56 protein-coding genes and 1 tRNA gene (2 of these 57 running past the window's edge) are annotated in these 57043 nt (G+C 65.4%); 13 read left to right on the forward strand and 44 right to left on the reverse strand.

What is annotated here, in order from left to right; translation table 11 throughout:
• The 3 genes from NNX37_RS09735 to NNX37_RS09745 form a co-directional block, all read right to left on the reverse strand.
• Positions 1-764 carry the 5' portion of a sugar ABC transporter ATP-binding protein gene (locus tag NNX37_RS09735; RefSeq protein ID WP_255792299.1) on the reverse strand. 760 nt of this gene lie to the left of the window's left edge, so only the first 764 of its 1524 coding nucleotides appear in the window; its start codon is at positions 762-764; its stop codon lies beyond the left edge, outside the window.
• A 2-nt stretch (positions 765-766) separates the two neighbouring features.
• Positions 767-1705 carry an ABC transporter substrate-binding protein gene (locus tag NNX37_RS09740; protein ID WP_255792301.1) on the reverse strand — a complete coding sequence of 313 codons (939 nt, stop codon included), beginning with the start codon at positions 1703-1705 and terminating at the stop codon, positions 767-769.
• Between the two features lie 260 nt (positions 1706-1965).
• A complete protein-coding gene (locus NNX37_RS09745; RefSeq protein ID WP_255792303.1) occupies positions 1966-4116 on the reverse strand; it encodes an ABC transporter permease in 2151 nt (716 codons plus the stop codon).
• A gap of 157 nt (positions 4117-4273) precedes the next feature.
• Here NNX37_RS09745 and NNX37_RS09750 point away from each other — a divergent pair, with 157 nt between their 5' ends.
• A complete protein-coding gene (locus NNX37_RS09750; RefSeq protein WP_255792305.1) occupies positions 4274-4939 on the forward strand; it encodes a TetR/AcrR family transcriptional regulator in 666 nt (221 codons plus the stop codon).
• 17 nt (positions 4940-4956) lie between these two features.
• Here NNX37_RS09750 and NNX37_RS09755 read toward each other — a convergent pair whose 3' ends face one another.
• The 3 genes from NNX37_RS09755 to NNX37_RS09765 are packed head-to-tail and all read right to left on the reverse strand — an operon-like array spanning position 4957 to position 6807.
• Positions 4957-5079 (reverse strand): hypothetical protein, encoded by a 123-nt coding sequence (locus tag NNX37_RS09755; RefSeq protein ID WP_255792307.1) that lies wholly within the window; start codon positions 5077-5079, stop codon positions 4957-4959.
• Positions 5070-5387, reverse strand: a complete 318-nt coding sequence (locus NNX37_RS16530; RefSeq protein WP_308206311.1) for an FAD-binding protein — start codon at positions 5385-5387, stop codon at positions 5070-5072. Before NNX37_RS16530 ends, NNX37_RS09755 begins: the two co-directional genes overlap by 10 nt.
• Positions 5388-5412: 25 nt before the next feature.
• Complete coding sequence (locus tag NNX37_RS09765; protein WP_255792310.1) at positions 5413-6807, reverse strand: YhgE/Pip domain-containing protein; 1395 nt, start codon at positions 6805-6807, stop codon at positions 5413-5415.
• A 169-nt stretch (positions 6808-6976) separates the two neighbouring features.
• On the opposite strand from NNX37_RS09765, the gene NNX37_RS09770 reads away from it, so the two are divergent.
• Entirely contained in the window at positions 6977-7348 is a 372-nt protein-coding gene (locus tag NNX37_RS09770) for a nuclear transport factor 2 family protein (RefSeq protein WP_255792313.1), read from the forward strand.
• Positions 7349-7400: 52 nt separating this feature from the next.
• Here the strand turns inward: NNX37_RS09770 and NNX37_RS09775 are convergent, their stop codons facing one another.
• Together NNX37_RS09775 and NNX37_RS09780 are read right to left on the reverse strand one after the other, a co-directional pair.
• The gene (locus NNX37_RS09775) at positions 7401-7865 is read right to left on the reverse strand and encodes an NUDIX domain-containing protein (protein WP_255792314.1); all 465 of its coding nucleotides are present in this window, start codon (positions 7863-7865) and stop codon (positions 7401-7403) included.
• On the reverse strand, positions 7862-8326 hold the full coding sequence (locus NNX37_RS09780; RefSeq protein ID WP_255792317.1) for an NUDIX hydrolase: 465 nt from the start codon (positions 8324-8326) through the stop codon (positions 7862-7864). Before NNX37_RS09780 ends, NNX37_RS09775 begins: the two co-directional genes overlap by 4 nt.
• A 123-nt stretch (positions 8327-8449) precedes the next feature.
• On the opposite strand from NNX37_RS09780, the gene NNX37_RS09785 reads away from it, so the two are divergent.
• The gene (locus NNX37_RS09785) at positions 8450-9388 is read left to right on the forward strand and encodes a 5'-3' exonuclease (RefSeq protein ID WP_255792319.1); all 939 of its coding nucleotides are present in this window, start codon (positions 8450-8452) and stop codon (positions 9386-9388) included.
• Positions 9389-9450: 62 nt separating this feature from the next.
• Here the strand turns inward: NNX37_RS09785 and NNX37_RS09790 are convergent.
• Positions 9451-9532: transfer RNA gene (locus NNX37_RS09790), tRNA-Leu, on the reverse strand.
• 228 nt (positions 9533-9760) lie between these two features.
• Here NNX37_RS09790 and NNX37_RS09795 point away from each other — a divergent pair.
• A complete protein-coding gene (locus NNX37_RS09795) occupies positions 9761-10294 on the forward strand; it encodes an ANTAR domain-containing response regulator (protein WP_255792834.1) in 534 nt (177 codons plus the stop codon).
• Between the two features lie 80 nt (positions 10295-10374).
• Here the strand turns inward: NNX37_RS09795 and pyk are convergent, their stop codons facing one another.
• From pyk to hisI, 17 genes are all read right to left on the reverse strand, one after another.
• Positions 10375-11886, reverse strand: coding sequence for a pyruvate kinase (pyk, locus tag NNX37_RS09800; protein WP_255792321.1), 1512 nt, complete (start codon positions 11884-11886; stop codon positions 10375-10377).
• A gap of 228 nt (positions 11887-12114) precedes the next feature.
• Positions 12115-13329, reverse strand: a complete 1215-nt coding sequence (locus tag NNX37_RS09805; protein WP_255792323.1) for an NADH:flavin oxidoreductase — start codon at positions 13327-13329, stop codon at positions 12115-12117.
• A gap of 69 nt (positions 13330-13398) precedes the next feature.
• On the reverse strand, positions 13399-14157 hold the full coding sequence (locus NNX37_RS09810; RefSeq protein WP_255792326.1) for an ABC transporter permease: 759 nt from the start codon (positions 14155-14157) through the stop codon (positions 13399-13401).
• A complete protein-coding gene (locus NNX37_RS09815) occupies positions 14144-14980 on the reverse strand; it encodes an ABC transporter ATP-binding protein (protein ID WP_255792328.1) in 837 nt (278 codons plus the stop codon). The genes NNX37_RS09810 and NNX37_RS09815 overlap by 14 nt, the downstream gene beginning before the upstream one ends.
• A 24-nt stretch (positions 14981-15004) precedes the next feature.
• Positions 15005-15367 (reverse strand): DUF1048 domain-containing protein, encoded by a 363-nt coding sequence (locus NNX37_RS09820; protein ID WP_255792330.1) that lies wholly within the window; start codon positions 15365-15367, stop codon positions 15005-15007.
• Positions 15367-15720 (reverse strand): PadR family transcriptional regulator, encoded by a 354-nt coding sequence (locus NNX37_RS09825; protein WP_255792332.1) that lies wholly within the window; start codon positions 15718-15720, stop codon positions 15367-15369. Before NNX37_RS09825 ends, NNX37_RS09820 begins: the two co-directional genes overlap by 1 nt.
• 149 nt (positions 15721-15869) lie before the next feature.
• Positions 15870-16106 (reverse strand): hypothetical protein, encoded by a 237-nt coding sequence (locus NNX37_RS09830; RefSeq protein ID WP_255792333.1) that lies wholly within the window; start codon positions 16104-16106, stop codon positions 15870-15872.
• Between the two features lie 195 nt (positions 16107-16301).
• Positions 16302-17759 carry a glutamate synthase subunit beta gene (locus NNX37_RS09835; RefSeq protein ID WP_255792335.1) on the reverse strand — a complete coding sequence of 486 codons (1458 nt, stop codon included), beginning with the start codon at positions 17757-17759 and terminating at the stop codon, positions 16302-16304.
• Positions 17752-22341 (reverse strand): glutamate synthase large subunit, encoded by a 4590-nt coding sequence (gene gltB / locus NNX37_RS09840; RefSeq protein WP_255792336.1) that lies wholly within the window; start codon positions 22339-22341, stop codon positions 17752-17754. Before gltB ends, NNX37_RS09835 begins: the two co-directional genes overlap by 8 nt.
• Before the next feature lie 260 nt (positions 22342-22601).
• A complete protein-coding gene (lgt, locus tag NNX37_RS09845) occupies positions 22602-23636 on the reverse strand; it encodes a prolipoprotein diacylglyceryl transferase (protein ID WP_255792337.1) in 1035 nt (344 codons plus the stop codon).
• The gene (trpA, locus tag NNX37_RS09850; RefSeq protein WP_255792338.1) at positions 23633-24442 is read right to left on the reverse strand and encodes a tryptophan synthase subunit alpha; all 810 of its coding nucleotides are present in this window, start codon (positions 24440-24442) and stop codon (positions 23633-23635) included. The genes lgt and trpA overlap by 4 nt, the downstream gene beginning before the upstream one ends.
• Positions 24439-25800: a tryptophan synthase subunit beta gene (gene trpB / locus NNX37_RS09855; RefSeq protein ID WP_255792340.1), complete on the reverse strand. Its 1362-nt coding sequence runs from the start codon at positions 25798-25800 to the stop codon at positions 24439-24441. Before trpB ends, trpA begins: the two co-directional genes overlap by 4 nt.
• Positions 25801-25867: 67 nt before the next feature.
• On the reverse strand, positions 25868-26704 hold the full coding sequence (gene trpC, locus NNX37_RS09860) for an indole-3-glycerol phosphate synthase TrpC (RefSeq protein WP_255792342.1): 837 nt from the start codon (positions 26702-26704) through the stop codon (positions 25868-25870).
• Positions 26705-26998 (reverse strand): HGxxPAAW family protein, encoded by a 294-nt coding sequence (locus NNX37_RS09865; RefSeq protein WP_255792344.1) that lies wholly within the window; start codon positions 26996-26998, stop codon positions 26705-26707. It abuts the gene before it with no gap.
• A gap of 127 nt (positions 26999-27125) precedes the next feature.
• Positions 27126-27821 (reverse strand): Trp biosynthesis-associated membrane protein, encoded by a 696-nt coding sequence (locus tag NNX37_RS09870; protein WP_255792345.1) that lies wholly within the window; start codon positions 27819-27821, stop codon positions 27126-27128.
• The gene (locus NNX37_RS09875; RefSeq protein ID WP_255792346.1) at positions 27818-29392 is read right to left on the reverse strand and encodes an anthranilate synthase component I; all 1575 of its coding nucleotides are present in this window, start codon (positions 29390-29392) and stop codon (positions 27818-27820) included. Before NNX37_RS09875 ends, NNX37_RS09870 begins: the two co-directional genes overlap by 4 nt.
• A 43-nt stretch (positions 29393-29435) precedes the next feature.
• Entirely contained in the window at positions 29436-29822 is a 387-nt protein-coding gene (hisI, locus tag NNX37_RS09880) for a phosphoribosyl-AMP cyclohydrolase (RefSeq protein ID WP_255792348.1), read from the reverse strand.
• Positions 29823-29922: 100 nt separating this feature from the next.
• On the opposite strand from hisI, the gene NNX37_RS09885 reads away from it, so the two are divergent.
• Positions 29923-30567: a TIGR03085 family metal-binding protein gene (locus tag NNX37_RS09885; RefSeq protein WP_255792835.1), complete on the forward strand. Its 645-nt coding sequence runs from the start codon at positions 29923-29925 to the stop codon at positions 30565-30567.
• A 420-nt stretch (positions 30568-30987) separates the two neighbouring features.
• Here NNX37_RS09885 and NNX37_RS09890 read toward each other — a convergent pair whose 3' ends face one another.
• The 11 genes from NNX37_RS09890 to NNX37_RS09940 form a co-directional block, all read right to left on the reverse strand.
• On the reverse strand, positions 30988-31176 hold the full coding sequence (locus NNX37_RS09890) for a hypothetical protein (RefSeq protein WP_255792351.1): 189 nt from the start codon (positions 31174-31176) through the stop codon (positions 30988-30990).
• Between the two features lie 682 nt (positions 31177-31858).
• Positions 31859-32212 carry an Imm26 family immunity protein gene (locus tag NNX37_RS09895; protein WP_255792354.1) on the reverse strand — a complete coding sequence of 118 codons (354 nt, stop codon included), beginning with the start codon at positions 32210-32212 and terminating at the stop codon, positions 31859-31861.
• A gap of 108 nt (positions 32213-32320) precedes the next feature.
• Positions 32321-32842: an Imm26 family immunity protein gene (locus tag NNX37_RS09900; protein WP_255792356.1), complete on the reverse strand. Its 522-nt coding sequence runs from the start codon at positions 32840-32842 to the stop codon at positions 32321-32323.
• Positions 32843-33055: 213 nt separating this feature from the next.
• Entirely contained in the window at positions 33056-33550 is a 495-nt protein-coding gene (locus tag NNX37_RS09905) for an Imm26 family immunity protein (protein WP_255792359.1), read from the reverse strand.
• A 196-nt stretch (positions 33551-33746) separates the two neighbouring features.
• On the reverse strand, positions 33747-34304 hold the full coding sequence (locus tag NNX37_RS09910; protein ID WP_255792360.1) for an Imm26 family immunity protein: 558 nt from the start codon (positions 34302-34304) through the stop codon (positions 33747-33749).
• Between the two features lie 172 nt (positions 34305-34476).
• Positions 34477-35013: an Imm26 family immunity protein gene (locus NNX37_RS09915; RefSeq protein ID WP_255792362.1), complete on the reverse strand. Its 537-nt coding sequence runs from the start codon at positions 35011-35013 to the stop codon at positions 34477-34479.
• A gap of 17 nt (positions 35014-35030) precedes the next feature.
• Positions 35031-40451, reverse strand: coding sequence for a DUF6531 domain-containing protein (locus NNX37_RS09920; RefSeq protein ID WP_255792364.1), 5421 nt, complete (start codon positions 40449-40451; stop codon positions 35031-35033).
• Positions 40452-40680: 229 nt separating this feature from the next.
• Complete coding sequence (locus tag NNX37_RS09925; RefSeq protein WP_255792366.1) at positions 40681-40962, reverse strand: pyrophosphorylase; 282 nt, start codon at positions 40960-40962, stop codon at positions 40681-40683.
• A gap of 347 nt (positions 40963-41309) precedes the next feature.
• Positions 41310-42329, reverse strand: coding sequence for a DUF808 domain-containing protein (locus NNX37_RS09930; protein ID WP_255792367.1), 1020 nt, complete (start codon positions 42327-42329; stop codon positions 41310-41312).
• Between the two features lie 271 nt (positions 42330-42600).
• Positions 42601-43641 carry an NAD(P)-dependent alcohol dehydrogenase gene (locus NNX37_RS09935; protein ID WP_255792368.1) on the reverse strand — a complete coding sequence of 347 codons (1041 nt, stop codon included), beginning with the start codon at positions 43639-43641 and terminating at the stop codon, positions 42601-42603.
• Positions 43642-43707: 66 nt separating this feature from the next.
• Positions 43708-44922 carry an MFS transporter gene (locus NNX37_RS09940; RefSeq protein WP_255792369.1) on the reverse strand — a complete coding sequence of 405 codons (1215 nt, stop codon included), beginning with the start codon at positions 44920-44922 and terminating at the stop codon, positions 43708-43710.
• A gap of 134 nt (positions 44923-45056) precedes the next feature.
• On the opposite strand from NNX37_RS09940, the gene NNX37_RS09945 reads away from it, so the two are divergent.
• Positions 45057-45551, forward strand: a complete 495-nt coding sequence (locus NNX37_RS09945) for a hypothetical protein (RefSeq protein WP_255792371.1) — start codon at positions 45057-45059, stop codon at positions 45549-45551.
• A 63-nt stretch (positions 45552-45614) separates the two neighbouring features.
• Here the strand turns inward: NNX37_RS09945 and NNX37_RS09950 are convergent, their stop codons facing one another.
• The gene (locus NNX37_RS09950; protein ID WP_255792373.1) at positions 45615-46463 is read right to left on the reverse strand and encodes a fumarylacetoacetate hydrolase family protein; all 849 of its coding nucleotides are present in this window, start codon (positions 46461-46463) and stop codon (positions 45615-45617) included.
• 141 nt (positions 46464-46604) lie between these two features.
• Here NNX37_RS09950 and NNX37_RS09955 point away from each other — a divergent pair, with 141 nt between their 5' ends.
• The 3 genes from NNX37_RS09955 (at position 46605) to NNX37_RS09965 (ending at position 50506) form a co-directional block, all read left to right on the forward strand.
• On the forward strand, positions 46605-47300 hold the full coding sequence (locus NNX37_RS09955) for a GntR family transcriptional regulator (protein ID WP_255792375.1): 696 nt from the start codon (positions 46605-46607) through the stop codon (positions 47298-47300).
• A gap of 113 nt (positions 47301-47413) precedes the next feature.
• Positions 47414-48664: an MFS transporter gene (locus tag NNX37_RS09960; RefSeq protein ID WP_255792377.1), complete on the forward strand. Its 1251-nt coding sequence runs from the start codon at positions 47414-47416 to the stop codon at positions 48662-48664.
• Positions 48665-48736: 72 nt separating this feature from the next.
• Entirely contained in the window at positions 48737-50506 is a 1770-nt protein-coding gene (locus NNX37_RS09965) for an FAD-dependent monooxygenase (protein ID WP_255792380.1), read from the forward strand.
• A gap of 35 nt (positions 50507-50541) precedes the next feature.
• Here NNX37_RS09965 and NNX37_RS09970 read toward each other — a convergent pair whose 3' ends face one another.
• The 4 genes from NNX37_RS09970 to NNX37_RS09985 all read right to left on the reverse strand — a co-directional run bounded on the left by NNX37_RS09970 (position 50542) and on the right by NNX37_RS09985 (position 53079).
• Positions 50542-51000 carry a GNAT family N-acetyltransferase gene (locus tag NNX37_RS09970; protein WP_255792383.1) on the reverse strand — a complete coding sequence of 153 codons (459 nt, stop codon included), beginning with the start codon at positions 50998-51000 and terminating at the stop codon, positions 50542-50544.
• A gap of 111 nt (positions 51001-51111) precedes the next feature.
• Positions 51112-51882 (reverse strand): imidazole glycerol phosphate synthase subunit HisF, encoded by a 771-nt coding sequence (gene hisF / locus NNX37_RS09975; RefSeq protein WP_255792384.1) that lies wholly within the window; start codon positions 51880-51882, stop codon positions 51112-51114.
• A gap of 15 nt (positions 51883-51897) precedes the next feature.
• Positions 51898-52740 carry an ATP phosphoribosyltransferase gene (gene hisG / locus NNX37_RS09980; protein WP_227922084.1) on the reverse strand — a complete coding sequence of 281 codons (843 nt, stop codon included), beginning with the start codon at positions 52738-52740 and terminating at the stop codon, positions 51898-51900.
• A 75-nt stretch (positions 52741-52815) separates the two neighbouring features.
• Positions 52816-53079 carry a phosphoribosyl-ATP diphosphatase gene (locus tag NNX37_RS09985; RefSeq protein ID WP_152218540.1) on the reverse strand — a complete coding sequence of 88 codons (264 nt, stop codon included), beginning with the start codon at positions 53077-53079 and terminating at the stop codon, positions 52816-52818.
• A gap of 152 nt (positions 53080-53231) precedes the next feature.
• On the opposite strand from NNX37_RS09985, the gene NNX37_RS09990 reads away from it, so the two are divergent.
• Positions 53232-53645, forward strand: coding sequence for a hypothetical protein (locus NNX37_RS09990; protein ID WP_255792386.1), 414 nt, complete (start codon positions 53232-53234; stop codon positions 53643-53645).
• Positions 53646-53665: 20 nt separating this feature from the next.
• Entirely contained in the window at positions 53666-54460 is a 795-nt protein-coding gene (locus tag NNX37_RS09995) for an alpha/beta fold hydrolase (RefSeq protein WP_255792387.1), read from the forward strand.
• Positions 54461-54480: 20 nt separating this feature from the next.
• Here NNX37_RS09995 and NNX37_RS10000 read toward each other — a convergent pair whose 3' ends face one another.
• On the reverse strand, positions 54481-55020 hold the full coding sequence (locus NNX37_RS10000) for a DUF2231 domain-containing protein (protein ID WP_255792388.1): 540 nt from the start codon (positions 55018-55020) through the stop codon (positions 54481-54483).
• A gap of 172 nt (positions 55021-55192) precedes the next feature.
• Between NNX37_RS10000 and NNX37_RS10005 the strand changes: the two genes are divergently transcribed.
• Both NNX37_RS10005 and NNX37_RS10010 read left to right on the forward strand, forming a co-directional pair.
• Positions 55193-55600 (forward strand): YciI family protein, encoded by a 408-nt coding sequence (locus NNX37_RS10005; protein WP_229952091.1) that lies wholly within the window; start codon positions 55193-55195, stop codon positions 55598-55600.
• 6 nt (positions 55601-55606) lie between these two features.
• Positions 55607-56761 (forward strand): RNA polymerase sigma factor, encoded by a 1155-nt coding sequence (locus NNX37_RS10010; protein WP_255792389.1) that lies wholly within the window; start codon positions 55607-55609, stop codon positions 56759-56761.
• A gap of 42 nt (positions 56762-56803) precedes the next feature.
• On the opposite strand, the gene NNX37_RS10015 is transcribed toward NNX37_RS10010, so the two are convergent.
• On the reverse strand, positions 56804-57043 hold the 3' portion of the coding sequence (locus NNX37_RS10015; protein ID WP_255792390.1) for a hemerythrin domain-containing protein. 486 nt of this gene lie beyond the right edge of the window; the window shows 240 of its 726 coding nt (coding positions 487-726); its start codon lies beyond the right edge, outside the window — the gene reads right to left on this strand; the stop codon is at positions 56804-56806.

Below are 57043 nucleotides of genomic sequence, written 5' to 3' on the forward strand. Positions count from 1 at the left end.
TCCCCGCGGTCCAGCTCCTCCAGGACTTCCAGGTCCTTGCCGATCATCTTCTTGATCAGTTCCATGCGGGGCAGTTCGGCCGTCCGGTACTCCCCCAGCAGTTTGCCGTTCCGGAGTACGGTCATGCGGTCGGAAAGGTCGTAGACCTGCTCCAGGAAGTGCGAAACGAACAGGACGGCGACGCCGCGGTCCCGGAGGGCGCGGACCACGTCAAAGAGCTGCTGCACCTCGTCCGCGTCCAGGCTCGAGGTGGGTTCGTCGAGGACCAGGACCTTCGCGTCGATCTGGACGGCACGGGCGATGGCCACCAGCTGCTGAATGGCTATGGAGTGGGTGGACAGCACGGAGCCGGGGTCGATGTGGCCGAGTTGGAGTTGCGCCAGGACGGCACGGGCTGCCCTTCGGACCTCTTTCCAGCGGATGTGTCCGAACCTCCGGGGTTCCCGGCCCAGGAGGATGTTCTCTTCGACCGTCAGGTTCGGGCACAGGTTCACCTCCTGGTAGACGGTGCTGATCCCCGCCTCCTGTGCTGCCGACGGCGTGGCAAACTCCCGGGGCCGGTCCGCAACGGTGATGGAACCGCCGTCGGTCCGGTAAACCCCCGTGAGGGCTTTGATCAGGGTCGATTTACCGGCCCCGTTTTCGCCCATGAGGGCGTGGACTTCCCCGGGAAAGAGGCGAAAGTCCACGCCGTCCAGAGCCTTCACGCCCGGAAATGCGACGGTGATGCCGCGCATTTCCACCACGGGAGAGATTGCTTCCATGGTTAGTACTTGCGGTTGGGCAGGGCTTCCTTCGCCTGCTCAGGGGTGAATGCAGTTTCTTCAACAACCACGCGGGCGGGGACGTCTTCGCCGTTGACCACCTTCTCGGCGAGGTCCATCAGCTGCTCGCCCAGCAGCGGATTGCATTCGACGATGAAGTTGATTTTGCCGTCTGCGAGGGCGGTCATGCCGTCTTTGACCGCATCCACGGTGATGATTTTGATGTCTTCCCCGGGCACCATGCCCGCAGCCTCAATCGCTTCGATGGCGCCCAGTCCCATGTCGTCGTTGTGGGCGTAGACCACGTCAATGTCCGGGGTGTTCTTCAGGAATGCCTCCATCACCTGCTTGCCGCCGCTGCGCGTGAAATCGCCGGTCTGGGACTCGACGATCTTCAGGTCCGGATCCGCGGCGATGGCCGCTTCGAAGCCTTCCTTCCGGTCGAGGGCCGGGGCGGCACCGGTGGTTCCCTGCAGTTCCACAATGTTCACGGGCCCGTCGGTGGCTGCGCTTTCTTCGACGAGCCACTCCCCGGCCGTTTTGCCTTCTTTGACAAAGTCCGACCCCAGGAAGGTTGTGTAGAGGGTCGTGTCCGATGAATCGATGGCACGGTCGGTGAGGATCACGGGGATGTCGGCGTCCTTGGCCTCCTTCAGGACGGTGTCCCAGCCGGATTCGACCACCGGCGAGAAGGCAATCACGTCCACCTGCTGCTGGATGTAGGAGCGGATCGCCTTGATCTGGTTCTCCTGCTTTTGCTGGGCGTCGGTGAACTTCAGGTCCACGTCCGCGGCCTTCGCGGCGTCCTGCACGTCCTTGGTGTTGGCCGTCCGCCAGCCGCTCTCGGCGCCTACCTGGGCAAAGCCCATGGTGATGCCGTCCTCCGCATCGTTCCCGCTATCGGAGCCGCCGCCGCAGGCAGCGAGACCGAGGGCTGACACGGCCAGAACCACTGTAAGGGATTTCCGAAACACTGCTGCCTCCTGAAGTCAGTCCGCAGCCAGGGAAAACGCACCTTCATTGCTGCGTGGGCGCCATGCCCTGGCGGTAGTGTTACCGTTCACATTGCTGAGGTCAAGGGTAGTTCCGATATCGGGCGCTTCCTGCCATCCCCCGAAAGTCCGGGCCGCCCTCAGCATTAAACAGCCATGGGCCGCTGCAACTGCAGCGGCCCATGGACGGATGGCTCCTTGCGTGCCGGCTAAACGCCGGCCGGCACCTTGGCGTGCTTCGGCCCGTGCGCAGCAGGGGTCGTGTCCACCGGGTGGCTCTCGGTGCGCGGCGGCTTGAAGTGGTCGATAACCGTAACCACGGCCAGCGACACCGCACCCCAGATGCCCAGGGTTCCCAGATGGGACCAGACGGTGTCCGAGCCGAAGTAGAGGATCGAGCGGATCGATTCCACCGCGGCCGGCATCGGCAGCACCTCATGCAGGAAGCGGAAGATCTCCGGTTCCATGTAGATGGACATGGCCGCACCGGAGGCCGGCACACCGAGGAACATCAGGATGCCGATCACCGGAAGGATCGCGAGCATGCCCATGAACCGTTCGAAGACCGCGGTGAACATGGCCATGGAGAAGATCGCGACGGCGCCGGCTCCCCAAAGCGGCAGGAAGTGCCCGTCGATCGCCCCGACGAAAACGTCGGCGATGACCCAGAGGAAGGCCGACATGCCGACGGCCCAGGCCGCGACAATGGGGATCAGTTTACGCAGCGGACGGCTGGCCGGAGCCGCCGTCGAGCCGACCACGATGATCATGAAGCCGGCCATGATCCAGCCCATGGCGAGGTACATGGTGGCCATGCCCATGGAGTCGGAATCCTTCAGCGGGGCCACGTTGTCCTGCGTCAGTTCCATCTGCTGGCCTGCGGCCACCTGACCAAACACGGACGTAAGCACCTGCTGCTGGCTCATGCCCGCTGCCTGGTTGGTGATGAGCGTGGCGGCGGGGTTTTCGGCCGAGGGCAGGACGTAGGCGCCCACCACCGTCCGGTCCTGCACCTGGCCGCGTGCCTCGTCGGCGGAATCCATGGCACGGAGGTCAAACAGGCCGGACATGTTTTCGTCCAGGCCGGCGACGGCCTGTTCTGCCTGTTCGGCGGTGGAGCCGACGACGGCGACAGGCATGTCGCGCGGCGTGGGTTCGTACATTGCGCCCAGCATGAACGAGAGCATCATCGTGACCATGGCCAGCGGGAAGAAGGCCAGGGTGCCGTAGCGCCAGCGGCGGGTCTTCGGGCGCGGTCCGCCGTGCAGCGAGGCGACGTTGATTGCCGGCGGAGCGGCGTTCGGCTTGCGGCGGCGCTTGACCGCATCGAGGATGAGGGTGAGCAGCAGCGCTGCCACGGCACCGATCACGAGCACCAGCAGATGGGGCCCGGCGCCGTTGCCGTCGAAGTACAGGAAGGACCGCAGCGACTCACCGGTGGCGGCCGCGGGCAGGAAGCTGTGCAGATACGGGTAGAGACCCGGCATGGTGTGCACGGACATGCTCATGTTGGATGCCGGAACGCCCAGCACCATGAGGAACAGCATGCCGGCAAGCACGGCCATGGGGCCCAGGATCCGGGTCAGGAACAGCTGGACGCTGCCGACGGCGAAGACCGTCAGCCAGGACACGCCCAGCACGGCGGCGGAGTGTCCTTCCACAACGCCGAGCATCGGACCCGTGACGGCCCAGACCAGGCCGGCAATCAGCGCGGCCCATCCGGCCAGCAGCGGAACAAAACGGCGGAACCGAAGCAACTCGGGTGAGTTGGACAGGACCAGGCTCAGCGGCATGTAGCCGGCAAGCAGCAGGGCGGTCGTGAGGAACATTGCGCCCAGGCCGGCCATGTCGTGGTCGGGCAGCGGAGCGAGGTCCTCGGACTGCAGGGTCAGGCCCTGTTCAAGAACCTGCGGGGCCAGCAGTGCCGTCACGGTGCTGGACTGCGAGGCGCCGGCGGCACTTGCCGTGTACACCGACGCGGTGCCTTCGGTAAGCGACACTGCACCGGAGATTTTCCGGTCCAGGATCAGCTGGCGTGCCTCGGCGTCGGAACCGACCACGCGGACGTCGACGGCGTCGGGATCGGCAGCTTCCAGGGAGTCCGCAAAGGGTTCTGCCTGCTCGCCGGTGACGGCAATGGGCATGTCGTTCGGTGTCGGTGCATGCATCGCAGCGAGGTAACCGCCCACCAGCATGGAGACCATCAGCAGCGGCATCAGGAACATCGCCACGTAGCGGCCGATCTTCTCTGCCTTTGCGCGCTTTGCCGCGGCAAGGTCCGCGGCATCCGGAGCCTGGGTTTCGCCGGTCGGATCCGTATCCGGCGGAGAGCCCGGGGATGTCGGGGAAGTACTGGTCAAGGACGTGCTCCTGTAGCTGAATTCAAGGGTGATGGTGCGAAGTGCGCGTCGACGCGATCGTCAAGGCGGGGTCTGTGGGACCGACTCGTCAAAATTACGCCATGTGGCGTAAATTAGGTAATCGAAGCCGCAGTAACGCCGACGCAAGGGATCACATATGGGACAGCACGGCGAGAAGGCACGCGAAACCCTGCTCGATGCCGCCGAGGAGCTCTTTGCCCGCTACGGCATCGACGCCGTGTCCAACCGTCGCATTGCCGAGCATGCCGGCACTGCCAACCATTCCGCCGTCGCCTACCATTTCGGCGGCCGGGACGAACTGCTGGAAGCCCTGATCACCCGCCATCTGGAAGACACCCACCGGCGCCGCGCAGCGCTCACCGAACAGCTCGACGACGACGGCGCCGCCCTCCACGATCTTCTCGCCTGCCTGATCCTGCCCTGGGTGGACCATCTGGCATCCCTTCCGGTGCCGAGCTGGCGGGCGCGTTTCCTGCATCAGATGCGCGCGGTGCCCTCCATGAAGGCCCTCTTGAACCGGACGGCCGTCGCCAGCCCCGTCACGGAGGACCTCATCCGCCGTACTGCTGCCGCCGTGGGCGACATCCCCGCCTCCGTGCTCCACGGCCGGTCGTGGATCCTGGGCAGCATGATCATCGGGGTCTGCGCCGAGTACGAGTCGCGCATCCATGACGGAGCGGAGACCCCGAACTGGATCGGGGTGGGTTACTTCCTCATCGATTCCTGCGCGGGGATGCTGTCCGCCCCGGTGACCCATCCCGGCGACTTCATGACGCAGCCCTCCCCGGTCTTCCTGCTCTAGTGCGGCCTGCTCCGGGACTACCCGGCGAGCCGGCGTGACGTGGATTCGGTGACGGCACGTTCGGTCTCTTCAGCGATCAGGTCCGCGTTGACCGCCGCACCTGCCGCCAGCCCTGCCGCTGCCGCTCCGGTCACCTGCATCGACGGGACCACCATATTTCCGGCGGCATAAACCCCGGGAACAGCAGTGGCCCCGGTCGGGTCCGCCGCCGGCACCGCTGTTCCGGTGGACCGCTGCCGGTGATCTCACCGCGTCCGACGCCGGCGAGCTCCGACGGCGAGGCACCCTCACGTCCCAGATGGTTGTGCACGTGGGCTGCCGGGGCATTGCGCGGATCTGCCGAGTCGACCACCGCAACGGACCGGCGGGCACGCGCCAGGATCAAGGCTCCGCTCAGGCCTGCCGCCGCGCCGCCGACCACCACGACGTCGTACTCGCCGGTTGCCATGTCCGCTCCTTGGGGGCTTCGAGAATCACGCCGGGACCAGCTCGGCCTTCCGGCGGCCGAACATCCGGTCATAAAGCACCGCGAAGACCAGAGCCAGCGCAACTGCTATCAGGATGAGAATAAGCATGCCGATAATCCCGCTCTGCAGTCCGGCGTCGGCCTGGGCGTCAAAGTACAGGACCGCCCGGTTCGCCGTGGTCATGTGGTACAGCGGCTCGGCGCGGGCGATGAAGGTGAAGAACCCCGGCAGCGCCTCCAGCGGCACCACTCCGCTGGCGGCCGGCAGGCCCATAAACACCACGTAGATCAGCGAGAGCACCATGCCGATACTGCCGAACAGGGTGATCAGCGCCGTGGTCACCGCCGAGACCGTGACAATGGACAGCCAGGTGGTGAGGAAGAACCAGCCCCCGTGCGGGATGGGCATTCCGACGGCGGAGGCCACCCACATCATCAGCCCCGCCGTGGGCAGCGCTCCCAGGACCACGATGCCCCACTTGATCAGATAGGTTTTCCAGCGGGCCGGCTGCAGCCGCGGGCCCAGCGCGAAGCGCGGCCCCATTTCCACCGGCGCCACCCCGAGCCGCGAGTCGACCAGGAAGTGGATGGCCACGGAGCCGCTGACTCCCACCACCATCAGCAGCACCGAATAGAAGAACGCCCCCATGCCCAGGGCCGTCCCTTCCGGCGGGGTTTCATAGGCGGTGGTGGTGACGGAGATCGGTGCCCGGAGCAGGTCAGCCGATGTGCCGTCAACAGTTGGCGCCACCTGCTGCTGCACCTGTGCCGGCAGGCCCAGCTCCCCGAGTTCGCGCTGTTGCTCGGCCCGGGCTTCGCCCTGTGCCGCCTGGGCAGCCGAAGTCAGTTGCTCGCCAAGGCCCGTGTTCGCACGTTCCAGGGCCGGGTCGACGGCGGACGTGGCCAGGCTGCTGGCCAGGGGCCCCGCCTGTGGATTTGTGTAGACGGTGATGGACGGCTGCGTAGCTTCCGTGTCGCTCAATGCACCGCTCACCAGCCCCAGCGCATCGGCTGAGAAGGATTCCGGAATGAGGACGGCGGCATGGATCTGTCCCTTGCGCAGCTGCTCTTCGGCCTCGTCCGGGGACAGGACCCGGAGGTCGATTTCGTCCGACTCGGAGAAGCCCTGCTGCATCTGGTCGGTGATGTTACGCCCGAGGTTCTGCGGGCTTCCGCCGTCGGCCGGCGTCGCACCACGGTCCTCGTTGACCACGGCCACCGGAAAGTGCTTCAGATGATCCCCCGGGCTGCCGAGTCCGCCGATGTACAGGGCGGTCCCGGCGCCGCCCAGGAGGAGGAGCACCAGCAGCGGCAGCAGCCAGAACCGGGGTGACGCGTAGGTGCCCGAACGCGCTGCGGGTCGGGACTCCCGTTGCCGGGGAGTTTCTGAATGTGCGGGCATGGACTGACCTCTCAGCTGAGCCTGAGCGCGGATGCGTCCTACCGTTCGAGGGTAACCGCGGCGCGGGGGCTGCGGATATAGCGCTGCGCCCGGCTGCGTCAGGATGGCCGATACCCGTGCCCTCACCTCGCCCGTTGCCGGGCGGGGCGCGTGAAGCTAGCCTCGGGATGTGGATGACCTCACCCTTGCCAGCCTGCTCCGGCTCGAACACGAAGGCTGGCAGTCGCTGTGCCACGGACAGGGCGGCGATTTCTACGGGGAGCTTATGACTCCGGACGCCATGATGGTCCTGGTCAACGGCATGGTGCTGGACCGCCCGGCTATCGCCGTTTCCCTCAATGCGGCGCCGCCGTGGTCTTCCTACCGCATCACGGATGAACGGTTGGTGGCGGCGGGCGCCGGGGCAGCAGCGCTGGTCTACCGTGCGACGGCGCACCGCGACGGGCAGGAGCCGTTCGAGGCGCTGATGTCCAGCGTTTACTGCCTCCTCGACGGGCAGCTCCGGCTGGCCCTGTACCAGCAGACCACGGTCACGCACTAGCTCCTTGAGCTTGCCGCGGCGTCCCGGCAACTACCCGCCCCGAATAACTCCGCTACGCCTCCCCCAGCACCCGAAGCAGTGCATCCAGCACCTGTGCCTGCCCCTTGACGAGCTTCGTCCGGGCAGCGGGCTCGGGAAACCAGCCGGCCCGGTCGATCTCCGGATACTCGCGCACCTTGCCCGAGCCCCTGGGCCATTCCAGCTCGAACGTGTTGCTGGCAATCCGCTCCGGGGCAAAGTCCGCCTCCGCGGCGAACACCGTGACGGTTTTTTGCGCCGACTGCCGGAAGCTGCCCAGCAGCACATACTCGGCCTCCGGCGCCTCAGTCCCCATCTCCTCGGCGAACTCCCGCAGCGCAGCGGCCAGCGGTTCCTCGGCCGGCAGGTACTCCCCCTTGGGAAGAGACCAGGCGTGCTCGTCCTTCCGCGCCCAGAACGGTCCGCCCATGTGGCCGATCCACACCTCGACCCCCGCCGCAGTCCGCCGGTACAGCAGGATCCCCGCACTCGTGATCATGGCCGAGGGCCGTCGCCGGTGCCGGCGTCCGCAAACCCGAAAGTGACAATCGGCGGCAGGCCTGTCCGCAGCCGCTCGAAGACATACCTTTCATGCGGCACGACGGCGTCCGGCAGGTCGTCGAGGGAGAACCATTCCAGCCCGGCCGCCTTGCCGGGTTCCATGATCCGCGGCTCCCCCTGCCACGCGCTGCACAGGAAAAAGAAGTCCACCCGCTCATCCACGGCCTGCCCGCCGCCGTTGCTCCGATGCATGGAGGTCAGGGGTACAACGTCGCCGGGGGCTACCTCGATGCCCAGTTCCTCCCACGCCTCGCGCACGGCCGCCTGCACCGCTGACTCCCCGGCTTCCACGTGGCCGGCGGCCGCCGTCGCCCAGTAGCCGTCGAGATAGCCGGTGCCCTGCCGCAGCTGCAGCAGCACTTCGTCCCTGCGCTGGAACAGGAGGTAACTGGCGGGCACAACTTGGAACCGGACGGTCAACGGACTTCTACTCCTCGGTGGAAGGCAGGGGGCTTCAGCCTAACCGAGCCGGACCCGGCCGCCGCTGCCCATCACGGCCGGATCCGTGCAAGGATCGGCCCTATGACCCAGCGCCTTATGCTCCTCGACACCGCATCGCTGTACTTCCGTGCCTTCTACGGGGTGCCGGACAGCATCCGCCGGTCCGACGGTACCCCGGTCAACGCCGTGCGCGGCCTGTTGGACATGATCGCCCGGCTCACCACCGACTACGAAGCCACCCATCTGATCGCCTGCTGGGATGACGACTGGCGCCCCCGGTGGCGGGTAAAGCTGATCCCCACCTACAAGGCGCATCGGGTGGCCGAAGAAGTGAACGGCAACCCCGACGTCGAAACCGTCCCCGATCCCCTCGAGGCCCAGCTCCCGATGATCCGCCGGACGCTGGAGCTGGCGGGCATCGCCGTCGTCGGGGCCGCCGAACACGAGGCCGACGACGTGATCGGCACCTACGCGTCCACCGCATCCATGCCCGTGGACGTGGTCACCGGTGACCGTGACCTGTTCCAGATAATCGACGACGACAGGGACGTCCGCGTCATCTACACCGCCCGCGGCATGAAGAACCTGGACGTGATGACCGACGCGTCGGTGGTGGCGAAGTATCGGGTGCTGCCCGGGCAGTATGCCGATTACGCGACCCTGCGCGGCGATGCCTCGGACGGCCTCCCCGGCGTCTCCGGGATCGGCGAGAAGACCGCGGCGTCGCTGCTGGCCGAGTACGGCACCCTCGACTCCCTGCTGGAGGCTGCGGAGGACCCGGACAGCGGCCTTTCATCCCCCGTGCGCTCCAAGCTCGCCAAGGCCGCCGACTATCTGGCGGTCGCCCCGAAGGTCGTGAAGGTGGTCCGGGACCTCGAGCTGCCCACCCCGGCAAAGGCCGGCGCCGAGCTGCACCCGACCACCGGCGACGAGCGCGCCGAACTGGAGAAGCTGGGTACGGAATGGAACCTGGGCGGGTCCGTGACGCGGCTGCTCGAGGCGTTTGACCGGTACAAGTAGGACCCAAAACAAAACACCCCCGGTCCGCAGACCGGGGGTGTTTCGAGAAGCAGCAAAAACGGTGCCCGAAGTGGGACTCGAACCCACACACCTTTCGATACTGCATTTTGAGTGCAGCGCGTCTGCCAATTCCGCCATTCGGGCGTGCGCCGCGTCACGAAGTACGAGTACTTACCGTGTTGGGCGCAAAACAACTCTACATGCGGATAGGCTGAATCTGTGAACTGCCGGCCTGCCGGCAGGAGAGACCGTATCTGAGGAGCATCTGTGTCTGAGTCCCCCGAGTCCGCGCCCGCCGCGTCGTCCAACGCCGCACCGTCCAACGCCTCCAACGGCCCGGCCCGCCGTGTACTCGTCGCCGAAGACGAGACCCTGATCCGCCTGGACATTGTCGAGATCCTCACCGGTGAGGGTTACGACGTCGTCGGCGAGGCAGACAACGGCGAGAAGGCTGTCCAGCTCGCCAAGGAACTGAAGCCGGACCTGGTGCTGATGGACGTGAAGATGCCGCTCATGGACGGCATCACCGCCGCCGAGCAGATCGTCAAGGCCCGCATCGCCCCCGTGGTGCTGCTGACCGCCTTCAGCCAGAAGGAACTGGTGGAGCGTGCCCGCGAAGCCGGCGCCATGGCCTACGTGGTCAAGCCCTTCACCCCGGCGGACCTGATCCCGGCCATCGAGATCGCCCTGTCCCGCCACGAGGAGATCAAGGCGCTGGAAGCCGAGGTTTCCGACCTGCAGGAACAGTTCGCCACCCGCAAGCTGGTGGAGCGCGCCAAGTCGCTGCTCACCACCAAGATGGGCCTGACCGAGCCCGAGGCTTTCCGCTGGATCCAGAAGACCTCCATGGACCGCCGGCTGAGCATGCGCGAAGTCGCCGAAACCATTATCAACCAGGTCAACTAAGCCAACAGATACAGAACCAACAGGAAAGGTCCCGTCCAAATGGACGGGACCTTTCCTGTTGGTAAAGGGAAAACCGGAACCTAGATGGCCTTGGCCTGGCCCTTCTTGCTTTCCTTGACCGGCCACGGGCCGACCTTTTCCTTGACCCGCTCCTGGCCGTCAGCACGCTGGCCTGCGTCGGCGATGTCGCCTACGCGGTGCACCTTGATGCTGTTGGTGGAGCCGGCCTGTCCGGGAGGCGAACCGGCAGCGATGACCACCAGGTCATCGTCTTCCACGAGGCCCTCTTCGAGCAGGGTGCGGTCCACCTGGGCGGTCATCTGATCGGTGTGCTCAGCGAACTCCACCAGCATGGGTGCCACGCCCCAGAACAGGGTCATGTAGCGGTAGGTCTCCTCCACGGGGGTGAAGGCGAACACCGGCTTGGACGGGCGCAGGCGGGACAGGCGGCGGGCGGAATCGCCGGACTGGGTGAAGGTACAGATGTACTTCGCATCCAGCTGGTCGGAGATCTCCACTGCGGCGCGGGTGATGGCGCCGCCGCGGGTCCGCGGCTTGGAGCCCAGCGGCGGAACGCGGTTCAGGCCGTGCTGCTCGGTGGACTCGATGATCCGTGCCATGGTTTCGACGGTTTCGATGGCGTAGGAACCCACCGAGGTTTCACCGGAGAGCATCACTGCGTCCGCGCCGTCGAGCACGGCGTTGGCGCAGTCGGAGGCCTCGGCACGGGTCGGGCGGGGGTTCTCGATCATGGACTCCAGCACCTGGGTGGCCACGATGACAGGCTTGGCCCAGCGGCGGGCCAGTTCAATGGCCTTCTTCTGCACGATCGGAACCTCTTCGAGCGGCAGTTCGACGCCGAGGTCACCGCGGGCAACCATGATGGAGTCGAACGCGTCGATGATCTCTTCGAGGTTCTCCACGGCCTGCGGCTTCTCGATCTTGGCGATGACCGGCACACGGCGGCCTTCCTCGTCCATGATCTCGTGCACGCGGGAAATGTCACCGGCGTTGCGGACGAAGGACAGGGCAACCATGTCGACGCCGCGGCGCATGGCCCAGCGGAGGTCGTCCTCATCCTTTTCGCTCAGCGCGGGCACGTTGACGGCCACGCCGGGCAGGTTGATGCCCTTGTTGTTCGACACCTTGCCCGGTACGACTACCTCGGTGACAACGGTGTTGGCGGTTACGTCCACGGCGCGGAGCTTGACCTTGCCGTCGTCGATCAGGAGGAAGTCGCCGATGTTCACGTCGCCGGGGAGGCCCTTGTACGTGGTGGAGCAGATGTCCTTGGTACCGGGAATGTCATCAGTGGTGATCGTGAAGGTATCCCCCACGTTCAGGAAGTGGGGTTCCTCGGTGAACCGGCCGAGCCGGATCTTGGGGCCCTGGAGGTCGGCGAAGATGCCCACGGGCATTCCCAGCTCAGCAGAGGCCTTGCGCACGTTTTCATACGTGGCGTTGTGTACGGAGTGGTCGCCGTGGCTCATGTTCATACGGGCGACATTCACGCCCGCGCGAAGAACCGCTACGGTATTTTCGTAGCTGGCGATCGCTGGTCCAAATGTGGCAACAATCTTTGCGCGTCTCATACTTCTAGCCTAGTCTCCCTTGGCAGTTTGCGCATGGGAACAGGCCGTTGGTCACGCCGGAAACCCGGGCGGGAGCCCCGCCAAGCACCTATTCGCCCCGGCCGGTAGTGGGGGAGCCTGCACAGATTCCCAGAAAGCGGGAAAAGCTCGGTTTCAGGGGGCAGACGGGCGGCCCGCCTGCCGACCGTCGTGGGAATCTGTGCACGCGGGTCCGGCGCCGGCCTGACCCTAAGCCGGCTGAACCGCCTCCGCCAGCACGCAGTGGGTCTTCCCGTAGACGGTGAACATGCACTTGTTGCAGTGAATGCAGAGACCGGGCTTGGTGGGGTCCTCCGCCAGGCGGTTGATCAGGTCCGGCTCGCGCAGCAGCGCCCGGCCCATCGCTGCGAACTCGAATCCCTCGGCCATGGCGGCCTCCAGGTGGACCATATTGTTCACCCCGCCGAGCAGGATGAGTTTCGCATTCTTCACTACCGGGCGGAACTGCCGGGCGGCCTCCAGCATGTAGAGATCGTAGTAGGGGTATTCCCCCAGGATCTTCTTTCCCAGCATTTTCACGCCGGTCTTGAACGGCTCCTTCATAACGGCCGCCATTCCGTCCACCGGCACGTCGCCGCGGAAGAGGAACATCTGCCGCTTCACCGAGGAACCCATGGTCAGCTCGATGGCGTCCAGCACCTTGTCCGAGTCCAGCAGCTGGGCGGACTGCAGGGATTCATCCAGCCAGATGCTTCCCTTGATCCCGTCGTCCATGCTCATTTTGGCAATCACGGCAATGCGGTCGCCAACGGCTTCCTTCACTGCCTGGGCAATTTCCCGGGCGAAACGGGTGCGGTTCTCGATGCTGGCCCCGTATTCGTCCCTGCGCTTGTTGATCCAGGGGCTCATGAAGGAGCTGGGGAGGTACAGGTGGCCGAAATGCAGCTCGACGGCGTCGAACCCCGACTCCACCGCAACGAGCGCCGCGTCCCGGAACTGCCCGACGACGCCGCGCATCTGCTCCCGGGTGATCTCTTTGGAAAGCTGGAATGACGTGGGGTTCAGGAAGGTGCTGGGAGACAGGGCGTTAGTCCCGGTAACGGCACGGCTGGCGACGACGCCGGCGTGGCCCAGCTGCGCGGAGATGGCGGCACCTTCGGCGTGGACGGCGGCGGTGAGGCGCAGCAGTCCCGGTACGGCTTCGGCGGACATGATGATCTGGCCCGGGGCACTGCGGCCCTCCTGCGCCACCGAGCAGTAAGCCACCGTCGTCATGCCCACGCCGCCGCGGGCGAACCCGACGTGGAAGTCGATGAGGTCCTGGGTGACGAGCCCGTCCGGTGACCTGCCCTCCGACGTTGCGGCTTTGATAATCCGGTTGCGCAGGCGGACCGGCCCCAGCGTCTCCGGGGACAGCGGCGATGGTACGGGCGGACGGGTGCCCAGGGTGACATCAACAGACATGGCGGAGACTCCTTGGTGGCGGGAAAAACGCTCAGTACCAGGAACTGTAGACCAGTGTCTGAGGCGGAATCAGTTCATCCGACGCCGGTAAATGGCCGTGGCGCCGGCGTAGGCGAGGCCGAGGATGCCGGCCAGCCACAGAAGTGCCACCCAGAAGCCGCTGCCCACGGGTTGCTGGGCAAGCAGCGCCCGGAGGGTGTCCACAATGGAGGTCACGGGCTGGTGTTCGGCAAACCATGCCACCGGGCCGGGCATCGTATCGGTCGGCACGAACGCGGAGCTGATGAACGGCAGGAAGATCAGCGGGTAACTGAACGCGCTGGCGCCGTCGACGGTCCTGGCGGTCAGCCCGGCTATCACGGCCAGCCAGGTCAGGGCCAGTGTGAACAGGACCAGGATGCCGACGACGGCGAGCCATGCCGCTGCGGAGGCGCCGGAGCGGAATCCTGCCATCAGGGCGACGGCGACAACCAGCGCGAGCGAGACCAGATTTGCGGTTACCGAGGTGAGGACGTGGGCCCAGAGCACCCCGGAGCGGGCAATCGGCATCGACCGGAAGCGTTCGAAGATGCCTCCCTGCCTATCGAGGAACAGCCGGTAGGCCGTGTAGGCGACGCCGGATGCCACGGTAATCAGCAGGATGCCCGGCAGCGTGTAGTTAATGTAGGACTCCCCGGATCCGGTGCTGATCGCACCGCCGAAGACGTAGACGAACATCAGCATCAACGCGACAGGGGTGACCGCCGTCGTAATGATGGTGTCTGGACTGCGCAGCACGTGGCGCAGGGAGCGGCCCGTCAGGGCAGTGGTGTCGCTAATGGCGGTCATCGGCTTTCCTTACGTCCGCGGCCACGGAGGAACCGCCGCCGGGTTCGGTCCGTCGGCCGGTGTCGCCGACAAGGGTGAGGAAAACGTCCTCCAGGGACGCTTGCCTGATCACGGATTCCTCTGTCGGCGGCGGCAGGAGCTGCTGCAGCTCGGCCAGGGTGCCGTCTTGGATGATGACGCCCTGGTGCAGGATGCCGATGCGGTCGGCCAGCTGCTCGGCTTCTTCGAGATACTGCGTGGTGAGCAGCACGGTGGTTCCGCCCGTAGCCAGTTCCCGAATGGTGTGCCAAACCTCGTTGCGCGCCTGCGGATCAAGACCGGCAGTTGGCTCATCCAGGAAGATGATCTCCGGTTCCCCGATCAGGCTCATCGCGATATCGAGGCGCCGGCGCATTCCGCCCGAATATGTCCCCGCCCTGCGGTTTCCCGAGTCCGTAAGCCCGAACCGATCCAGCATGTCCTCAGCAATCCCGCCCGGATCCTTCCGGTGGCGGAGTTTCGCGATGAGCGCGAGGTTTTCCCGGCCCGTCAGCACTTCATCGATGGCGGCGAACTGGCCGGTCAGGCTGATGGAGCGGCGGACCTCGGCGGGGCTGGCGGCAATGTCGAACCCGGAGACCGCTGCGGTCCCGGCGTCGGCCTTCAGCAGTGTTGCGAGGATCCGCACCAGCGTTGTTTTTCCCGCTCCGTTGGAGCCGAGCAAGGCATAGATACTGCCGGCACTCACGTCAAAGCCGACGCCGCGCAGCACCTGCAGCTCCCGGAACGATTTTTCGATGCCCTGTACCCGGATGGCGGGGTCGAGGGTGTGGTCGGTAGGCATATCCGGTTCTCCATTCCCGGTGAGCTATCCCTCTTTGGCGGACCTGTCGATGGTCTCGATCAGGCGCCTGCGCTCCTTGTTGATCCACTGGCCGTCCGCGTAGTTCGCAATAAAGGCCTCGGCGAATTCCACCGGGTCCTCCCCCACGACGCTGCGGACGGAAGTGCCGTCGACGGCGGCACGCTCGACCAGGTCGGCGAGGTCTTCCAGCATCTGGAGGTAGACGTCTCCCCTGGCAATCGGTCCCGCGTACATGAAGTAGCGTTCGAGGCCGTCCATGGCGGTGCGGTACCCCGCGGGCAGCTGTTTCTTGCGCTGCTTGAGCCGGCGCCACCGCCTTTTGTCCTCCCACGGTCCCGTGACCAGCTCGATCCATTGTGCGGCCATCATTCCCCTCCTTCGTTCTGCGGGTTCTCGGCGTGGCGTTGAAGCTGGTCGATCCGTGCCGCCAGGAAGCTCCAGGTGCCCCAGAACTCCCGGAGGTACTCGGCACCCTGGGCGTTCAGGGCGTAGACCTTGCGCGGGGGTCCCTTTTCCGACGGCATTTTTTCGACGTCGACCAGTCCCCGCTTCTCGATCCGGAGCAGCAGTGCATACACGGTTCCCTCGGCAATATCGGTGAAACCCTGCTCGCGCAGCCGCGCCGTGATGTCGTAGCCGTAGGCAGGCTCGACGGCGAGGATCGCCAGGACAATGCCCTCGAGGGTGCCCTTGAGCATCTCGGTCATCTGTTTACCCATGGAGCCGTACCCGTCTACTCAGTGTTGCTGACTACCACTAGAAAGTAACACTAAGTACCGACTGGGCAAAGGGGTTTAGGGCAAAGAAAAAAGCCCGGAGACCAGGCCGGTGGGGCTGGTCTCCGGGCTGTTGCTCTTAAGGGCACTTCTTACTGGCTGGCGTCCGCGGCATTGTCCTCGCAGCGGAGCACGAACATATCCCCTGACTTCCCGATCAGCACCGGATGCAGGGCACCCATGATGAACACGCAGGCGATGCTGAACACCCAGGTGGGCAGTTCCGAATCCGCGGACAGCAGCAGTGCTGCCCACAGCAGCACGCCGATGGCGCCGATGAACAGGACCACCCCACGGAATCCCCGGGGGCGAAACTGGACCTGCGACATTCGGTTCGGATGCTTTTTGTCCACTTTGCGCAGCTTTTTCAGGAAGAGACCGAGCGCAATTATGCCCACTGTGAATGCTCCGCAGACGAATGTTGCGACGACTCCTACCACCATGTGCTCTCCCCCAACGTGCTCATCGGAAAACGCAGGCGCGTGATCCACCCGGTACTCTACCCAGTCCCGGCCGAAGCGGAGCTACAGTGCGGTGATCGCCCGGTCGGTCGGCGCCACCGGCGCCGGCAGGCGGGTCGATCCCATCAGCCACTGGTCCACGGCGGCGGCCGCGGCCCGTCCCTCGGCAATGGCCCAAACAATCAGGGACTGCCCGCGCCCGGCGTCGCCGGCGGCGAATACACCCGGGGTGCCGGTCATGTAGTACCCGTCGCGGACCACGTTGCCCCGCTCGTCGAACTCCGCGGAGACCTGATCGGCCAGGCCGGCCGGCTCCGGACCGGTGAAGCCCAGGGACAGGAACACCAGGTCCGCCGGAAGAATCCGTTCCGTGCCGGCCTTCGGCAGCCGCTTGCCGTCCACGAACTCGGTCTCGGCCACCTTCACGCCGGTGAGCCTGCCGTTCTCCCCCACGAACTCCACGGTGGAGGCCAGGAAGGTGCGTTCGCCGCCTTCCTCGTGGGCGCTGGCCATCTCGAACAGCGTCGGGTACATCGGCCAGGGCTGGTGGGCGGCACGCTCGGCGGGCGGCTGCTGGCCGATCGCCAGCGTGGTGACCGAGGCGGCCTGCTGGCGGTGCGCGGTGCCGAGGCAGTCCGCGCCGGTGTCGCCGCCGCCGAGGATGACGACGTGCTTGCCCTCGGCACTGATCTGGTTCTTCACGGTGTCACCCGCGACGGCACGGTTGGACTGCACCAGGTAGTCCATGGCGAAGTGCACGCCGGACAGTTCCCGGCCCGGAATGGGCAGGTCGCGGGGCACGGTGGCGCCGGTGGCGATCACCACGGCGTCGTAGCGGCGGCGCAGCTGCTCCCAGCTGATGTCCCTGCCCACTTCGACGCCGGTCCGGAACCGGGTGCCCTCGGCGCGCATCTGGTCCAGCCGGCGGTCAACCTGGATCTTTTCCATCTTGAAATCCGGGATGCCGTAGCGCAGCAGCCCGCCGATGCGGTCATCGCGCTCGTACACGGCCACGGTGTGTCCGGCGCGGGTGAGCTGCTGGGCGGCGGCCAGGCCGGCGGGGCCGGAGCCGACGACGGCGATGGTCCGGTCCGTCAGCCGCTCCGGCGGGTGCGGGGTGACCCAGCCTTCGCCCCAGGCTTCGTCAATGATGGAGACCTCCACCTGCTTGATGGTGACCGGCGGCTGGTTGATGCCCAGCACGCAGGACGCCTCGCAGGGGGCCGGGCAAAGCCGGCCGGTGAACTCCGGGAAGTTGTTGGTGGCGTGCAGCCGCTCAATGGCCTCGGCGCCCTTGTCCCGCCGCATCAGGTCATTCCACTCCGGAATGAGGTTGCCCAGCGGGCAGCCCTGGTGGCAGAACGGGATGCCGCAGTCCATGCAGCGGCCGGCCTGGGCCTGCAGCACGCCCTTTTCCTGCGCTTCGTAGACTTCCTTGTAGTCCATGATGCGCACCGGCACGGGGCGCCGCGGCTGGGTCTGGCGTTCGCGTACCTTCAAGAATCCGCGTGGATCAGCCACCGGTAACCTCCAAAATCTTGTTCCAGGCCTCGGCGCCGTCGGGATCGAGTCCCGCTTCGGCAGCGGAGGCGCGGGCGCCGAGCACTGCGGCGTAATCCCGCGGCAGCACCTTGGTTATACGGGACACGGTGTCCTCGAAGCTTTCCAGCATCTTCTGGGCCAGGTCGGAGCCGGTCTCCTCGAGGTGCCGGATCAGCAGCCCGCGGACAATGTCGATGTCCTCGGCGTCCGGAGCCTCAAGCCGAAGCTCGCCGCGTTCCAGGGACTCCTTGTTCACGCGGGCCGGGTCCAGGTCCACCACAAACGCGGTGCCGCCGGACATACCGGCGCCGAAGTTCCGGCCGGTGGGTCCCAGGATCAGGGTCTGCCCGCCGGTCATGTATTCGCAGCCGTGGTCGCCGATGCCTTCGACGACGGCGGTGGCCCCGGAGTTGCGGACCAGGAAGCGTTCGCCCACCTGGCCGCTGAGGAACATCTCGCCGCTGGTGGCGCCGTAGCCGATCACGTTGCCGGCAATGACATTGCGTTCGGCTGCGAAGACGTTGCCGCGGTCCGGGCGGACGATGATCCGGCCGCCGGACAGGCCCTTGCCCACATAGTCGTTGGAGTCGCCGAACAGCCGCAGGGTGATGCCGGCGGGCAGGAACGCGCCGAGGGACTGCCCGGCCTGCCCGGTGAGCGTGACGTCGATGGTGTCCGGAGCGAGGATGTCCACCCCAAAGGTCTTCGTGACGGTATGCCCGAGCATGGTGCCCACGGACCGGTCGGTGTTGACCACGTCCAGTGCAATCCGGACCGGGGCCCGGTTCTGCAACGCGTCGGCGCTCATCTCGATGAGCTTATTGTCGAAGTGCAGATCGAGTTCGTGGTTCTGCTGCACCATGTTCCGCAGCGGTGCGCCGGGATCCACCTCGGGTCCGCGCAGGATCGGTTCCAGGTCCAGGCCGTCGGCCTTCCAGTGGTTGATGGCTGCCTGCGTATCCAGCAGCTCGGTGCGGCCGATGGCCTCTTCGAGGGTCCGGAACCCGAGCTCGGCCAGGATTTCGCGGATCTCCTCGGCAATGAACTCGAAGAAGTTCACCACGAACTCCGGCTTGCCGGTGAACCGCGCCCGCAGTTCGGGGTTCTGCGTGGCGACGCCCACCGGGCAGGTGTCGAGGTGGCAGACGCGCATCATCACGCAGCCGGACACCACCAGCGGCGCGGTCGCGAAGCCGAATTCCTCGCCGCCCAGCAGTGCCGCCATCACGACGTCACGGCCGGTCTTCAGCTGCCCGTCCACCTGGACCACCACGCGGTCCCGCAGTCCGTTGAGCATCAGGGTCTGCTGGGTTTCGGCCAGGCCGAGTTCCCACGGGGCGCCGGCGTGCTTGAGCGAGTTCAGCGGCGAGGCGCCGGTGCCGCCGTCGTGCCCCGAGACCAGCACAACGTCGGCCTTTGCCTTGGTCACGCCGGCCGCAACGGTGCCGATTCCGGCTTCGGAGACCAGCTTCACGTGCACCCGGGCGCTGGGGTTGGAGCGCTTCAGGTCATAGATCAGCTGGGCGAGGTCCTCGATGGAGTAGATGTCGTGGTGCGGCGGCGGGGAGATCAGGCCGACGCCGGGCGTCGAGTGCCGGGTGCGGGCCACCCATGGGTAGACCTTCTGCGCCATCAGCTGGCCGCCCTCGCCGGGCTTGGCGCCCTGGGCCATCTTGATCTGGATGTCCTGCGCGTTGGTCAGGTACAGGCTGGTGACACCGAAGCGGCCGGAGGCGACCTGTTTGATCGCGGAGTTGCGCTCCGGGTCCAGCAGCCGCTCCGGATCTTCTCCGCCCTCGCCGGTGTTGGACTTGGCGCCGAGGCGGTTCATCGCGATGGCGAGGGTTTCGTGCGCTTCCTGGGAGATGGAGCCGTAGCTCATGGCTCCGGTGGAGAAGCGCTTCACGATGCTGGAGACGGGTTCCACCTCGTCCAGCGGCACCGGAGTCCGGTCGCCGGTGCGGAAGTCCAGCAGCCCGCGCAGGGTCATGAGGTTCTTCGACTGGTCGTTCACGCCGTTGGTGTAGGCCTTGAACACGTCGTACCGGCGTTCGCGGGTGGCGTGCTGCAGCCGGAAGACGGTCTCGGGGTTGAACAGGTGCGGCGGTCCTTCGCGGCGCCACTGGTATTCGCCGCCGTTGTCCAGGGCGCGGTGCGGTTCCTCGATGCCGTCACCGGGGTACGCCTCGGCGTGCCGGGCGGCGGCTTCGGCGGCAACCACGTCCAGGCCGACGCCGCCGAGCTGGGTCTGGGTGCCGTGGAAGAACTCGTCCACCAGTTCCTGGCCCAGGCCGAGGGCTTCGAAGGTCTGCGCGCCGCAGTAGGAGGCGACGGTGGAGATGCCCATCTTGGACATGATCTTCAGGACGCCCTTGCCCAGGCCCTTGATCAGGTTGGTGACGGCCTCTTCGCCGGTGACTCCGGTGATGTCGCCGTTGCGGACCAGTTCCTCGCAGCTTTCCATGGCCAGGTACGGGTTCACCGCGGAGGCGCCGTAGCCGATCAGCAGGGCCACGTGGTGGACCTCCCGCACGTCGCCGGCTTCCACCAGCAGGGAGATCTTGGTGCGGTTGGCGCTCTTGAGCAGGTGGTTGTGCACGGCGGAGAGCAGCAGCAGGGACGGGATGGGTGCCCACTGGGCGTTGGAATCCCGGTCCGAGAGGACAATGTACTGCACACCCCGGTTGACGGCGCCGGAGACCTTTTCGCAGATCTCGCTGATCCGTGCCCGCAGTTCGGCTTCGCCGCCTTCGGGCCGGTAGAGGCCGCGGACCTTGAGCGCTATCCGGTCGCCGTCGTCGTCGGTGAGGTTGGCAATCTTGGCCAGTTCATCGTTGTTGATGACCGGGAACTTAAGTGCGATCTGGCTGGTTTTCACCTGCTTCAGGGACAGCAGGTTGCCGTTGGGGCCGATCGAGGCCTGCAGGGAGGTGACCAGTTCCTCGCGGATGGAATCCAGCGGCGGGTTGGTGACCTGGGCAAAGGACTGCACAAAGTAGTCGAAGAGCAGCCGCGGCCGCTTCGAGAGCACGGCGATGGGAGTGTCGGAGCCCATGGCTCCCAGCGGTTCGGCACCGGTGCGGGCCATCGGGCCCAGCAGGATCCGCAGTTCCTCCTGGGTGTAGCCGAAGGTCCGCTGGCGGCGGTTGATCGAGGCCTTGGTGTGCAGCACGTGCTCGCGCTCGGGCAGCTCCTCCAGGCGGACCTGGTTTTCCTTCACCCAGTCCGCCCACGGGTTGGCGGCGGCTACCTCGGCCTTGATTTCCTCGTCTTCGATCAGCCGGCCCTCGGCGGTGTCCACCAGGAACATCTTGCCGGGCGAGACGCGGCCCTTGCGGACCACCTTGGCGGGGTCGATGTCCACCACGCCCACCTCGGAGGCCAGGACCACCAGGCCGTCGTCGGTGACCCAGTAACGGGCGGGGCGCAGCCCGTTGCGGTCCAGCACCGCGCCCACGGAGACGCCGTCGGTGAAGGACACGGCGGCGGGACCGTCCCACGGCTCCATCAGCATGGAGTGGTACTGGTAGAAGGCCCGGCGGGCCGGGTCCATGGTGGCGTGGTTCTCCCAGGCCTCCGGGATCATCATCATGATCGCGTGCGTGATCGGCCGGCCGGAGAGCATCAGCAACTCGGCCACCTCGTCGAAGGAGGCGGAGTCGGACGCGCCGGGGGTGCAGATCGGGAACAGCTCTTCCGGGGTCTGCCCCAGCAGCGGGTTCTTCATCTGCGACTGCCGGGCGCGCATCCAGTTCCGGTTGCCCTTGACGGTGTTGATCTCGCCGTTGTGCGCGATAGCGCGGAACGGCTGGGCCAGCGGCCAGGACGGGAAGGTGTTGGTGGAGAAGCGCGAGTGGACAATGCCCAGCCGGGTCTTGAACCGGGGATCGGACAGGTCGGGGAAGAACGGCTCCAGCTGCGCGGTGGTGACCATGCCCTTGTAGACCATGGTTCGAGAGGACAGCGAGGGGAAATAGACGCCGAACTTGTTCTGTGAACGCTTCCGGACGCGGAAGGCCCGCGCGTCCAGGTCCGAGGCGCCGGTCCCCTCTTCGGGGGCCAGGAACACCTGTTCGAAATGGGGCATGCAGGCCCGGGACATGGCACCGACAAGCTCGGCCACGACGGGCACCTCGCGCCAGCCCAGCACACGCAGGCCCTCGCTGGCGGCCATGAGTTCGACGCCGGCGCGGGCGGTCTGCTGCTCGCGGTCCTCGGTGGGCAGGAAGGCGGTGCCGACGGCGTAGCCTCCGGCCCCGGGAAGCTCGAAGTCCACTACTGCACGGAAGAATTCGTCCGGGACCTGGGTCAGGAGCCCGGCGCCGTCGCCGGTGCCTTCGTCAGCGCCCACGGCACCGCGGTGTTCAAGGTTGCGCAGGGCCGCGAGGGCGGCGTCGACAATCCCGTGCGTGGGCTCACCGTGCAGGGTGGCAATGACGGCCAGGCCGCACGCGTCCTTTTCGTTCTCGGCCCGGTACAGGCCGGCGTCTTCCGGAAGCGCGGCAAAGCGGATGAAAGGCGACATCGCAGTGTCAGGGTATGCAGACAGGGAATCAGCCATAAGAAGTGAGTCCTTCCCCCTTGTAGAGCGTTGGGAGGGGACAGCATTGGCCCCAGCGGGATCCCCGAGGGGGCGCTCCGCGGCATTGATTGATTTTACGGCTCACTTCACCCTTATAAACCCGGAAACTGATCCGTTTTTATAAGGAATTCTGGATGCCGGTAACCGCCGCGTTCCGGAAGGGGTGGCCCGGTGCTGCAGCGCTCTGGCGCCACGTCTCTGTGGCTCCGCCTGCAGCACCGGGAGGGTAACCCTGTGGGTCAGGCAGAAGGTCCGTTGTTCCTGGACCGGTGAGGAAGGGATTCCTCGGTTTTTGTCTCTGCGAGATTAGCACGCACCGGGCGTTCTGCTGACGCCGATTCCGCATTCCCCGCTTCTGTTTCATTCTTGTTATCTGCTGCGGTAATACCGCTTCCCTGCGCAGGTTCACGGCCCGGGAGGTACAGCGAGCCCTCGCCGCCCTTGCGTGCCTTGACTGTCAGGTAAATGAACATCGCGATGGAGACGGCCAGGATCAGCACGCTGGTCCACACATTAAGGCGTTGTGTGACGCCGAGCAGCGTAATCATTTCGGCATCGTCGATGCGCAGCACCTCGATCCAGAGCCGTCCGGCGGTGTAGAAGGCGGCGTAAATCCAGAACAGGCGGCCGCCGCGGAGCCGGAACCGGCGGTCCAGCAGCAGGAGCAGGGCTACGCCGGCCAGGTTCCAGAGCGACTCGTAGAGGAAGGTGGGGTGGAACGTGGTGCCGGGGGCGGCACCGGCGGGGAAATTGGCGTTGTCCGCGTCGATTTCCAGGCCCCAGGGAGCATCCGTTTCGGAGCCGAACAGTTCCTGGTTGAACCAGTTGCCCCAGCGCCCCACGGCCTGGGCCAGCAGCAGCCCGGGGGCGCCGGCGTCGGCGAAGGTGGAGAGCTTGATGCCCGCCCGGCGGCAGCCGATCCAGGCACCGACGGCGCCGAGGGCCACCGCACCCCAGATGCCCAGCCCGCCGAGCCAGATCTGCGGAATGAGGGACAGGTCCCCGTCCGGTCCGAAGTAGGCGTCCGGGGAGGAGAACACGTGGTAGAGCCGTCCGCCGATAATGCCGAACGGGATGGCCCAGATGGAGATGTCCCAGACCGCGTCCGCGTCCAGGCCGCGGGCCTTCCACCGCCGGGCTGTGAGCCACAGGGCGAGCATGATGCCGGCCAGGATGCACAGCGCATACGCGTGGATGGTCAGCGGCCCCAGCGAGAAGCTGCTGAACTCAGCGGGCGGGCTGGGGATGCTGGCGTACACGGACATCGGGTTCATCGGCTGGCCTTCGGGGTTCCGGTACTGAGGTCACGGGTGAGGGCGGCGACGGCGTCCGTGCCGCCGTCGCGCAGGGCCGCCACCAGGGCGGTGCCCACAATGACGCCGTCGGCGTAGGCGCCGATTTCGCGGACGTGTTCGGCACGGGAGACGCCCAGTCCCACGCAGACGCGTTCGGCGCCGGCGTCGCGGGCTGCGCTGACAACGCTCTGGGCGGCGTCGCTGACGCTGTCCCGTGCGCCGGTGACGCCCATGATGGAGACGGCGTAGACGAAGCCGCGGCCGGCGGCCACGGTGCTCTTCATCCGGGCCTCGGTGGAGGACGGGGCGACCAGGAAGACGCGGTCCAGGCCGTACTTGTCGGAGGCTTCCAGCCATTCGGAGGCTTCATCCGGAACCAGGTCCGGGGTGATCAGCCCTGCTCCTCCGGCGTCGGCCAGGCGGCGGGAGAACTCGTCCACGCCCATCCGGACCACGGGGTTCCAGTAGGTCATGACCAGCACGGCGGCGTCGGTGGCGGCGGTGATGCCGGCAACGACGTCGAAGACCTGCGCTACACGGAAGCCGTCTGCCAGTGCCTGCGTGGTGGCGGCCTGGATGACGTGCCCGTCCATCACGGGGTCGGAGTACGGGATGCCGATTTCGATCAGGTCCGCACCGTTTTCCGCCAGGGCGATGCCGGCGGCGATGGTGGCTTCCACGGTGGGGTAGCCGGCGGGCAGGTAGCCGATGAGCGCGGCCCGCCCCTGGGCGGCGGCCCGGTCAATAGCTGCGGCGGACTTGCTCTGCGTTGCCTCGGTGCTCACAGCTGTTCCCCTTCTTTGCCGATTTCGGCTTCGGCTGAGCGCTCGTCCAGCAGGTTGAACCATTCCGCGGCGGTTGCCACGTCCTTGTCGCCGCGGCCGGAGAGGTTCACCAGCACGATTTTCTCGGAAACATTTCCGTCGGAGCCGGCCGCCTCGGCGGCCAGACGCTGGCCCACCTTGATGGCACCGGCCAGGGCGTGGGCGGATTCGATTGCGGGAATGATGCCTTCGGTGCGGCAGAGCAGCTGGAAGGCGTCCATCGCCTCGGCATCGGTGATCGGTTCGTAGCTGACCCGCCCGATGTCGGCCAGGTAGGCGTGTTCGGGTCCGACGCCGGGGTAGTCCAGCCCTGCGGAGATGGAGTGGGATTCGACCGTCTGGCCGTCGTCGTCCTGCATCAGGTAGGAGCGGGCGCCGTGCAGCACGCCGGGCCGGCCGAGGGTGATGGTGGCGGCATGGCGGCCGGTTTCGACGCCGTCGCCGCCGGCCTCGAAGCCGTAGATCTTCACTTCGGAGTCGTCGAGGAAGCCGTGGAAGATGCCGATGGCGTTGGAGCCGCCGCCAATGCAGGCACACACCGCGTCCGGCAGCCGGCCGGCCTGCTCCAGCATCTGGGCGCGGGCTTCTTCGCCGATCACTTCGTGGAAGTAGCGGACCATGGCCGGGAACGGATGCGCCCCGGCTGCGGTGCCGAGCAGGTAGTGGGTGTTGTCCACGTTCGCGACCCAGTCCCGCAGCGCCTCGTTGATGGCGTCCTTCAGCGTCTGGGAGCCGTTGGTCACCGGAATGACCTTGGCGCCGAGCAGTTCCATCCGGGCCACGTTCAGGGCCTGGCGGCGGCAGTCCTCGGCACCCATGTACACCACGCATTCCAGGCCGAGCAGGGCGGCGGCGGTGGCGCTGGCCACGCCGTGCTGTCCGGCGCCGGTCTCGGCGATGACCCGGGTCTTGCCCATCCGCTTGGCGAGCAGGGCCTGGCCCAGGACGTTGTTGATCTTGTGGGAGCCGGTGTGGTTGAGGTCTTCGCGCTTGAGGAAGATCCGCACTCCGCCGGCGTGCCCGGAGAAGCGCTTGGCTTCGGTGAGCAGCGACGGACGGCCGGAGTAGTTCTTGTTCAGGTCAGCCACCTGGGCGGTGAACTCCGGATCGGCCTTGGCCTTTTCGAAGGTGTCTTCCAGTTCGTCCAGGGCAGCGATCAGGGATTCGGGCATCCAGCGGCCGCCGTACTCGCCGAAGTACGGGCCGGAGGCGTGGCGCAGGGAGGACACTCCCCCGTTCAGGAAGGCCTCCGTGACGCTTCCGCTTCCGGTTTCCGCGGCAGCTCCTGCTGCCTGAGCCTGTTCCGACTTCCCGATCATGGGCTTTGTGTCCTGTCCTGCTTGGGCCCGGGCCGTTCCTGCCCGGACAGGGTGGTGGTGCTAGGGGTCAGCTTTCACCGTGGAGCCGGGCGCGGGCAGCCAGGGCCTTGGCGCCGGCGGCGGTGAACTCGCCGATGGTTTCGGCCGGGGATGCGTGCTTCACGAGGGCCTCGCCCACCAGCACGGCGTTGGCTCCGTTGGAAGCGTAGTGCTCGACGTCGGCGGCGTCACGGACGCCGGACTCGGCAATGACCACGGGACCGGCGGGAATGCTGCCGGCCAGGGCGGCGAACACCGAGCGGTCGACGTCGAGCGTTTTGAGGTTGCGCACGTTGATGCCGATGATCCGCGCCCCCAGGGCGACGGCCCGGTCTACTTCGTCTGCGGTGTGCGTCTCGACCAGGGCGTTCATACCCAGTTCGTGCGTGAGGTCCAGGAAGCGGCGCAGCTGCTCGTCGTCCAGTGCGGCGACAATGAGCAGGATGACGTCTGCGCCGTGGGCGCGTGCTTCCCAGATCTGGTACTCGTCGACGGTGAAGTCCTTGCGCAGCACGGGGATGCCGACGGCGGCGCGGACGGCGTCGAGGTCCGCGAGGGAACCCCGGAACCGGCGCTGTTCGGTGAGCACGCTGATGACGGCGGCTCCTCCGCGCTCATACGCTGCGGCCAGCGAAGCGGGGTCGGCAATGTCTGCAAGCTCGCCCTTGGAGGGGCTGCTGCGTTTGACCTCGGCGATAACCCGCAGCTCGGTGCGGGGTTCGGCAGTTCCGCCCAGGGCTGCGTAGGCGTCCAGCGGTGCCGGCGCCTGCAGCGCCTGGCCGCGGACCTGCTCGAGCGGGACACTTTGCCGGCGTTCGGAAAGGTCCTCCCGAACGCCGGCAATGATGTCGTCGAGAACGCTCACTCAGTGGCTGCTTTTCTTCAGCTTCGATCCGTTGACGCCGTAGCCTGCCTTGCGCATGATGAAGCCGACCAGCAGGCCGACCAGCATCACGGCGATGCCCGCAAAGAAGCCAACGTAGCTGGCCATGCAGTAGGCAACAGAGGACACAGCAGCGCCGATAATCATGATCAGTACGCAGGCCCAGGCGGCGGGGGTGTTGCCGTGCCCGATGGTCTCGTCGTGAATGCTGGCGTGGCTTTCGCCCGCGTTTTCCTGGCCCGCTCCCAGGTGCTGGTCTGTGGCGTTTGTGCTCATGATGAATCTCCTCGTTAACGAATCTGGTTTCCATTCTGCCATTACTGGGCGGAAACCCTTTCACATATTGCTCCGGTGTTCGGCGCAATCCGGTGGTCTGGTGGATCTGCGGGCCGCAGGCGCGGTCCTACTTCGAGTCGGTGGGGTCCTCGCCGCGTGTGAGCTGGTCCCAGCTGTCGATCTCGTCGATAGGCGTGCCTGCTTCCGCATCTTTGCCGGCAACTTGCGCGGTGCCTCGGTTGTCCGCGCTGCCTGCGGCGGTGTCCGGGCGGGAGTGCACAGAACCGGAGTCCGCGGCGGTGGCTCCGGCGGCGGGCTCCGCCGTCGGGGCGTAGCGACGCGACGTCGTCCAGTACCGGCCCGCGAGGGCGAGCCATACGCCGGCCAGGGCAATCAGGATTCCGATGGCCAGGGCGGCGTACGGCATGACGGTCAGTTCCGCCACGGTGCCCTCGGCGGAGCTCACGCCGATCGCCTTGCCGATGGCGCCGGCCGCGCCCTGCAGGGGGTCGGTGATGATCCGGTAGCTCGCTACGGCCACGCCGATCCCGGAGACCGCGATGATGACGGCAATGACCCAGCGGGCAATCCGGCCGGCAATTCCGGCGGCCAGGGCGGCGGCGACACCGACCACGGCGAACGCCGTGACGGCGGTGGCGGCATCGCTGCCCGAGACGGCGACGTCGGGCGTCACTACGTCCGTGGCGGGGAGGGTGACGTTGAGCCAGGTGCGGGTGGTGGTGCCGAAGGCCAGGGCTGCCAGGAGGACGGTCCCCATGATAACGGTGCCCTTGCGGCCCCAGCGGGGGGTGGTGGTGCTCACTTGTCTGCTTCCTGTGCGATGGTGCCGGCGGGAGGCGCCGCGACGGTCTCCAGTGATCCGGCGAGGAGGGCGGCACGCAGCGGCGCGGCCGCCTTGTTGACGGTTTCCTGGGCTTCCGCTTCCAGGTCCGAATCGTTGACGATGCCGCCGCCGGCCTGGACGTATGCCTTGCCGTCCCGCAGCAGGGCGGAGCGGATGGCAATGGCCATGTCCATGTCCCCGGCGAAGTCGAGGTAGCCCACCACCCCGCCGTAGATCCCGCGGCGGTGCGGTTCCACCTCGTCCAGCAGGCGCAGCGCGCGCGGCTTCGGTGCGCCGGACAGTGTTCCGGCCGGGAACGTCGCGGCGAGCACGTCATAGGTGGTGGAGGCGTCCGCGAGCCGGCCGACGACGGTGGAGACCAGGTGCATGATGTGGCTGAACCGCTCCACCTCCATGAACTGGGTGACGTCGATGCTGCCGGGACGGCAGACCTTGGACAGGTCGTTGCGGGCCAGGTCCACCAGCATCAGGTGTTCGGCCCGTTCCTTTTCGTCTTCCAGCAGTTCCTCGGCCAGTGCCCTGTCCAGTTCGGAGGTCCGGCCGCGGGGCCGGGAGCCGGCAATCGGATGCGTGATCACGTCGCGTCCTGTCACGGTGACGAGGGCTTCCGGGGAGGAGCCGACCACCTTGAACGGATTGCCGTGCGCATCCTCGAAGTTGAACAGGTACATGTACGGGCTGGGGTTGGTGGTGCGCAGTACTCGGTAGACGTCCAGTGCTTCAGCCCGGCAGTCGGCTTCGAAGCGGCGCGAAATGACCACCTGGAACACCTCGCCGTCCACAATGGCCTGCTTGCCGCGTTCCACGGCCCGGGTGTACTCCGGCTTGGGCCAGCTCTCCTTGACGTTCGCAGCGACGTCAATGGTGGTGCCCGCGGCCAGCACGGAGACGGCCTGCGGGGTGGGGGCCGCGAGCCGGCCGAGCATGGAGCGGACGCGAGCCACGGCGTCGTGCCAGGCCTCGTCCACGCGTTCGTCGGAGCCGTCGAAGTTGATCGCGTTGGCCACCAGCGTGACGGTGCCGTCACTGTTGTCGTGGATGGCCATGTCCGAGACCAGGTTCATCGCAATCTCGGGCAGGTCCAGGTCATCGGCCGGCGGGTTGGGCAGTTTCTCCCAGTGCCGCACGGTTTCCCAGCCGACAAACCCGACCATGCCGGAGGTGAACGGGGGCAGCTCGTCGAAACGGTCGGTGGCCAGCAGGTCCACGGTGCGGGCCAGGGCCTCGACCGGGCTGCCGTCCTGCGGTACGCCGGCGGGCGGTTCGCCTAGCCAGTGAGCCTGCCCGTCCAGCGTGGTGAGGGTGGCGCGGGAGCGGGCGCCGATGAAGGAGTAGCGGGACCAGACGCCGCCGGACGCGGCTGATTCCATCAGGAAGGTGCCGGGCTCGCCGTTGGTGAGCTTGCGGTAGATGCCGATGGGGGTGTGGGCGTCCGCCAGCACGGTGAGGCGCACGGGGATCACCCGGCGGTCGCGCGCCAGGGCCCGGAATTCCTCCAGGGTGGGGCGGATGGCTCCTAGATCCTGCATGTTGTTCCTACTTCTTCCCTGCGGTGGTGGTGGAGCTTCGGTCTTAGGCAGCGCCGACGACGGCGGGCAGCTCACGGCCGTCGAAGCAGGTGCGGGTGCCGGTGTGGCAAGCCGCTCCCACCTGGTCCACGCGGACCAGCAGGGCGTCACCGTCGCAGTCCACTGCTACGGACTTCACCCACTGCACATGTCCGGAGGTGTCCCCCTTGCGCCAGTACTCCTGCCGGGAGCGGGACCAGAACGTCACCCGGCCCGTGGTCAGGGTGCGGTGCAGGGCTTCGTCATCCATCCAGCCGAGCATCAGGACCTGGTTGGTGTCGTACTGCTGGATGACGGCGGCCACCAGCCCGGCGTCGTCGCGCTTGAGCGACGCGGCGAGCTCCGGATCGAGGGCAGCCGGCGGATTCTGGGGGGAAGGTGAAGGAAGCATCGCTACCGATTCTACTGCCCGGCGCTAAAACGCCGCCGCGCGCGCGAATTGGAGCCGCAGCCCCGCCGAAACACCGGGTTCCATGCTAGTTTCAGCAGTGATGCATTTCGTTGATCCGTCCCGTGAAGTCCTGGCCGAGACGCTGCTTGCAGCCGGGCCCAATGCACCCACGCTTTGCGAGGGGTGGCAGACCAAGGAGCTCGCAGCTCATCTGTACCTGCGCGAGCACCGTATGAGTGCTGCCCTGGGCATGTTCATCAAGCCCCTGGCGGCGCGCACGGACAAGGCGCTGGAGGAAACGGCGCAGAAAGCGTCCACCACGGAAGGCTACGGCAAGCTGGTCCGCGCCTTCCGGGCCGGCCCGCCCCGCCTCTCCCCCATGCACCTCAAATCGGTGGACAACAGCGCCAACCTCAGCGAGTACTTTGTGCACACCGAAGACATCCGCCGCGCCTCGGACCGCTGGGCGCCGCGCGCCCTGGATTCGGACTATTCGGATGCCTTGTGGGCCGAACTGATCAAGCGTGCTGCCATCCTGTACCGCGGCGTGGACCTGGGCATTGTGCTGGTCCGCCCGGACGGTCCCCGGCACGTGGCCAAACGCGCTCCGGTGTCGGTGGCGATTGTCGGCGAGCCCTGTGAGCTGCTGCTGCACGCCCACGGCCGGACTGGGCATGCCCTGGTGATGTACGAGGGCCAGCCGGACGCCGTCGCCCTGCTGGAAAGCGCCGACATCGGGCTTTAGGCTGCCGCCGGCCTTAGTCCGTCAACCCCAGTAGTCGGCTTAGGACCCGTGTGGACCGCTGTTCCGGTTGGCCTGGCGGCTGATCTCATGGCCGTCGCAGACGAAGGCGCCGAGGGTATGTATAAGCCCGTGATACTCCGTGGTCAGGACAAGATCGGCTGAACCGTCCTCTTGTGCCACATATCGATCAGGGATGCTTCCACTGCCTTGGTATTTAAAGGTTTCCCTAATCCAATTACGGGTATCACTTAGAGTCTGATCGGACCTATCACGGTCCAGTCTTTCTGCGAGCTTTTTACAATTCTCGCCCAGCTCCGGGAGTCCCACCAGGCTCAACAGTTCAGCGAACCTCGATATATTCCGTACAGCATCGTCAACATAATTCACGGTGACTATTCCAATCCCGAAGTACTGAGGACGTCACGTTGCTCCCACATTGCTTCCGCCGCCTCCGCTCAAGTAGTGCTCGATGAAGTCCTGGGAGGCAGCGAGGAACCAGTCCTCCATGGAGGCGTACTCACGTGCGACCCAACGCAGCGGCGCCCCGTTCTTCCAAATCAGATCCCAGTCATCGGTTACTACAACCTTGCTGCCGGTCCAGCACGCCACGTCATCATTATCAGTCCGACGGGCAAAGGGAATGACCTCCCAGCCCGGGAATACCTTCTCAATATGCTGAGCTCGCCATAACTGGTCTCTCCTCGCAGAAGAAACCATGGGTGAAGGTCGATTATCCCGTACTCGATCATGTGGCCGTACAGAGCAGGCAGTGATTCATTTCCTACCATTGGTTCAACGGTCTCCTTGACTATTAGTCCCAGGTCGAGCTCTTCAGAACAGAAAGTAGGACCGAGGCGGTACCGCCCGCCTTGCGAACCGCCGCACAGCCTGAATCGTCTCCATATAGTCCTTCGTGCGCTCAACATCCGGCGTCCCGTCTGGGTGAGCAAAATATAGGTCAGGAAGCCGACCGGATCCAGCCCCAAGGGCGCTAATGATTTTGCGTCAAACCTCATGCAGTTCCCTGTGTGAAGGTTTTCCGTGCGTTCATTTGCTGAACGGTCCCACCGACTCCCGGCACTCCTTCTACATATGAGACTCGTCGTGCTCTGGCTTCGTCTTCCTAACCGCCAAAAAGATCCGCACTGGTGATCACGTCTCCAACCCGAAGGCGTTCATATGACTCGTCCCACGGCTCCAAACCAATGTGGGCTTTCATAGCCATTTCAAAACGAATTGGCGAGGTGTCTCGTCTGAACGGGATCATCTCTTCCTCCAATGGAGTGGCCGGTCACCACACTTCTCCCTTGAAGTTCTCGATCATGCAGTTCCCCAACTGCCTCGTGCCTGTCTTATATGCAGGCAGGAACTTTTCGCTATCGACCGGTCGCTGGTCAACTACCCGCCAGTGCCCGTGACGAATAAGGGCATCGAAGGTTAGCCCAGCGAGGAAGGGTTTGGTTTGGAGCACCTCTGGAATTCGTAATGGAACTTCGTTCGCTGGTACCGCAGAATCGAATACGACTATGTAATACGCGGCATGAAGCGACGAGATAACTTGCCCCAGCGCAACCCGGTCATCATCTAACGGAATCGTGAAGATGTCGCCGCCTTTCGGCGCTGAAACTCTTCGATTCTTGACCATGGGGCTCCTCCTGAATTTTCGTATCTTCGGTCGCTCATTTGGTGGGCCCCACTCACCCGGACGGGTCAGGCAGTAGCCCTGTCACGGCCCTTCCTGGGTCGCCCGGTTTCAGTCGCCGAAGAGCTCCGCACTGGTGACGATATCCCCTGCCCGGAGCTCATCGTAGTACTCGGCCCACGGCTCCAACCCAGCGTGAGCCCGGATAGCATTGTCAAAAATCGCGGAAGAAAATGTGTCCCTGAAAGGGAGTGTCTCCCTCTCCAAGTCCGTGGCAGGGCGTCTCCGGGTGCCCCAGAAGTCCACGACCATGCACCGTGCCGGGGTGTGCCCCCCGATTTTGTATGCCGGAAGGAACTTCCGGCCGTCCACCGGTCTGTTTTCGAGCATCTGCCAGCGCCCCGGGCGAAACAATGCATCAAAGGTGAGCCCGGCAAAGAGAGGCTCAGACTCGAGCACCTCCGAGACCAAGGACGGCACCTCTTCCTCCGCTGCGATGAAATCGAAAATCAGTACGTAATAGGTGCCAGAGAAGTACGTGGAAACAACCTGGCCGACAGCGGCCCTGCCGTCGCCCAGAGGGATCTTGAAGACGTCCCCATCTTTCAAGGAAGGCCACTTTTGCTTATTCACCGTGGATCGCCTCCAGCTTCCTGATACCTCGCATCATTAGTCCTTTTCCGCAGCCGCCACGAGGCTGGGGCAGAAAGAGAAACCTGTCCAGCGAACCGGGTCCGCGGCGCCAGTGGACCGGAAGCGTTACGCGGACCGGGGCTTGGCACCGGCGCGAGCCGGGCCGTAGCCCTGTCACAACCCTTCCTGGGCCGCCCCATGTAAGCCCGGTTTTCAGTCGTCGAAAAGGTCCGCACTCTTGACGTATCTCCCCACTCGGAGTTCGTCGAAGACATCTCTCCAGGGCTCCAACCCGACATGGGCTCTCATCGCCCGCTCAAAAATCGCAGCGGAAAATGTGTCCCGGAAAGGCAGTATCTCTTTCTCCAAGTCCGTGGCAGGTCGTCTCCGGGTGGCCCGGAAATTCTCGGCCATGACGTTGCCGGGACCGCCAATCACGATCCGATACGCCGGAAGGAAATTCCGGCCGTCCACTGGCCTGTTCTCCAGTACCTGCCATCGCCCTGGGCGGAACAGAGCATCCAGGGAAAGTCCAGAAAAGAGCGGTTCGGACTCGAGTGCCTCCGTGACCCGCGAAGGCACTTCTTCCTCGGGGGCCACAAAATCGAAGATAACCACGTAATACTCAGACAAATGCTCAGATACAATCTGACCAACGGCCGCTCTGCCGTCGCCCAGAGGGATCTTGAAGACGTCACCATCTTTCAAGGAGGGCCACTTTTGCTTATTCACCGTGGATCGCCTCCAACTTCCTGATACATCGCATCTTTATTCCTTCCCCGCAGCCACCGGGGGGGCAGGGGCAGGAAGAGAAACCTGTCCAGCGAACCGGGCTCGCCCCATCAGCTGACCGGAAGCGTTAGGTGCACCGGGCACGGCACCGGCACGAGCCGGGCCGTAGCGGTCACAACCCTTCCTGGGTCGCACCACGCGAGCCCGGATCCCAGTCGTCGAAGAGCTCCGCACTGGTGACTACATCCCCTGCCCGGAGGGCATCGTAGTACTCGACCCACGGCTCCAACCCAGCGTCAGCCCGGATAGCATCGTCAAGAATAGCGGACGAGCGTGTCTTCCTGTGAGGAAGCGTCTCCCTCTCCAAGTCCGTGGCAGGGCGTCTCCGGGTACCCCGGAAGTCCTCGACCTTGCACCGTGACGGGATGTGCCCCCCGATGATGTAGGCCGGAAGGTACTTCCGACCGTCCACCGGCCTGTTCTCGAGCACCTGCCATCGCCCAGGGCGAAACAATCCATCATAGGTCAGCCCGGCAAAAAGCGGCTCAGACTCGAGCGCCTCCGTGACCAACGACGGCACCTCTTCCTCCGCTGCGATGAAATCGAAAAAAACCATGTAATAGCTAGTCAAGTACTTAGAAACAATCTGGCCAACAGCGGCCCTGCCGTCGCCCAGAGGGATCTTGAAGACGTCACCATCATTCAAAGAAGGCCACTCTTGCTTACTCACCGCGGATCGCCTCCAGCTTCCTGAAACCTCGCATCATTAGTCCTCCCCCGCGGCCACCGGGGGCAGGGGCAGGAAGAGAAACCTGTCCAGCGAACCGGGCCCGCCCCACCAGTGGACCGGAAGCGTTAGGCGCACCGGGTACGGCACCGGCACGAGCCGGGCCGTAGCCCTGTCACAACCCTTCCTGGGTCGCACCACACGAGCCCGGATCCCAGTCGTCGAAGAGCTCCGCACTGGTGACGATAGTCCCTGGCCGGAGCTCATCGTAGTACTCTATCCACGGCTCCAGCCCAGCGTGGGCCCGGATAGCGTTGTCGAAAATCGCGGGCGTGCGTGTCTTTCTGTGAGGGAGTGTCTCCCTCTCCAAGTCCGTGGCAGGGCGTCTCCGTTTGGCCCAGAAGTCCACGACCATGCACCGTGCCGGGTTGTGCCCCCCGATGATGTATGCCGGAAGGAACTTCCGACCGTCCACCGGCCTGTTTTCGAGCATCTGCCAGCGCCCAGGGCGAAACAATGCATCAAAGGTGAGCCCGGCAAAGAGAGGCTCAGACTCGAGCGCCTCCGAGACCAAGGACGGCACCTCTTCCTCCGCTGCGATGAAATCGAAAATCAGTACGTAATACGTGGCAGACAAGTACTTGGAAACAACCTGGCCAACAGCGGCCCGGCCGTCCCCCAGAGGGATCTTGAAGACGTCACCGTCCTTCAAAGAAGGCCACTTTTTATTCACTTTGGATCGCCTCCAGCTTCCTGATATCTCTTATCACTCATTTGGTGCCGCTTATTGGAAAGCCCGCCATCCGGGTTCGCCTTATTTGTGGGCCCGCCCCATTCGCGGATATAAAACTCCTCCAGTCTATCCAACTCGATGCCCGGCTCTGCTCGGTCCAATTCGTCGAATTCAAATGTGATCCCGGGAATGCTTCTGTTGTGTTCTGCTTTTCGCGCCTCAAACCTCTCCGGACTCTTGGACTGCCCGATGTAAGGCTTCACCTGACCTGACGGGTCAGTGCGCAGATAGACGATCCCTTCCGGTTCAGGTGAGAGATCTTCCAGCCTCTCCTGTCCAAGAACTTTCTCTCCGAGCTCGTCAACAGCGCTATCCACGCCGTTTGACACGGCCTCACGCACCACGGAGTTGCGGAAGACTCTGGATGCAACCCCGCCGGCACCGAAACCCACCAGGTTCAGGCCGGCCGAAAACCAGTTCACCTCACCCGTGGTGGCCTTCTGGATCACCACGTCGGCACCGAACATGATCAATGCTGCACCGAAGCCCTGGCCGCCGGGCACGAACATCAATGCGACCCCGCCCAGAATCGCCGCACCGCCGACAACGTATTCCCAGTTATCCGCAAACCAATCACCGGTAGCAGCCAACGCGCCACGGTTGGCCGCGTCGTACGCCTTCAGGTCCTCATCCGTCAACGGACGCAGGCCGGTGGGGTCACTGGCGTTCAGCGGGTTATTGCCTGCATACGCGTAGGGGTTGCCGTCCCAGCCTGCACCCAGGACCGGTGCCAGCGGGTCGGTGGAGAGGAAACCACGGGCTGCCGGGTCATACGCCCGGGCTCCCATCCACTCCAGACCCGCAACATCCAGGCCGCCGTTACCGGTCAGACCGATCCCGGCCGGTAAACCACCCGACACCCCGGATACCGCACCGGGTTCGGGGATGACCGACGCCCCCAGTACTGCCCACGGATCGGTTTCATCAGTGGGCCGGGCGGCCCGCCACCCCGGCGCGGTCCAGGCCTCGCCAATGCCAGTGACACCGCCGGGCAGGGACAACACCTGCTCGTCCCCGATGCCAGCCAGCGTGGGGATCGGGCTCGCCGTGTCCCACCACACTGGGCAGCCGTCAACCGACGCCAGTTCGCCCAGGGCATCCACCCACAAGTTATGCCGGGAAGTCTCCGTCCCTTCCGGAGTCCGCTCGACCGTGCCCTGCAGGTACCCGGTGTCGCCCCAGGTGTATTCGGTCCAGGATCCGTCGGCACCGATCAGCCGGGACCGCCGCCCGAGACCGTCGTAGACGTACTCCGTCCGGGACCCGTCCGTCTCCATGACGGAGACCAACTGCCCGGCCATGTCATAGGCATAAGTGCGGGGCCCAGCCGGGGTGTGTTCGCGGACCAGGCGGCCGCCGGCGTCGTACTCCCACTCCGAGACCTGCGCCCGGACGGTAGCGGCAGCATCCGACGCACCCAAAGGCGTGGTCGCAGCCGCGACCATCTGCCCGGCACCGTCATACCCGTACCGGGTCACGGCGCCCCCACGGGTCAGGCCGGTGATCCGGCCGTCCCCGTCCCGGCCGATCAGCGTGATATCCGGACCGTCGCCAGCTGCACGGTTGGTGCGGGTGTGCTCGGCCAGGTACCCGTTCCGGTACACCCATTCCTGGACCAGATCCCCTGCAGTGACGGCAGTCAGCCGCCCGGACGCGTCATGGGTGAACACGGCCTCCCCCAGCCGGGGGTTCCCCACCGTCTTGATCCGGCCGGCGGCGTCCCGCTGATAAGTCGTGGTGGTTCCGGTGGCGTCGGTGAACCCGGTGCGGTTTCCATCCGCGTCGTACTCCCAGGACATCCCCTGCCCGCCGCGGGTCCGGGATACCAACTGATGACGGCGGTTGAAGCCAAGTTCATGCTCAACCGCCAGCCCGTCGTCCCCGGTGAAATCGGTTATGACTACGCGGCGGTTCTGCCGGTCACGGTCCACGGAGGAGAGCAGCTTCCCGTTATAGGAGGTGCTCTTCTCCCGGCCAGCCGCGTCATAGGTCCAGGTGGTGGTGTTTCCGTCGGGATCCGTCTGCGAGAGCTGCCGGCCCGCCTGATCATAGGTGGCCGTGGTGACCCGGCCGAGCGGGTCACTGACCGAATCGACCTTGTCGGTTCCGGTGTAGGTGCGGGTGGTGACTCCACCGAGCGGGTCGGTGATCCGGATCAGCCGGCCTCGGACGTCGTACTCGAACCGGGTCCGCCCGCCCACGCCGTTGATCGTTTCGACCAGTTCCCCGGCCACGTTGTACTTAAAGCGGCGGGTGCCGTACCAGGAATCCTGGGAGAAGCTCAGCCGGCCGGCCTTGTCGTACCCGTACCGGGCATTGCCGTTCCCGGGGGTCATCCGCAGGATGAGCCGCCCGGCCGCGTCGTACTCGAAGGTTTCGGTTTCACCGGTGGGCAGGATCCGGGCGGTGACGCGCTGGTCCGCGTCGTAGAGCAGTTCCGTGACCGCGCCCAGGGGGTCGATGGTTTTCCAGGGACGTCCGCAGAGGTCGTACTCGTACCGGGTCACCGCACCGGAAGGGGAGGTCACGGAAGTGATCTTCCCGGACACATCCCGTTCCAGGCGGGTCAGTCCGCCCTCGCCGTCGATGAGCTCGACAGGGTTGCCGGCCGCGTCGTAGATGGTCAGTTCCGCGGACCCGTCTGCCCCTTCAACCCGGACCGGGCGGCCGTATTCGTCGAAACTGTAGGTTGCGGAGGAGAACGCGTCCGCCACGGTGGCGGTGCCCGCCCCGCGGTCGGTGGCGGCCTCGGTCCGGACACCGGTGGGGTCGACGACGGCGGTGAGGTTGCCGATCTTGTCGTATTCGCGGATCCAGTCGTGGCCGGCGGGGTCGGTGATGCCGGTCAGGCGGGAGAGGGTGTCGTGGGTGAAGCCCCAGCGGGCGCCGTCGGGCAGGACCGTCGCGGTGACGTTGCCGAGTTCGTCGAAGATCCGCTCCGTGGCCCGGCCCAGCGGGTCGATGGTGCGGACCAGTTCACCGTTGGCGGCATACTCCAGCGTGGTCCGGCCGCCGTCGGGGGCCACCGCTGCGGTGAGCCGCCCGGCGGCATCGTATTCGAAGGACCAGGTGGCCCCGTCGGCTTCCTCCCGCCGGACCAGCAGGCCGGCAGTGTTGTAGGAGAAGCGGGTCTGCGCCCCGGAAGGGCTGACCGCCGCTGTGGGGCGGCCGGCAGCGTCGCGGAGGATCCGGGCCGTGTCCCCGACCGCGTTGCGGGTGGCGACCAGATCGCCGGACCCGTCGTAATCGAACTCGACGGTTACTCCGGCCGGGTCGGTGACGCGGGTCAGGAGCCCGTTCCGCCAGGACAGTTCGGTGCGCCCGCCCAGCGGATCGAGAATGACCGACGGGTCCCGGGTGAGCTCATCAGCGTATTCATACGTGACGACTGACCCGGATTCGGTGACCAGAGTGGTGATCCGGTCCTGCCCGTCCCACCCGTAGGTCAGGTCCGCCCCCTCCGGGGTAACCGTGCGGGTGCGGCGGCCCCGTTCGTCGTAGGCGTGGACCGTGACGGACCCGTCGCGTTCGGTGAGCGAGACCAGGTTGCCGTGCTTGTCGTAGGCCATGGACTGGCGTTGGTCGTGGGAATCCAGCACCCCGACCAGCCGGCCCTTGGCATCGGCAATCCACGAGTTGGAGCGGGTGCCGTCCTCATCCGAGACGGCGGTGACGCGGCCGGGGAGGTAGGCGAACCGGGTCCGGCGGCCGTGCTGGGTGACCTGCAGGATCACCCGGCCCTGCTCGTCGTAGGTGTTTTCGGCTTCCAGCACCCCGGCGGCGGAGTAGACGGCATCGATCAGACCGGCTTCGTTCCAGCGGTAGGTCCGGGTTCCGGTTTCGGTGGTGACCGAAACGAGCCGCCCGGCGTCGTCATACCCGTATTCCACCCGGCGTCCGTCCGAAGCCCGGACCACGGCGGCCAGGCCGTTCACGTAGTCGATGTCCAGGAACCGGCCGCGCACATGGGACAGGCGGGTCACCTGACCTGGGCGACCGGCGTCGTTATCCCCCGCGTCCTCCCGGTGCACGGAGACCGTCCGGCCGGGACCCGAACCGGCACCGAGCCAGACGCCGGCCAGGGTGTAGGCCCACCAGCTACCCTCGTTGTCCCGGGCTACCAGCAGATCGGTGCTGCCCTCGGGTACGGAAGCCAGTTCCGCGAATGCAGCGGCGCCGGCAGGTTCGCGGGTCAGCCAGTAGTTCTCCCCCACCGCACGTTCCCAGGCCTCGCCCTCGCGGGGGAAGTCCACGGCACGGCCGTCGGCCAGCACCCAACGGCAGCCCTCATCCGAGAGCACCAGGTGCTGGTCCAGGACGGATGCCCAGCCGGGGCCGAACACGCCCGGGGTCGCCAGGCCTGAGGCCAGCGAGTTGTACATCCGTGTAAGGACCAGGTTCGAGGCTGTGCCTGGGAAGCCCAAGTCCGTTTCCGGTTCGATGAAGTTGCCCGTGGCCGTGTTCACCGGGTCGTTGGCGTACCCGGTGGTCGGCACTGCTCCGTAGGCTGTGGGCGGGTCAATCTTCAGTGCATCACGGGTCGCATCCACGCCTGCGGCGGCCAGTGCTGCGGCCAGGGCCGCGTCCGAAACCGTCGAGACGTTCGCTTCCCCGCCGGCGGCCGCGAACGCATCTGCGACGGTCACCGCCCAGCGCGCATCGTTCTCATTGGCCGTCAGGTATTCGTTGTAGGCCCGCATCACCCCGGATGCCTCGATGGTCCCCCAGGTGCACAGAGACGCAAACGAGGACAGGTGGCCTTCCAGGGTGCCCGGAACCGCGGTCAGCTCGCCGTCCAGACCGCGGGATCCTACCGCGAAGGAACGAAGGTTTTCCGGCCGCGCCGAGGACGTCCCGCCGCCGTGTCCGCCGCTGCCGGGCGGCGGTGTGTCCCTGTCCCCGGGGACCGCCGTCGCCGGTTCAAACGTCGGCGCCGGACCGCGATCTTCGTTCGGGCGCTTTCCCTCCCCCCAGATCCAGTCCCCGATCTCCTCCAACATGCTGCGGTTGTTGTGCCGGTAGACCCATTCATTGTTTTCCCGGCGGCGGTCGTCTTCGTCATGGCCGGCGTCGATCATCTGCCCCGCGTACTTGGCCACTGTCCGCAGTGCCTCGGCCAGATTCCTCGCGTCCGCGGCCGCAACTCCGGCGTTGTCCTGGAACTTGTTGGCGAATTGCCCGTTGAACTCCTGCTTGCCTGTGGAGACGTAAGAGGCCCGGGATCCGGCCTGGCCGTCAAGCCGGGAGGCAGCATCTTCGAAAGCGGATTTCAGCCCCTCGGCCACCGAATAGACAAACCGCCCCCGGGAATCCTCCGGCAGCAACGGCACCTCAACGAAAGTTTCAGAATCAGACATGCTCAATGCCCCCCACTGGACAAACCCGGAAAAGATCAACCAAGACGCTGCCGTTTACTTCCGGGACATAACACCGGAAGCAAAACGGCAGAACACTTCTAAAAATCGAAGCCCTGAAGCTCGGGCGCGGAAAATACGCGGCCGGTCAAGATAAGGGTTCGAGGGCCGGGCAGCCGCCCGCCGAAGCGGTGCGGCTACCCGGTCATTACTCGAAAAGAACTAGAGGCGCTTAAGCGCCGCCGCCTGCGGAGAAGATGTTCTCCGAGATCTGCTGCAGCTGGGTACGCAGCTGCTCGAGTTCCTCCCGGGCCTTATCCAGCGCAGCCTTGGTTTCCGGCCACACGGAACCGCGGAACTGCGTGGCCAGGGGGCCATCCCAGGTGTTCGGATCGGAAAGGATCTTGCCCTGCGCATCCAGCGCTGCAATCTGTTCCGTGAAACCGCCGTTGATGATGGACTGAACTTGGCTGATAGCAGTCTTAGCCTGCTCGGTAGACAACACACGTGACATGAAAATTTCCCCCTGGCAATTAATGCTTCTCCGCCGGACTCAGAATCACCAGCGACTGGACGGTGGTGACCATACCAATACCTTCTGCATCAAACAAGGGTAAAAAATTACTTATGTAAAAATGCCGCCCCGCACTCGAAAAGAGGAAAAACCATAGAAACCCAAACAGTAAACAGCGGGGCACTGAGCCAAGTGCTGCGCGAGCCATTCAGGAAAAACGCTTTGCTACCGGGGCAGCAATAAGGCGCCCCACCAAACGGTGGGGCGCCTTTGTTGTCAAACGGTGAACTTAGGTCGGCGGCGAATGCATCTGCGACGGTAACCTCACGGCACCGCAGTGCCGGTGATTAGCCGGCGGGATCGGTATCCTGTTTCTCCGCCGCTGCGTGCCCGGCGGCTGATGGCTTGGCCTCACCGGCATGTGCGTCCTTCTTACCGAACGGCAGAACCTTCATCAGCGGGTGCAGAACCGCCATGATGACCAGGCCCCAGGCCAGTCCGACGATGGCCGAACAGAGCGTATTCACGAGCCAGCCCAGGATGCCGCCCACCACTGCAAGACCGGCCACGGGGTGCTCCAACGTGTGGACCAGGTCGTACGGCGCGTGCCAGCCGAGGTCGGATGCCCCTACCAGCATGATGTGGCCGCCCACCCACAGCATGGCGACGGTTCCCACCAAGGTGATGGCAGCCAGCACGGCGGGCATGCCTTTCACCAGCAGTCCGCCGAGGCGCTGGGAGCCTGCTGACTCCTTTTTCGCCAGATGCAGGCCAATGTCATCCATCTTGACGATCAGCCCCACGGCCCCGTACACGAGGATGGTGATCGCAATGGCCACGACCACGAGGATGGCCGCGCGGGCCCAGATGGACGCGTCGCCCACCTCGTTCATGGAGATCACCATGATCTCGCAGGACAGGATGAAGTCGGTGGTGATGGCTCCCTTGACTACCTTGGACTCGGCGTCGGGACCCCGCTCCACCGCCGGCGCCTCTTTGTCCTCATGGTGGCCGAAGAACTTGTGCCAGACTTTCTCCGCACCCTCATAGCAGAGGTAGGTGCCGCCGAGCATGAGGATGAAGGGGATCACACCGGGGATGAAGGCGCTGATCAGCAGCAGTGCCGGCAGGATGATCAGCAGCTTGTTCCGCAGTGAGCCCCAGAAGATCTTCTTGATCATCGGGAGTTCACGGGACGGGTCGGCACCGGATACGTACTGGGGGGTCACGGCGGCATCGTCAATGACGACGCCGGCAGCCTTGGCTCCCGCCTTCGCGGCACCGGCAGCAATGTCATCCACCGAGGCGGCGGCTATGCGTGCAAGCGCGGCAACGTCATCCAGCAGGGCGACGAGTCCCCCGCTCACAGTCCGGCTCCATGATGTGGGACGGGCAGGTGGTCGTAGATGGCGTCCTCGAGACGCAGAATTGGCATATAAGAATAATAAGTCCGCCGGGGACCAGTCCCGGACAGCGGCACCGGGGCGGTTGAGGGCGTTACCCCCGGGAATGCCCGGCTTTACGCCATAGGTACGGAGGTGATTTACGGGACGTTCGCGGAGCGAGCACGATTACCTGCACATACGGCAAAGGCGCCCCACCAAACGGTGGAGCGCCCTTCCTGCGAACGATTAAGAATTAGATAGTCGCCGCGTCAATGACGAACCGGTAGCGGACGTCGGACTTCAGCACGCGCTCGTAGGCGGTGTTGATGTCCTCGGCCTTGATCAGCTCGATCTCGGGGGCAATGTTGTGCTCGGCGCAGAAGTCCAGCATTTCCTGGGTTTCGCGGATGCCGCCGATGTTGGAGGCAGCGTAGGAGCGCCGCTTGCTCATCAGGGTGAAGACGGAGATCGGCAGCGCCTCGGGCGGGGCACCCACGCTGACCATGGTGCCGTCCAGGCGCAGCAGGGACAGGAACTGCTGCAGGTCGATCGGCGCGCTGACCGTGTTGATGATCAGGTCGAACGTGTTCGCGAGCTTCTCGAACGTGCTCTCGTCGCTGGTGGCGTAGTAGTGCTCGGCACCAAAACGCAGGCCGTCTTCCTGCTTACTCAGCGTCTGGGACAGCACGGTGACCTCGGCGCCCATGGCGACGGCGATCTTCACGGCCATATGGCCGAGCCCACCCATTCCGACGACGGCGACCCGCTTGCCCGGTCCCGCGTTCCAGTGTGCGAGGGGAGAGTAGGTGGTGATGCCGGCGCAGAGCAGCGGAGCGGCTGCTTCATACGGGATGCTTTCCGGAACGCGGAGCACGAAGCCGTCATTGACGACGACGGAGGTGGCGTAGCCGCCCTGGGTGATGGTGCCGTCGCGGTCCTTGCTGGCGTAGGTGCCGACGTTGCCGTTGAGGCAGTAGTTCTCCATGCCGGCCTGGCAGTTTTCGCATTCGCCGCAGGAGTTGACCATGCAGCCCACGCCTACGCGGTCGCCGACCTTGTGTGCGGTGACCTCGGTGCCGACCTCGGCCACGGTGCCCACGATTTCGTGGCCGACAACCTGCGGGTACGCGATGGGTCCCCATTCGCCGCGGACGGTGTGGATGTCCGAGTGGCAGACACCGGCATAGGCAATGTCGATGAGGACGTCATGCGGGCCGACCTCGCGGCGTTCGATCGTGGTGGGAACCAGCGGATCGGTGGCGGAGGTGGCTGCGTAAGCGCGTGCGGTAGTCATATTTCTCCAAGCTGTGGGGGAACCGTGCCTTACGGCACTTAAAGCACAAGTCCGATCCGGCGTCGTTTATTTCCCCGGGGTTCCGACGACGGCGGATCCGGCCCGCTTCGAGCCCCGCCGCCGGTACGCCAGGCCGATGCCGCCGCAGATCAGGTAGGCCGCGCCGATGGACAGCCACCCCGCGAGGAAACCGCCGGAGTACTGGAGCAGCAGTCCCATCGCCAGCGGTCCCAGCGCGAACCCGGAGTACATGCCCAGGGAGACCGCTCCGGACGCCGAGCCCACCCGTTCCGGCGGCACTTCCCGGAGCACCCCGGCCATCACCACCACGTTCACCCCCAGCACGGAGGCGCCGTGGAAGACGACGCCGGACCACAGCAGCGCGGGCGCTCCGGTCTGTCCGGCGGCCAGGAGCAGGGCTGCACCGCAGACCGCGCCGGCAGCCAGGATCAGCAGCAGTGTGGAGGCGCGGACGCCGTCAGCCATCCGCCTGCCCCACAGCACCCGGGAAGTCACGCCGACGACGCCGGCCACCGCGGCGGTGACGCCGCCCATCAGCAGCGAGAAGCCGATTTCCCGCTGCGCAAAGAAGGGCAGGTACACGTTGGTGGCCTGCATACCCGCACCGGAAAACAGGGCGAACGCGGCCAGCAGCCAGACCGAACCGGGAAACTTGCGGTCTGCCGTCCGTCGTCCCGAGGCCTGCGGGGCTGCAAGCCGCGGTTCGGGCGGCAGCCGGAACCACGCGTAGGCCAGCAGCAGGAACAGGACGACGACGGCGCCGACGGCGGCACCGCGCCATCCGGCAACCAGGGCGGCTGCCGGGAAAAAGAGACTGGAGAACAGCTGGCTGGCCTGCACCCCGGACTGCTTGATGCCCATCCACCCGGGCCGTTTGCCGGGTTCGACCGCGCGGATGATGATCCGGTTGGTCGTGGGGTTGGAGATGGCCTGCGCCGGTCCGGAAAGCAAGACGGCGGCGAGCAGCCAGAAGTAGTTGCCGGAGACGGCGGCGAAGCCCAGGGCCAGGGCGGTGCCGCCGAAGATGATCAGGAGCTGGGAGCGGGCGGCGATCCGGTCGCTCAGCCGGCCCAGCCACATCGAGGACACCGCAGCTCCGGCGAAGCAGGTGGCCGCCAGCACGCCGAACTGCGCTTCACTGATCCCCAGGTCCGCCATGATCAGCGTGCTTGTGGCGGAGAGCCCGTAGTTCATCATCGGGCCGGCGCCCATGGCGCAGACCAGCACAAACAGCAGGCCGGGTCCGGCGGTGGAGCGCACGCTCTGAGTCCCTTCGTGGAGTAACAGGACCCATTGTGGCCTGCCGACCCGGAAGTTACCGAGTGCGACGGCCGGGGCGTCCGGATATCATTGGTGGGCACCCGCCCCACTTCGATGCAAGGAACCCGAACCCGTTGAACAGGAAATCACTCAAGGATGACGGCTTCACCGGTTTCCGGCCCATCGACGGTCTGGACATCAACCGGATCCCGCAGCGTCAGGGCATTTTCGCCGTGCTGCGGCCCGAGGGGTTCGAACCGCGGTTCCTCAAGGAAAGCACGGCCGGGGTGTTCAAAAAGAAGAAGCCAACGCTGTCCCGGGAAGAGCTCGCCGCCGAGTGGGTGGCGGATGCCGACGTGCTGTTTCTCGGCAAGGCCGGCGCCGGCAGCCAGGGCAACCGCGGCCTGCGCCGGCAGATCTCCGAATTCGTGGACTTCGGCAGGGGAAAGCCGCCAGGGCACTGGGACGGCCGGCTGATCTGGCAGCTGCTCGATGCAGATGATCTTCTGGTGGCGTGGAAGGAACTGCCGCCCGACGCGCTCAACCCGGCCCTTGCAAAGTACCAGGCGGAATTCATCCGGCAGTACGGCAGGCTTCCCTTCGCCAATCTCATCCAGACCCGCGCTTAGGATCTGTTAACCACGGTCCGGCACGAAGTTGACCCGTTTTGCGCCACATGGACTCCGGAGCGGTTAGACGAACTCGTTGCGGAGGGTGCCGATGCCCTCCACGGTACTGGTGAGGACGTTGCCTGGCTGCAGCGCAATGCCATGGGCCTTGCCAACCCCGGCAGGCGTCCCGGTGAAGATAACGTCGCCCGGGAAGAGAGTAACAATTCGGGACAACTCGGCGATGATCTGCGGCACAGAGAAGATCATGTTGCGGGTGTTGCCGTCCTGGACCTTCCATTCACCGGCTCGGCTGCCGTGACCCTCGATCACCGTTGAGAGACGCAGCCCCTCATAACCCGGCAGTTCATCGAGCGTAACGACGGCTGGGCCGAAGGGAGAGAAATTCGGGAAGGACTTGCCCAGGCTGAACTGCGGGACCGGCGGGCGTAGCTGGATTTCACGCTCGCTCAAGTCCTGACCCACACTTAGCCCGGCAACTCCGTCCCATGCGTCGGCCGCGTCGACCTTATGCATTTCCTTCCCGATCACAGCGACCAGTTCCACCTCATAATCCACGGCCTCTGAGGGTAGCTCGACGACGGCGCGGGGACCGGCGATCGATGACTGGAACTTGGTGAACACAAACAGGTGCTCCGGATAGGGCAGGCCCGCTTCGTCGGCGTGATCCTTGTAGTTCAAACCGATCGCGAAAATCTGCCGCGGGTTGGGGACGGGGGCGTCCAGTTCATTCTCGTCGTACGGCCGAGCGTCCGAGTAGTCGGCTCCCTCGGCCCAGGCACGGAAAGTGTCCCAGTCCTCATAGAGGCCGAGGGGTGCAGGGCCGAACTTACCGGCTGAGGCCTTCTCGATATCGAGAGCCTGTCCGTCGCGGACCAGGACGGCTCTGCCATGAAGATTTGCGATGCGCATAAGAGGTGTCCTTTAGCTGGGAAGCAGGTCTTAGCCGATGGGGAGGGCGCCTTCGAGGATGTCAGCTTTGCAGACCATGCTCGATAAGGCAATCAATTATCGATAATGCGAAGATTCACCGGAAGGCAGTACTGTTTTTCCATGGCTACGCAACTTCGCTCCGCATCGCTGACTGCGCATGTTCACGAACAGCTCCGCACCGAGATCCTCAGCAATGTTTTCGCGCCCGGCAGTCCGCTGCGCCTTGCGGTGCTATCCAAGCGGTATGGAACCAGCATGTCGGTCATTAGGGAAGCTCTTGTCCGCTTGGCTGAACAGCATCTGGTGGTACTGCTGCCCAACCAAGGGTTCCGCGTGGCCGAAATATCCCGGGAAGACCTGATTAACCTCACCGAACTACGCATCATGCTGGAGGGTCTCGCCCTGCGCCGGTCCATCGAACACGGCGACATGGAATGGGAGGCCAAGGTTGTCTCCACGCACCACGTGTTGGAGCGGGCCGAACTGCACCGCGAGGGTGAGCCTGGCACAACCGCCGAATGGAGTGCGGCCCACGCAGCCTTCCATGACGCATTGGGCACGGCTTGCGGCAGTCCGCGAATGATCGCCATGGTTCGAGGACTTCGGGACAGCTCGGAACTCTACCGCCAACTCTCCGGAGCGGGTGGGGCGGAAGCGAAGCGGGACATACCCGCCGAGCACAGGGAGTTGATGGAGCTGGCCTGCGATAGGCGTGCCGACGAGGCAGTTGCGGCGTTAGAGCGCCACTTCCAACGCACGACAGACTTGCTTCTGCAGTCAGTGTTGGCCGAAAACGGCGGCCAACCGCACGACTAATTGATGACAATCCTTTGATTATCGATAATTCCTTGCGTTATCTAAAAAAATAGTCGATGCTGGCTGAACCACGGACGCGTAACGACGCGCGTCGCAGTCCAAGGGGGATATTCATGACCAGCTCTTCTTCCTCGGGAGCACATTCTGCTTCGGCCGCCAACCCCGGCTCCGCCAATTCCGGCCTTACCCGGAGCCTCGGCACCACTATGCAGGGAGTGCTTCTGCTGCTGGGCAGCTGCATGCCAGTCCTGGGCGCGGTTCTCCTGTCCCCCGTCTTGCCGACCATCGCCGCGCACTTCGCGGACACACCTGGTGTCGCTATCCTCGTTCCGATGGTCCTGACCGTTCCGGCCCTGTTCGTCGCATTGGTTTCGCCGGTCGCAGGCGCTGTCGCAGATAAGGTGGGGCGCAAAAACCTGCTGCTTTGGGCGATGTTCGCCTACGCTATCTTTGGCACTGCACCCTTCTTCATGGATACATTGGTCGGGATTGTCGTCACGCGGGCCCTCGTAGGGGTCTGCGAGGCCTTCATCATGACCTGCTGCACTACGCTCATCGGCGACTACTTCCACGAGACACGCCGCAACAAGTACCTGTCCCTTCAGACGGTCTTCACCACCGTCAGTGCGGTGGCATTCCTGACGATCGGCGGCCTCCTGGGTGCCGGCGGCTGGCGCAACACCTTCTGGATGTACAGCGTCGCCGTGGTGCTCGCGGCCATCATGCTCCCGGTCCTCCGGGAACCGGTCAAGAGCCCGACGCGCAATCTCCGCCAAGCGGTCCCCTGGCGACAACTCAGTAAGCCGGCCCTGGTCACATTGTTTGGCGGCATCGCCTTCTACACGCTGGTCGTCCACCTCTCCTACATCCTGACTGAGCTCGGGCTGGCTGATGTCGCCAGGATCGGTATGATGTCGGCCCTAGCCTCGCTGGCCACAGCGATGGGAGCCTTCTCCTTCCGCCTGGTCGGTGGTTTCGGTCCGTACCGGCTACTTCCTATCGCTTTCGGTTTGACGGCCATCGGGTTCGTCGTGATCTGGGCTGCCTCCTCAATTCCGGCGGCAATGATCGGCGCCGTATTGGCCAGCGCGGGCACTGGTTTGCTGCTGCCGTCGCTGATCACCTGGGCTCTAGGCGTTCTGCCGCAGGAGGTGCGCGGGACGGGCACAGGAATCTGGACCAGTTCGTTGTGGATTGGCCAGTTCATCTGCCCATTCGTCATTGCTGCCCTCGGCGCAGCCGCGGGCGGTCTTGCAGCCGGCATAGGCATTCTGGGACTGCTGGCGGCCGTGATGGCAGTGGTCAGCTTCTTTGCAGCGGGCCGGTCGGCCAACACCAACAACCTCACCCTGACCGAAGCCTGAGATGGAATTTTCCATCCTCAATGACGAGAGATACGGCCAGCGGAAACGTCCGGCCCAACCTGGAAGGCAACCATGAACCACCTTGAAATTCCCGTACTAATTATCGGAGCGGGTGGCGCGGGGCTGACGGCCTCGATGCTGTTCGCGGATCTCGGCATCGATTCCCTCACGATCAGCAGCACAGCATCCACCTCCGTGCTGCCAAAGGCCCACGTGATCCAGCAGCGTTCCATGGAGGTTTACCGGAAGCTCGGTGTCAGTGACGACATCTACGCGCAGGGCACTCCGCCGGAAAACATGGCGGCCACCGGCTGGTACGCCGGCCTCGTCGGCAAGGACCCCATCTACGGCAAGGAGATCGCCCGTCAGGAATCGTGGGGCGCCGGCTATCAGGACCCGGACTACATCGCTGCAAGCCCGTGCCGACAGACCAACTTGCCGCAGATCAGGCTGGAACCCATTCTGCTGAAACACGCCCGGGAAAAGTCACCCGAAGGTGTGTGCTTCAACCACGAACTGATCTCTTTTGAGCAGGACGACGACGGCGTCACCTCCACGGTGCTCAATAAGGAGACCGGTGAAACGTACACCGTTCGCAGCGCGTACCTGCTGGGCTGCGACGGCGGCAGGACCGTCGGCAATGCTCTCGGCATTGAGATGCAGGGGGAACGGAACATCCTCTACAGCGTCTCCGTACACTTCTCAGCAGATCTCAGCGAGCATGTCAGTGACCCCAGCGTGCTAATCCATTGGATGTGGCCCGCCCACACCGGCCTGCTCACGTTGCTGATTCCCATGGGTCCGGAGAAGTGGGGCCCAGAGTCGGAAGAGTGGGTCTTCCACGAGAACTACGCCGCGGATGACAAGCGGATCTTCGACGATGAGGCGATGGTTGCTGACATGAAGATGGCGTTGGGGCTGCCTGACCTTGAGCCGGAAGTCCACAAGATTACGCGGTGGTCCTTCGAGGCGCTGGTCGCGGAACGGTTCCAGGAAAATCGGGTGTTTCTGCTTGGCGACGCTGCCCATCGGCATGGTCCGACGGGCGGACTCGGCCTCAACACAGCCATTCAGGACGCCTACAACATCTGCTGGAAGATCGCCGCCGTGCTGCGCGGACAAGCCGCGCCCGAGCTACTAGCCACCTATGAACAGGAACGTCAGCCTGTCGCCGTCACCAACGTCCGACGATCCACAGAGAACGCCTTGAACCATATGGCCATCGGCCAGGCGCTCGGAGTCTCTCCAATGCAGACCGAAGAGGAAAACCTCACCGCCTTAAAGCAAATCTGGAGCGATGATCCGATGGACGAGGAGTTCCGTGCCAAACTGCGGTTCGCCATTGCCTCGCAGTCCATGGAGTTCCGGGAACACAACATCGAGTTCGGATACCGATACGAGTCGCAGGCTGTCGTAGCGGACGGCAGCCCCGAGCCACAGCCGACAGAAGAGATCCGCATATATGAACCCTCGACCAGGCCTGGTTCGCCTCTGCCACACGCGTGGCTCGAGGACCACCGTGGAAACAGAGTTGCTATCCAGGACCTCGGAAGCGTCGGACAGTATGTGCTGGTCGCGGGGGAATCCGGTGACGGATGGGTGGATGCCGCCCGCTCCGCCGCTGATGAACTAGGCATCGATGTGCTCGCGTTCACGGTCGGTCATGCCACTGGCGATTACCTAGACCCCCGATGCGCGTGGACACGCTACCGCGGCCACGGTCCTGCAGGCGCCGTCCTGATCAGGCCGGATAAATTCGTCGCCTGGCGTTCAGGCATGGCGACGGAGAATCCCACCGCGCAGGTTCGGGATGCTCTCCTCCAAGTCACGCGGAGGCGGTGAAATCACGGCAGGGAGCTCGAACGCTACCGCAGGTGTCAGACCGCGTTGAGCGTCTTGCTGAACAGCACATATTCGCCATCTTGGCCCGTGGCCTCATAGCCCGCGGACCGGTAGAGCAGATCGGCCTGGTTGCTTCGGTGAACACCGAGTTCCACAACGCGGCCGCCGCTTGGCCTGGCCTGCTGCTCGAACGCCTCCAGGAGCAGCCGCCCGAGTCCTTGGCGACGACGGCTGCCGAGGACACTGATCGAGACCAGGGTTGCGGTGTCACCATCGAGGCTCCACATCGCATACCCGAGCGGGTGCCCATCTGCATCAAGGCAGAAGAGCGTGCGGGGAAGGCAATCGATCCAGAGTGCAAGGTTCTGGTCGAGAGCTGCCAGCCATCCCTGGAGCTCATCCGGCTCGATGGCCTCCATGTACTCGCGCTCCTGGCGGAGGATGAAAGGCAGATCGCTTGCTTCGGCGGGTCGAAGGCGCGTTGGCAGAGTCATGGACGTGAGCATGCCACAGTCATCCGCGCTCACAGCGGAAGACGGGCGCGCTGACGCCCGCCTTCCGCTGCCGTCCTACAGTTCGGAATCGCCCGGAGCGGTTTCCGACCGCTAGCGGACGTCGAACCCGGCGTCGCGGATGGCCTGCTTCACCTCATGGATCGCATCGTCCGGGCCGAAGTGGAACACCGAGGCGGCCAGGACGGCGTCGGCCCCGGCGATCACCGCGGCCGGGAAGTGTTCCGGCTTGCCGGCCCCGCCGGAGGCGATCAGCGGCACGTCGACGGCGGCGCGGACGGCGCGGATCATTTCGATGTCGAAGCCCTCGCGGGTGCCGTCGGCGTCGATGGAGTTCAGCAGGATCTCCCCCACACCGCGGTCGGCGGCCTCCTTCGCCCAGGCGACGGCATCGATCCCGGTGCCGGTGCGCCCTCCGTGGGTGGTGACCTCGAAGCCCGACGGCGTGGCGCCGTCGTGCGTGCGGCGTGCGTCCACGGAGAGCGTCAGCACCTGCGAGCCGAAGTGCCGGGTGATTTCGTCAATCACGTCGGGGCGGGCGACGGCGGCGGTGTTGATGGAGGCCTTGTCCGCGCCGTAGCGCAGCAGCCGGTCCACGTCCGCGATGGAGCGCACTCCGCCGCCGACTGTCAGCGGAATGAAGACCTCTTCGGCGGTGCGGGCGACCACGTCGAACGTGGTGTCGCGGTTGCCGGAGGAGGCGGTGACGTCGAGGAAGGTCAGTTCGTCGGCACCGGCGCGGTCATACCGGTGCGCGAGCTCCACCGGATCGCCGGCGTCGCGCAGGCCTTCGAAGTTGATCCCCTTGACCACCCGCCCGGCGTCGACGTCCAGGCAGGGAATGACGCGGATGGCAACACTCATGGCGTGTCCCCTTCCCTAGATCCGGCAGGCGTGGATGCTGCTGACCAGGATGGCGCGCGCGCCGATGTCGTAGAGCTCGTCCATGATGCGGTTGGTGTCCGACTTCTTGATCATGGAGCGCACTGCCACCCAGTCGCTGTTCTGCAGCGGGGAGACGGTGGGCGATTCCAGGCCCGGGGTCAGCGCCGCGGCCTCGTCCACGAGGTCCTTGCGGACGTCGTAGTCCATCATCACGTACTGCCGTGCCACCAGGACACCGCGCAGACGGCGGATCAGCACGTCGACGCCGGCGGGGCTGGCACCCTTGCGGCCGATCAGCACGGCCTCGGACTTCAGGATCGGTTCGCCGAAGATTTCCATGCCGGCGGCGCGCAGGGTGGTGCCGGTTTCGACGACGTCGGCAATTGCGTCCGCGACGCCGAGGCGCACGGAGGATTCCACGGCGCCGTCGAGCCGGACCACGGATGCGTTGATGCCGCGTTCGGACAGGTAGGAGCGCAGCAGGCCGTCGTAGCTGGTGGCGAGGCGCTTGCCTTCGAGCTGGTCAATGGAGGAGAAGTCCCCCACCGGGCCGGCGAAGCGGAAGGTGGAGGCGCCGAAGCCGAGGTTCATCAGTTCTTCGGCGTCCACCTGCGCGTCCAGGAACAGGTCGCGGCCGGTGATGCCGACGTCGAGCGTGCCGGCGCCGACGTAGACGGCGATGTCGCGGGGGCGGAGGAAGAAGAATTCGACGTCGTTATCGGGGTCCACCATGACCAGTTCGCGGGTGTCGCGGCGCTGGCGGTAGCCCGCCTCGTTGAGCATGGCGGAGGCGGATTCGGACAAGGCACCCTTGTTGGGTACGGCTACACGGAGCATGGGAGCATCTTTCGCTGGAAGTTCGATTGGAGAAAGGTTCGACCGGCGGGCCACACGCTGAAATTCAGCGCGCGGCTAGAGATGCTTGTAGACGTCCTGCAGGGTCAGGCCTTTGGCCAGCATCAGGACCTGGAGGTGGTAGAGCAGCTGGGAGATTTCTTCGGCGCATTCGGCATCGGATTCGTATTCGGCGGCCATCCACACTTCGGCGGCCTCCTCAACAACCTTCTTACCGATGCCATGCACGCCCGACTCGAATTCGGCCACGGTGCGTGACCCGGCGGGGCGGTCCTGAACTTTCTGGCTCAGCTCGGCAAAGAGGTCTTCGAAGGTTTTCACAGTGCAAGGGTACGCTGTGGCGCGCCGTGGGGCGGAATCGTGAGGCGGGGTGTGACCGCAAGGGACGGGCCGTAGGCCCCTGACCACGGGACGATAGTCTTGTTTCCGCTCAAACACTACGCACCATCCGGTCCTGGCCGGCGAAGGAACAAATGAAAAACTCTCTGGCAGCCATGGCGCTGCTCACCATCATCCTCACCGGCTGCTCAGCTAACGACGAGACCACAGCGCAAGGCATGGAGGCCCCCACAGTGTCTCCGGCGTCGGAACCCTCGCCCAGCCAGGTCGAGCCGGCGAGTTTGGAAGAAGCCATCGCAACCGCCAAGAAGGAGTACGGCACATCCTTGGAGACGATGAGCGCCCTGGCCGACGTCCGCCGTTTCGCAGAGAAACAGCTCCAGCCCGTAATGCCCACTGAGGAGTGGAACGACATCATGGTGTTCGAGATTAGGACCGAAATGGACATGCTGGGAGAGCGCAGTACTGACCGTGAGTTTTCCGTAGCCACCCAGAAGTACGCCGTCATGGTCGAAGAAGCTGCTCTGGACGCCGGCCTCATCCACTAGATCGCGGCGTACCCTGAGCTATGGAATCCGCGATCCGGAATCTCCCGCTGCACACCGGCATCACGGTGCCGTGCCTCGTCCAGGGCGAGCCCGACGCACGACCGGTCTTGCTGCTGCACGCATGGGCCGAATCGCGCCGGAGCTTCGACAGGCTGCTGCCCGGGCTGGCCGGCTTCCGGATCTATGCCCCGGACCTCCGCGGCCAGGGCGATGCCGACAAACCGCAGGACGGATACTCGCTGGCAGAACAGGCCCAGGATGCCGCAGCAGTTCTCGATGCACTTGAGGTTTCTACGGCGACGGTCCTTGGCTCTTCGAGCGGCGGCTATGTCGCCCAGCAGCTGGCCATCGAGCACCCCGACCGGGTGGCGTCACTCGTGCTGGTGGGCGCTCCCTTAACCCTGCAGGGCCGGCCCGGGTTCGCTGACAACGTCGACGGCCTGACGGACCCCGTTGCCGAGGACTGGGTGCGCGGTTTCCTCGCCTCCTTTCCCCTCATCCAAAAGGTTCCCCCGTGGTTCATCGAGGACCGGGTGCGCGACGGCGTCAAGATGCCCGCCCACGCGTGGAAGCTGAGCCTGCGCGGCTTGTACACGGCCGTGCCGCCCACCGAGTCGGGCACCCTCGACGTTCCCACGCTGATCCTGTGGGGCGGACAGGACGAGCTGCTGCCCCGCGCGGACCAGGATGTCCTGGCCGCCCGGATTGAGGGCGCGGAACTGAAGATCTATCCCGATGCCGCCCACCTGGTTTTGTGGGAATGCCCGGAACAGGTCGCAGCAGATACGACGGCGTTCCTGGCTTCTCTCGCTTGAGGCCGGGTCAGCGAAACCCGTCACGCATCGGCAGGTACCCGGCGGGCCGTCCCGCGGTTGAGCGCAAGATGCCCGCCCAGAAATCCGGAACCCACCAGAACCGCGTTGCCCGCAAGGGCCAGGGCCACGCCCAGTCCGTGCCGGCCGCGTGCCCGGGCGATCAGGGATCCGAGGTTGGCAAACACCGCCACATCAGTACCCAGCGCGTGAACAGCACCGATTCGGCGCGCGTCGCCGGTCATTCCTGCCCAGTCGCTGGCACCGGCGATAGCGGTGGGCACCGCCGCGGCCAGCCCCGCGCCCACCAGGACGGTCGCACCGTGCCGTGACTGTGATCCGCCGGCGAGATCCAGGATGGACGCGCTGCCCCAGCAGCCAAGTGTCAGATCAGTGAGCGGCGGATGGATCGAGTGGCCCAGGACGCCGGTATGAAACGGGCTTTTCCGCGCCCACTCGAGCACCGGCTTGTAAAGGAACTCCTGCGCGGCGGCAACGCGTTCCGAGACCGGGCTGGTGCCCACGGCCCGGGCCAGACGCAGCGGCAGCGAAACTTCACTCACGCTTATCGACGCTACGCCCGCCCGGCACAGCTGCATAGGCTCCGCCGAAACCCGCGGAAACGGCCAGCAATTCCATGTCGAGATTCCCTTCCCCATTCCGTCCCAGCATTAAGCACAGCCACAATGGCGGTGTCGTTGGGGGAACAGTTGCAGGAGAACAAGGGAGACCGTCATGGCCAAGTATCTGTTGCTCAAGCACTACCGCGGCGCACCCGAAGCGCTCAACAACGTACCGATGGACCAGTGGACACCGGATGAAGTCGCAGCCCACATGCAGTTCATGGCGGACTATGCCGAACGGCTGCAGGCCAACGGCGAATACGTGGAGGGCCAGGCCCTCTCCCCCGAAGGAACCTTCGTACGGTACGACGGCGAGGGCCGGCCCCCGGTGACGGACGGACCGTTCGCGGAAACGAAGGACCTGATCGCCGGCTGGTTCGCCATCGACGTGGACGGCTATGACCGCGCACTCGAACTGGCCGGAGAACTGTCCGCGGCACCGGCCGCCGGCGGCAAGCCGCTGCACGAGTGGATCGAGGTCCGTCCGTTCCTGGCCCAGCCCGTCACGATCACGGAATAACCACCGGTGGAGGAAAGCCGGCTGCGGGTTCTCACCCCGCAGGTCATCGCCGCCCTCGTCCGCCGCGGAGCCAACTTCGCGGCAGCCGAGGACGCGGTGCAGGACGCCCTGCTCGAAGCCCTGGACACCTGGCCGGAGAATCCGCCCCGGGACCCGAAGGGCTGGCTGGTCACCGTCGCGTGGCGCAAGTTCCTGGATGCCGCCCGCGCGGAATCGTCCCGCCGTCGTCGTGAACTAAAGGTCGACGGCGAACCCGCGCCCGGTGTCGTTGGCTCCACTGACGACACGCTGCAGCTGTATTTCCTCTGCGCCCACCCGTCACTGTCCGCGTCATCGGCGGTGGCGTTGACCCTGCGTGCCGTGGGCGGGCTGACCACCCGGCAGATCGCCGCCGCGTACCTGGTGGGCGAGGCGACCATGGCGCAGCGGATCAGCCGGGCCAAACGGACCGTGGCCGGCGTCCGCTTCGATACTCCCGGAGATGTCACCACCGTGTTGCGGGTACTGTACCTGGTCTTCAACGAGGGCTACTCGGGCGACGTCGACCTCGCCGCCGAAGCGATCCGCCTCACCCGGCAACTGGCCGCCGCCGTCGACCATCCGGAGGTGCAGGGACTGCTGGCGCTGATGCTGCTGCACCACGCCCGCCGGTCGGCACGGACCGACGACGGCGGCCGGCTCGTTCCGCTGGCACAGCAGGACCGCGGCCGCTGGGATACCCGGCTGATTATTGAAGGGGTGTCCATCCTGCAGCGGGCGCTGGGGCGCGACCGGCTGGGTGAATACCAAGCCCAGGCTGCCGTCGCCGCCCTGCACGCGGATGCGCAGACGGCGGAGGAGACCGACTGGCCGCAGATTGTCCAGTGGTACGACGAACTGGTCCGGCTCACGGGCAGCCCGGTCGCGAGGCTGAACCGGGCCGTCGCCGTCGGGGAGGCGGACGGGCCGCGTGCCGGCCTGGCCGCCCTGTCGGACCTGGATCCGTCGCTCCCCCGGCACACCGCGGCGCGGGCGTACCTGCACGAGAAGAGCGGCGACGTCGAACAAGCCGCACGGCTCTATTCGGAAGCCGCGCTGCTGGCGCCGAATCTGGCCGAGCGCGACCATCTGACGCTCCAGGCCGCGCGGCTGAACGCGGCTGCGCGGCACGGCTCCGGGTAAGCGCATGGATAGGCGGAGGGCAGCGGGACGTACGTTATGGAATTAAAGTGTCTCCGGAATTTCACGCCCGGGAAACAGCGTCGAATATTGTCGCCGATACATTCGGCGCCCCACGAGGCGGTAAGCAAGTCGGACCGGCGCAGGGATTTCCTTGAAGAAAGCCTTTCGGTCGTCCGGAGGGTTCGTGGCCATCATCATCCCGAGGTAGCCCACCAAAAACTTCTTGTCGAACTGTTCAATCCCGTGCTGACCGACCGCGTCCATTTCCTTTTCGCTCAACAC

It is taken from the genome of Arthrobacter zhaoxinii (genome assembly GCF_024385505.1).
Classification (GTDB): Bacteria; Actinomycetota; Actinomycetes; order Actinomycetales; family Micrococcaceae; genus Arthrobacter_B; species Arthrobacter_B zhaoxinii.

Bases quoted from the DNA above. Each gene is read 5' to 3' on its own strand.
- NNX37_RS09750 (WP_255792305.1), top strand. From the start codon at position 4,274: ATGGGACAGCACGGCGAGAAGGCACGCGAAACCCTGCTCGATGCCGCC.
- NNX37_RS09755 (WP_255792307.1), bottom strand. From the start codon at position 5,079: ATGCAGGTGACCGGAGCGGCAGCGGCAGGGCTGGCGGCAGGTGCGGCG.
- NNX37_RS16530 (WP_308206311.1), bottom strand. From the start codon at position 5,387: ATGGCAACCGGCGAGTACGACGTCGTGGTGGTCGGCGGCGCGGCGGCA.
- NNX37_RS09765 (WP_255792310.1), bottom strand. From the start codon at position 6,807: ATGCCCGCACATTCAGAAACTCCCCGGCAACGGGAGTCCCGACCCGCA.
- NNX37_RS09775 (WP_255792314.1), bottom strand. From the start codon at position 7,865: ATGATCACGAGTGCGGGGATCCTGCTGTACCGGCGGACTGCGGCGGGG.
- NNX37_RS09785 (WP_255792319.1), top strand. From the start codon at position 8,450: ATGACCCAGCGCCTTATGCTCCTCGACACCGCATCGCTGTACTTCCGT.
- pyk (WP_255792321.1), bottom strand. From the start codon at position 11,886: ATGAGACGCGCAAAGATTGTTGCCACATTTGGACCAGCGATCGCCAGC.
- NNX37_RS09805 (WP_255792323.1), bottom strand. From the start codon at position 13,329: ATGTCTGTTGATGTCACCCTGGGCACCCGTCCGCCCGTACCATCGCCG.
- NNX37_RS09810 (WP_255792326.1), bottom strand. From the start codon at position 14,157: ATGACCGCCATTAGCGACACCACTGCCCTGACGGGCCGCTCCCTGCGC.
- NNX37_RS09815 (WP_255792328.1), bottom strand. From the start codon at position 14,980: ATGCCTACCGACCACACCCTCGACCCCGCCATCCGGGTACAGGGCATC.
- NNX37_RS09820 (WP_255792330.1), bottom strand. From the start codon at position 15,367: ATGGCCGCACAATGGATCGAGCTGGTCACGGGACCGTGGGAGGACAAA.
- NNX37_RS09825 (WP_255792332.1), bottom strand. From the start codon at position 15,720: ATGGGTAAACAGATGACCGAGATGCTCAAGGGCACCCTCGAGGGCATT.
- NNX37_RS09830 (WP_255792333.1), bottom strand. From the start codon at position 16,106: ATGTCGCAGGTCCAGTTTCGCCCCCGGGGATTCCGTGGGGTGGTCCTG.
- gltB (WP_255792336.1), bottom strand. From the start codon at position 22,341: ATGGCTGATTCCCTGTCTGCATACCCTGACACTGCGATGTCGCCTTTC.
- lgt (WP_255792337.1), bottom strand. From the start codon at position 23,636: ATGAACCCGATGTCCGTGTACGCCAGCATCCCCAGCCCGCCCGCTGAG.
- trpB (WP_255792340.1), bottom strand. From the start codon at position 25,800: ATGATCGGGAAGTCGGAACAGGCTCAGGCAGCAGGAGCTGCCGCGGAA.
- NNX37_RS09865 (WP_255792344.1), bottom strand. From the start codon at position 26,998: ATGAGCACAAACGCCACAGACCAGCACCTGGGAGCGGGCCAGGAAAAC.
- NNX37_RS09875 (WP_255792346.1), bottom strand. From the start codon at position 29,392: ATGCAGGATCTAGGAGCCATCCGCCCCACCCTGGAGGAATTCCGGGCC.
- hisI (WP_255792348.1), bottom strand. From the start codon at position 29,822: ATGCTTCCTTCACCTTCCCCCCAGAATCCGCCGGCTGCCCTCGATCCG.
- NNX37_RS09885 (WP_255792835.1), top strand. From the start codon at position 29,923: ATGCATTTCGTTGATCCGTCCCGTGAAGTCCTGGCCGAGACGCTGCTT.
- NNX37_RS09895 (WP_255792354.1), bottom strand. From the start codon at position 32,212: ATGGTCAAGAATCGAAGAGTTTCAGCGCCGAAAGGCGGCGACATCTTC.
- NNX37_RS09920 (WP_255792364.1), bottom strand. From the start codon at position 40,451: ATGTCTGATTCTGAAACTTTCGTTGAGGTGCCGTTGCTGCCGGAGGAT.
- NNX37_RS09925 (WP_255792366.1), bottom strand. From the start codon at position 40,962: ATGTCACGTGTGTTGTCTACCGAGCAGGCTAAGACTGCTATCAGCCAA.
- NNX37_RS09935 (WP_255792368.1), bottom strand. From the start codon at position 43,641: ATGACTACCGCACGCGCTTACGCAGCCACCTCCGCCACCGATCCGCTG.
- NNX37_RS09950 (WP_255792373.1), bottom strand. From the start codon at position 46,463: ATGCGCATCGCAAATCTTCATGGCAGAGCCGTCCTGGTCCGCGACGGA.
- NNX37_RS09955 (WP_255792375.1), top strand. From the start codon at position 46,605: ATGGCTACGCAACTTCGCTCCGCATCGCTGACTGCGCATGTTCACGAA.
- NNX37_RS09960 (WP_255792377.1), top strand. From the start codon at position 47,414: ATGACCAGCTCTTCTTCCTCGGGAGCACATTCTGCTTCGGCCGCCAAC.
- NNX37_RS09965 (WP_255792380.1), top strand. From the start codon at position 48,737: ATGAACCACCTTGAAATTCCCGTACTAATTATCGGAGCGGGTGGCGCG.
- NNX37_RS09970 (WP_255792383.1), bottom strand. From the start codon at position 51,000: ATGACTCTGCCAACGCGCCTTCGACCCGCCGAAGCAAGCGATCTGCCT.
- hisF (WP_255792384.1), bottom strand. From the start codon at position 51,882: ATGAGTGTTGCCATCCGCGTCATTCCCTGCCTGGACGTCGACGCCGGG.
- hisG (WP_227922084.1), bottom strand. From the start codon at position 52,740: ATGCTCCGTGTAGCCGTACCCAACAAGGGTGCCTTGTCCGAATCCGCC.
- NNX37_RS09990 (WP_255792386.1), top strand. From the start codon at position 53,232: ATGAAAAACTCTCTGGCAGCCATGGCGCTGCTCACCATCATCCTCACC.
- NNX37_RS09995 (WP_255792387.1), top strand. From the start codon at position 53,666: ATGGAATCCGCGATCCGGAATCTCCCGCTGCACACCGGCATCACGGTG.
- NNX37_RS10005 (WP_229952091.1), top strand. From the start codon at position 55,193: ATGGCCAAGTATCTGTTGCTCAAGCACTACCGCGGCGCACCCGAAGCG.